Annotated in this window: 58 protein-coding genes and 2 pseudogenes (1 of these 60 cut by a window edge); 21 read left to right on the forward strand and 39 right to left on the reverse strand. The window is 41.5% G+C overall.

The window, feature by feature from the left end:
* Positions 1-719 precede the first annotated feature (719 nt).
* Positions 720-1,658 (forward strand): annotated as a pseudogene (locus KJB05_RS16750) (MBL fold metallo-hydrolase); the annotation flags it as partial.
* A gap of 33 nt (positions 1,659-1,691) precedes the next feature.
* Here KJB05_RS16750 and KJB05_RS16755 read toward each other — a convergent pair.
* The gene (locus tag KJB05_RS16755) at positions 1,692-3,098 is read right to left on the reverse strand and encodes an IS66 family transposase (RefSeq protein ID WP_208446529.1); all 1,407 of its coding nucleotides are present in this window, start codon (positions 3,096-3,098) and stop codon (positions 1,692-1,694) included.
* 102 nt (positions 3,099-3,200) lie between these two features.
* Between KJB05_RS16755 and KJB05_RS16760 the strand changes: the two are divergent.
* Together KJB05_RS16760 and KJB05_RS16765 are read left to right on the forward strand one after the other, a co-directional pair.
* Positions 3,201-3,596, forward strand: a pseudogene (locus tag KJB05_RS16760) (MBL fold metallo-hydrolase RNA specificity domain-containing protein); the annotation flags it as partial.
* Positions 3,597-3,847: 251 nt separating this feature from the next.
* Positions 3,848-4,855: a sugar transferase gene (locus tag KJB05_RS16765; protein WP_042604312.1), complete on the forward strand. Its 1,008-nt coding sequence runs from the start codon at positions 3,848-3,850 to the stop codon at positions 4,853-4,855.
* Positions 4,856-4,978: 123 nt separating this feature from the next.
* On the opposite strand, the gene KJB05_RS16770 is transcribed toward KJB05_RS16765, so the two are convergent.
* The 16 genes from KJB05_RS16770 to KJB05_RS16845 form a co-directional block, all read right to left on the reverse strand.
* A complete protein-coding gene (locus KJB05_RS16770) occupies positions 4,979-5,734 on the reverse strand; it encodes a glycosyltransferase family 2 protein (RefSeq protein WP_208445365.1) in 756 nt (251 codons plus the stop codon).
* A gap of 62 nt (positions 5,735-5,796) precedes the next feature.
* Complete coding sequence (locus KJB05_RS16775) at positions 5,797-7,587, reverse strand: acyltransferase family protein (protein ID WP_208445364.1); 1,791 nt, start codon at positions 7,585-7,587, stop codon at positions 5,797-5,799.
* Positions 7,584-8,669: a glycosyltransferase family 4 protein gene (locus KJB05_RS16780; protein WP_208445363.1), complete on the reverse strand. Its 1,086-nt coding sequence runs from the start codon at positions 8,667-8,669 to the stop codon at positions 7,584-7,586. The genes KJB05_RS16775 and KJB05_RS16780 overlap by 4 nt, the downstream gene beginning before the upstream one ends.
* Positions 8,670-8,674: 5 nt before the next feature.
* Positions 8,675-9,958, reverse strand: a complete 1,284-nt coding sequence (locus KJB05_RS16785) for a hypothetical protein (RefSeq protein WP_208445362.1) — start codon at positions 9,956-9,958, stop codon at positions 8,675-8,677.
* Entirely contained in the window at positions 9,958-10,695 is a 738-nt protein-coding gene (locus KJB05_RS16790; RefSeq protein WP_213053089.1) for a glycosyltransferase, read from the reverse strand. The genes KJB05_RS16785 and KJB05_RS16790 overlap by 1 nt, the downstream gene beginning before the upstream one ends.
* A complete protein-coding gene (locus KJB05_RS28875; RefSeq protein ID WP_213053090.1) occupies positions 10,692-10,916 on the reverse strand; it encodes a glycosyltransferase in 225 nt (74 codons plus the stop codon). Before KJB05_RS28875 ends, KJB05_RS16790 begins: the two co-directional genes overlap by 4 nt.
* A gap of 12 nt (positions 10,917-10,928) precedes the next feature.
* Positions 10,929-11,960, reverse strand: a complete 1,032-nt coding sequence (locus KJB05_RS16800) for a hypothetical protein (protein ID WP_213053091.1) — start codon at positions 11,958-11,960, stop codon at positions 10,929-10,931.
* 26 nt (positions 11,961-11,986) lie between these two features.
* Positions 11,987-13,237: an O-antigen translocase gene (locus KJB05_RS16805; RefSeq protein WP_208445359.1), complete on the reverse strand. Its 1,251-nt coding sequence runs from the start codon at positions 13,235-13,237 to the stop codon at positions 11,987-11,989.
* 69 nt (positions 13,238-13,306) lie between these two features.
* Positions 13,307-14,410 carry a DegT/DnrJ/EryC1/StrS family aminotransferase gene (locus tag KJB05_RS16810; protein ID WP_208445358.1) on the reverse strand — a complete coding sequence of 368 codons (1,104 nt, stop codon included), beginning with the start codon at positions 14,408-14,410 and terminating at the stop codon, positions 13,307-13,309.
* Positions 14,403-14,873, reverse strand: a complete 471-nt coding sequence (locus tag KJB05_RS16815) for an acyltransferase (RefSeq protein WP_042604320.1) — start codon at positions 14,871-14,873, stop codon at positions 14,403-14,405. Before KJB05_RS16815 ends, KJB05_RS16810 begins: the two co-directional genes overlap by 8 nt.
* On the reverse strand, positions 14,854-15,270 hold the full coding sequence (locus KJB05_RS16820; protein WP_042604321.1) for an FdtA/QdtA family cupin domain-containing protein: 417 nt from the start codon (positions 15,268-15,270) through the stop codon (positions 14,854-14,856). Before KJB05_RS16820 ends, KJB05_RS16815 begins: the two co-directional genes overlap by 20 nt.
* Entirely contained in the window at positions 15,271-16,137 is an 867-nt protein-coding gene (gene rfbA, locus KJB05_RS16825; RefSeq protein WP_042604322.1) for a glucose-1-phosphate thymidylyltransferase RfbA, read from the reverse strand. It lies immediately after the preceding gene.
* A complete protein-coding gene (rfbB, locus tag KJB05_RS16830) occupies positions 16,137-17,201 on the reverse strand; it encodes a dTDP-glucose 4,6-dehydratase (RefSeq protein ID WP_208445357.1) in 1,065 nt (354 codons plus the stop codon). The genes rfbA and rfbB overlap by 1 nt, the downstream gene beginning before the upstream one ends.
* A gap of 42 nt (positions 17,202-17,243) precedes the next feature.
* Positions 17,244-18,179, reverse strand: a complete 936-nt coding sequence (locus tag KJB05_RS16835; protein ID WP_230676687.1) for a Wzz/FepE/Etk N-terminal domain-containing protein — start codon at positions 18,177-18,179, stop codon at positions 17,244-17,246.
* Between the two features lie 108 nt (positions 18,180-18,287).
* Positions 18,288-20,981, reverse strand: a complete 2,694-nt coding sequence (locus KJB05_RS16840) for an SLBB domain-containing protein (protein WP_208445356.1) — start codon at positions 20,979-20,981, stop codon at positions 18,288-18,290.
* A 68-nt stretch (positions 20,982-21,049) separates the two neighbouring features.
* The gene (locus tag KJB05_RS16845; RefSeq protein WP_208445355.1) at positions 21,050-21,565 is read right to left on the reverse strand and encodes a porin family protein; all 516 of its coding nucleotides are present in this window, start codon (positions 21,563-21,565) and stop codon (positions 21,050-21,052) included.
* Between the two features lie 651 nt (positions 21,566-22,216).
* Here KJB05_RS16845 and KJB05_RS16850 point away from each other — a divergent pair.
* The 9 genes from KJB05_RS16850 (at position 22,217) to KJB05_RS16890 (ending at position 31,649) form a co-directional block, all read left to right on the forward strand.
* Positions 22,217-22,441 (forward strand): hypothetical protein, encoded by a 225-nt coding sequence (locus KJB05_RS16850; RefSeq protein WP_208445354.1) that lies wholly within the window; start codon positions 22,217-22,219, stop codon positions 22,439-22,441.
* Positions 22,442-22,507: 66 nt separating this feature from the next.
* Positions 22,508-23,182, forward strand: coding sequence for a YjbF family lipoprotein (locus KJB05_RS16855; protein ID WP_208445353.1), 675 nt, complete (start codon positions 22,508-22,510; stop codon positions 23,180-23,182).
* Positions 23,179-23,934: a capsule biosynthesis GfcC family protein gene (locus KJB05_RS16860; RefSeq protein WP_208445352.1), complete on the forward strand. Its 756-nt coding sequence runs from the start codon at positions 23,179-23,181 to the stop codon at positions 23,932-23,934. The genes KJB05_RS16855 and KJB05_RS16860 overlap by 4 nt, the downstream gene beginning before the upstream one ends.
* 2 nt (positions 23,935-23,936) lie before the next feature.
* The gene (locus KJB05_RS16865) at positions 23,937-26,132 is read left to right on the forward strand and encodes a YjbH domain-containing protein (RefSeq protein WP_208445351.1); all 2,196 of its coding nucleotides are present in this window, start codon (positions 23,937-23,939) and stop codon (positions 26,130-26,132) included.
* A 153-nt stretch (positions 26,133-26,285) separates the two neighbouring features.
* Positions 26,286-27,227 carry an ADP-glyceromanno-heptose 6-epimerase gene (gene rfaD / locus KJB05_RS16870; RefSeq protein WP_208445350.1) on the forward strand — a complete coding sequence of 314 codons (942 nt, stop codon included), beginning with the start codon at positions 26,286-26,288 and terminating at the stop codon, positions 27,225-27,227.
* 115 nt (positions 27,228-27,342) lie between these two features.
* Positions 27,343-28,332, forward strand: coding sequence for a lauroyl-Kdo(2)-lipid IV(A) myristoyltransferase (gene lpxM, locus KJB05_RS16875; RefSeq protein WP_208445349.1), 990 nt, complete (start codon positions 27,343-27,345; stop codon positions 28,330-28,332).
* Positions 28,329-29,387 (forward strand): lipopolysaccharide heptosyltransferase II, encoded by a 1,059-nt coding sequence (gene waaF, locus KJB05_RS16880; protein ID WP_208445348.1) that lies wholly within the window; start codon positions 28,329-28,331, stop codon positions 29,385-29,387. The genes lpxM and waaF overlap by 4 nt, the downstream gene beginning before the upstream one ends.
* Positions 29,381-30,646 (forward strand): lipid IV(A) 3-deoxy-D-manno-octulosonic acid transferase, encoded by a 1,266-nt coding sequence (waaA, locus tag KJB05_RS16885; RefSeq protein ID WP_208445347.1) that lies wholly within the window; start codon positions 29,381-29,383, stop codon positions 30,644-30,646. Before waaF ends, waaA begins: the two co-directional genes overlap by 7 nt.
* 4 nt (positions 30,647-30,650) lie before the next feature.
* The gene (locus tag KJB05_RS16890; protein ID WP_208445346.1) at positions 30,651-31,649 is read left to right on the forward strand and encodes a glycosyltransferase 52 family protein; all 999 of its coding nucleotides are present in this window, start codon (positions 30,651-30,653) and stop codon (positions 31,647-31,649) included.
* On the opposite strand, the gene KJB05_RS16895 is transcribed toward KJB05_RS16890, so the two are convergent.
* The 14 genes from KJB05_RS16895 to KJB05_RS16960 are packed head-to-tail and all read right to left on the reverse strand — an operon-like array spanning position 31,627 to position 43,212.
* Positions 31,627-32,322, reverse strand: a complete 696-nt coding sequence (locus KJB05_RS16895) for an acylneuraminate cytidylyltransferase family protein (protein ID WP_208445345.1) — start codon at positions 32,320-32,322, stop codon at positions 31,627-31,629. The two genes, KJB05_RS16890 and KJB05_RS16895, sit on opposite strands and share 23 nt — an antisense overlap.
* Positions 32,322-33,383, reverse strand: coding sequence for a nucleotidyltransferase family protein (locus KJB05_RS16900; protein WP_208445344.1), 1,062 nt, complete (start codon positions 33,381-33,383; stop codon positions 32,322-32,324). Before KJB05_RS16900 ends, KJB05_RS16895 begins: the two co-directional genes overlap by 1 nt.
* 14 nt (positions 33,384-33,397) lie before the next feature.
* Complete coding sequence (locus KJB05_RS16905; protein WP_244142932.1) at positions 33,398-34,036, reverse strand: acetyltransferase; 639 nt, start codon at positions 34,034-34,036, stop codon at positions 33,398-33,400.
* The gene (gene neuB / locus KJB05_RS16910) at positions 34,029-35,105 is read right to left on the reverse strand and encodes an N-acetylneuraminate synthase (RefSeq protein WP_208445343.1); all 1,077 of its coding nucleotides are present in this window, start codon (positions 35,103-35,105) and stop codon (positions 34,029-34,031) included. Before neuB ends, KJB05_RS16905 begins: the two co-directional genes overlap by 8 nt.
* Positions 35,102-35,773, reverse strand: a complete 672-nt coding sequence (locus KJB05_RS16915; RefSeq protein WP_038876911.1) for a PIG-L deacetylase family protein — start codon at positions 35,771-35,773, stop codon at positions 35,102-35,104. Before KJB05_RS16915 ends, neuB begins: the two co-directional genes overlap by 4 nt.
* Positions 35,774-35,793: 20 nt before the next feature.
* Positions 35,794-36,960 (reverse strand): UDP-N-acetylglucosamine 2-epimerase, encoded by a 1,167-nt coding sequence (gene neuC / locus KJB05_RS16920; RefSeq protein WP_208445342.1) that lies wholly within the window; start codon positions 36,958-36,960, stop codon positions 35,794-35,796.
* Entirely contained in the window at positions 36,957-37,586 is a 630-nt protein-coding gene (locus tag KJB05_RS16925; RefSeq protein WP_208445341.1) for an HAD family hydrolase, read from the reverse strand. Before KJB05_RS16925 ends, neuC begins: the two co-directional genes overlap by 4 nt.
* Positions 37,583-38,497, reverse strand: coding sequence for an ATP-grasp domain-containing protein (locus KJB05_RS16930; RefSeq protein WP_208445340.1), 915 nt, complete (start codon positions 38,495-38,497; stop codon positions 37,583-37,585). The genes KJB05_RS16925 and KJB05_RS16930 overlap by 4 nt, the downstream gene beginning before the upstream one ends.
* A gap of 2 nt (positions 38,498-38,499) precedes the next feature.
* On the reverse strand, positions 38,500-39,648 hold the full coding sequence (locus tag KJB05_RS16935) for a LegC family aminotransferase (RefSeq protein WP_208445339.1): 1,149 nt from the start codon (positions 39,646-39,648) through the stop codon (positions 38,500-38,502).
* A 12-nt stretch (positions 39,649-39,660) separates the two neighbouring features.
* Positions 39,661-40,851 carry a UDP-N-acetylglucosamine 4,6-dehydratase gene (locus KJB05_RS16940; RefSeq protein ID WP_208445338.1) on the reverse strand — a complete coding sequence of 397 codons (1,191 nt, stop codon included), beginning with the start codon at positions 40,849-40,851 and terminating at the stop codon, positions 39,661-39,663.
* 2 nt (positions 40,852-40,853) lie between these two features.
* Positions 40,854-41,333 (reverse strand): serine acetyltransferase, encoded by a 480-nt coding sequence (locus tag KJB05_RS16945; RefSeq protein WP_208445337.1) that lies wholly within the window; start codon positions 41,331-41,333, stop codon positions 40,854-40,856.
* Between the two features lies 1 nt (position 41,334).
* Positions 41,335-42,060 (reverse strand): glycosyltransferase family 25 protein, encoded by a 726-nt coding sequence (locus KJB05_RS16950; RefSeq protein ID WP_208445336.1) that lies wholly within the window; start codon positions 42,058-42,060, stop codon positions 41,335-41,337.
* Positions 42,061-42,063: 3 nt separating this feature from the next.
* Positions 42,064-42,780, reverse strand: a complete 717-nt coding sequence (locus KJB05_RS16955) for a 3-deoxy-D-manno-octulosonic acid kinase (protein ID WP_208445335.1) — start codon at positions 42,778-42,780, stop codon at positions 42,064-42,066.
* Positions 42,781-42,807: 27 nt separating this feature from the next.
* Positions 42,808-43,212, reverse strand: a complete 405-nt coding sequence (locus tag KJB05_RS16960) for a diacylglycerol kinase (protein ID WP_208445334.1) — start codon at positions 43,210-43,212, stop codon at positions 42,808-42,810.
* Positions 43,213-43,315: 103 nt separating this feature from the next.
* Here KJB05_RS16960 and KJB05_RS16965 point away from each other — a divergent pair, with 103 nt between their 5' ends.
* The 5 genes from KJB05_RS16965 to KJB05_RS16985 are packed head-to-tail and all read left to right on the forward strand — an operon-like array spanning position 43,316 to position 47,624.
* Positions 43,316-44,371: a glycosyltransferase family 9 protein gene (locus KJB05_RS16965; RefSeq protein ID WP_208445333.1), complete on the forward strand. Its 1,056-nt coding sequence runs from the start codon at positions 43,316-43,318 to the stop codon at positions 44,369-44,371.
* Positions 44,372-44,409: 38 nt separating this feature from the next.
* The gene (locus KJB05_RS16970) at positions 44,410-45,192 is read left to right on the forward strand and encodes a glycosyltransferase family 2 protein (protein ID WP_208445332.1); all 783 of its coding nucleotides are present in this window, start codon (positions 44,410-44,412) and stop codon (positions 45,190-45,192) included.
* A 1-nt stretch (position 45,193) separates the two neighbouring features.
* The gene (locus KJB05_RS16975) at positions 45,194-46,225 is read left to right on the forward strand and encodes a glycosyltransferase family 4 protein (protein ID WP_208445331.1); all 1,032 of its coding nucleotides are present in this window, start codon (positions 45,194-45,196) and stop codon (positions 46,223-46,225) included.
* Positions 46,222-46,701, forward strand: a complete 480-nt coding sequence (gene coaD / locus KJB05_RS16980; RefSeq protein WP_208445330.1) for a pantetheine-phosphate adenylyltransferase — start codon at positions 46,222-46,224, stop codon at positions 46,699-46,701. Before KJB05_RS16975 ends, coaD begins: the two co-directional genes overlap by 4 nt.
* Positions 46,698-47,624 (forward strand): glycosyl transferase family 90, encoded by a 927-nt coding sequence (locus KJB05_RS16985; RefSeq protein WP_208445329.1) that lies wholly within the window; start codon positions 46,698-46,700, stop codon positions 47,622-47,624. Before coaD ends, KJB05_RS16985 begins: the two co-directional genes overlap by 4 nt.
* A 24-nt stretch (positions 47,625-47,648) precedes the next feature.
* Here the strand turns inward: KJB05_RS16985 and mutM are convergent, their stop codons facing one another.
* From mutM to KJB05_RS17015, 6 genes are all read right to left on the reverse strand, one after another.
* Positions 47,649-48,458, reverse strand: a complete 810-nt coding sequence (gene mutM / locus KJB05_RS16990; protein WP_208445328.1) for a bifunctional DNA-formamidopyrimidine glycosylase/DNA-(apurinic or apyrimidinic site) lyase — start codon at positions 48,456-48,458, stop codon at positions 47,649-47,651.
* A gap of 126 nt (positions 48,459-48,584) precedes the next feature.
* On the reverse strand, positions 48,585-49,061 hold the full coding sequence (locus KJB05_RS16995) for a hypothetical protein (RefSeq protein ID WP_208445327.1): 477 nt from the start codon (positions 49,059-49,061) through the stop codon (positions 48,585-48,587).
* Positions 49,062-49,226: 165 nt separating this feature from the next.
* The gene (rpmG, locus tag KJB05_RS17000; RefSeq protein ID WP_004410866.1) at positions 49,227-49,397 is read right to left on the reverse strand and encodes a 50S ribosomal protein L33; all 171 of its coding nucleotides are present in this window, start codon (positions 49,395-49,397) and stop codon (positions 49,227-49,229) included.
* A 13-nt stretch (positions 49,398-49,410) separates the two neighbouring features.
* Positions 49,411-49,647, reverse strand: coding sequence for a 50S ribosomal protein L28 (gene rpmB / locus KJB05_RS17005; RefSeq protein ID WP_005384783.1), 237 nt, complete (start codon positions 49,645-49,647; stop codon positions 49,411-49,413).
* A 303-nt stretch (positions 49,648-49,950) separates the two neighbouring features.
* On the reverse strand, positions 49,951-50,625 hold the full coding sequence (radC, locus tag KJB05_RS17010) for a DNA repair protein RadC (protein ID WP_171371348.1): 675 nt from the start codon (positions 50,623-50,625) through the stop codon (positions 49,951-49,953).
* A gap of 113 nt (positions 50,626-50,738) precedes the next feature.
* A complete protein-coding gene (locus KJB05_RS17015; protein ID WP_208445326.1) occupies positions 50,739-52,412 on the reverse strand; it encodes a methyl-accepting chemotaxis protein in 1,674 nt (557 codons plus the stop codon).
* A gap of 207 nt (positions 52,413-52,619) precedes the next feature.
* Between KJB05_RS17015 and coaBC the strand changes: the two genes are divergently transcribed.
* The 3 genes from coaBC to KJB05_RS17030 all read left to right on the forward strand — a co-directional run bounded on the left by coaBC (position 52,620) and on the right by KJB05_RS17030 (position 55,526).
* The gene (gene coaBC, locus KJB05_RS17020; RefSeq protein WP_208445325.1) at positions 52,620-53,819 is read left to right on the forward strand and encodes a bifunctional phosphopantothenoylcysteine decarboxylase/phosphopantothenate--cysteine ligase CoaBC; all 1,200 of its coding nucleotides are present in this window, start codon (positions 52,620-52,622) and stop codon (positions 53,817-53,819) included.
* A 160-nt stretch (positions 53,820-53,979) separates the two neighbouring features.
* The gene (slmA, locus tag KJB05_RS17025) at positions 53,980-54,570 is read left to right on the forward strand and encodes a nucleoid occlusion factor SlmA (RefSeq protein WP_005434407.1); all 591 of its coding nucleotides are present in this window, start codon (positions 53,980-53,982) and stop codon (positions 54,568-54,570) included.
* 5 nt (positions 54,571-54,575) lie between these two features.
* On the forward strand, positions 54,576-55,526 hold the full coding sequence (locus KJB05_RS17030; RefSeq protein ID WP_005430198.1) for a Kdo(2)-lipid IV(A) acyltransferase: 951 nt from the start codon (positions 54,576-54,578) through the stop codon (positions 55,524-55,526).
* Between the two features lie 71 nt (positions 55,527-55,597).
* Here KJB05_RS17030 and pyrE read toward each other — a convergent pair whose 3' ends face one another.
* Positions 55,598-56,239: an orotate phosphoribosyltransferase gene (gene pyrE / locus KJB05_RS17035; protein WP_005379384.1), complete on the reverse strand. Its 642-nt coding sequence runs from the start codon at positions 56,237-56,239 to the stop codon at positions 55,598-55,600.
* Positions 56,240-56,480: 241 nt separating this feature from the next.
* Positions 56,481-57,197 (reverse strand): ribonuclease PH, encoded by a 717-nt coding sequence (gene rph, locus KJB05_RS17040; RefSeq protein WP_005430192.1) that lies wholly within the window; start codon positions 57,195-57,197, stop codon positions 56,481-56,483.
* A 174-nt stretch (positions 57,198-57,371) separates the two neighbouring features.
* On the opposite strand from rph, the gene KJB05_RS17045 reads away from it, so the two are divergent.
* Positions 57,372-57,671, forward strand: partial view of a YicC/YloC family endoribonuclease gene (locus KJB05_RS17045; protein ID WP_039841297.1) — the 5' end (the start) only. The gene runs 567 nt beyond the window's last position; 300 of the gene's 867 nt are visible here — the first part of the coding sequence; its start codon is at positions 57,372-57,374; its stop codon lies beyond the right edge, outside the window.

Below are 57,671 nucleotides of genomic sequence, written 5' to 3' on the forward strand. Positions count from 1 at the left end.
TTTGTACCAATGCCTAACCAACTAAAACTCTTCACTTTGGCAGCGTCGAGTTCCCCCCCACGACGACTGGGGATACACAATTTTGTAATCGTTCTCGTTTTTTCAAGAATCTTCTTGCCAGAAGTGCACCTAGGTGCTTATTATTATTTATATTTTCCGCCTTGCTTGAGTCGCTTTAGCGCTTCTCGCACAGCTTGACGACGATTTTTGTACGCTACCGCCCTTAGGTCTGGCTCCTAAAGGCAATCATTCCATCCAAAATGTCTATGGTTTTATTCTAAAAACCAACGCGCTAAATTGTATAGCAAACCAGTTGCAACGAAAAGCCGCAATTTTACTCTAAATTGGCTTTTTTTTGACAATGATAATCACGTTTCTACCAAGCCGAGATAAATAGCTGTCAATCCTATAAAACAGCCAACGTATTATATCTAAAGACAATCAATTACGTGAGGTTGAGCCAAAACATCAAAGCGCACACAAGTGCATAAATATGAGTTTTGTTTCATTACATTGTAAGCTCTAGACGTCAATTTTATGACACACCTCTAACTCCATCGTATCAATCTCACTCTTTTCTGTGTAACAAATCGATAAGATCTCTTACGTTATGAGGCGCAAATTTCAGAGCTGTAAAGGTACTCAATTTGGCAAATCTAGTTTCATATTTTTTGCATATATAAAAGCCAGCTGAAGCAGAATGTTTAGGGAGATAGACATTGGAAGTAATTCACCACGGAGGAAAAGAGACTGTCACGGGCTCATGCCATGAACTCAGGCTGCCTAAAGGCAGAATTTTGATTGATTGTGGGCTTTTTCAAGGAAAGGATGCATTAACTAGCGGGCGAAATCGGGCATTAGAGATCGAGTTTTCCGTACACAGAATAAAGGCCTTGGTGCTTACTCACGCTCATATCGATCATATTGGCCGTTTACCTTGGTTATTGGCGGCGGGTTATAAAGGCAAGATCTACTGCACTCATGCAACGGCAGAGCTTGTGCCGCTTATGCTGGAAGATGGGTTGAAGCTTCAATTAGGGCTAAACAAGATACAAAGAGAACAAGTTCTTAATGTGATTAAAAAGCGGTTAGTGCCTTGTGATTACAACGTATGGCTACCACTTAAGGAACTTGCTTATCTTCGCTTTCAGCCTGCGGGACATATTCTTGGTTCTGCTTATATAGAGTTTAAGCTTCCTAATAATGAAGTGGTGGTATTTTCTGGTGACTTGGGACCAAGTAATACGCCGCTTCTGCCAGACCCTATCTCCCCTACTCGTGCGGATTATCTGTTTATCGAATCCACTTACGGTAACAAAAAACATGAGAGCGTGGAAAGCCGAAGCCAAAGATTGCTCTCCATCATCAACCACGCGCTTGAGGACGGTGGTGTCATAATAATTCCGGCATTCAGTGTAGGTAGAACGCAAGAACTGCTATTTGATATTGAACAGCTTATTCATCAGCACGATTTACAAGATTCACTTCCGATTACTCTGGACTCTCCTTTAGCAAAGAAGGTCACAAAGACTTATCGTCGATTTAAGAAGCTTTGGGGGAAAGAAGCAAAGCAACGCTTGGGTAACCATCGTCATCCTTTGGCGTTTGAACAGTGTATTACGATTGAGAATCATAGTGAACATTTGCGCTTAGTAAATGTAACTATTCACCCATGAGCTATTGACGACGGTTTACGCTAAAAATACTGGCGCCTGATAATCAACTTTCAACATGTGATGTTCGACGATTTCACGCAGCCATTTATAAGCAGAGACCTGCTGAAGTTTGGCTGTTTCTATCAGCGAGAACATTCGTTCGCGGAACTGGTCGCCTCGATATGAGCGAGTCACGTAACAACACTTCCTCATCAGTATGTAATTACGGAGAACTCGCTCCGCTGCGTTGTTTGTTAACGGGCACTCGGAGTCGTCCATAAACCGCCAGACCATAGCATCATCAGCGATGAGATTTCGACATCTACCTCGATATCGTTTTGAGCATTGATAACTACCCAATTTGAGCCAATGAAGCCAGCTCTTTCGTAACCGCCTGAGTCGGCGGTAATATTGGCTTTCGGTAATTTCTTCTTCGATATATCGGTGATGACACCTGAATACGCTATGAGCGATTAAAGCGAGTTTGTCTCCGATTTTTTGGTTTTCAGGACAAACGCTTTCCTCGATAGCGATGACGTTCCTTAATATGTGAGCCCAGCATAATTGGCGCTTAGATTCGTCGATATATTTGTAGGCAGAATATTGGTCAGTCACTAAAAGGTGTGAAACCGCTTCACCAAGTAGTCGTTTGGCAGCATGTTGGTTTCTTCCGCTGTTAATTTGGAAAAAGGCTACGTTATTGCTGAGTGCGGCCCACATCCAGCGTTTATCATTATTGCGCTGATGTGAAGTCTCATCAGCCATAATCAGTTTAGATGCTTTTACTGTGTCATGGATTTGAGTATGAGTATCAGCTAAGTATTCAGTGACTCGTCCTTGCGCCGCAGATATTGCACCTGTTGAGAAGTTAAGCTGGAAGACGTCTTTCAGCATAGATTGTATTTTACCTATGCTTTGGTGGTGCTGCGTCGCTTGGATTGCGATAAAGCTATGTAGATTTGGCCCCATTTGAACATCGGGCACAGACTCTGGAAGCTCCGCTTGATGCTTATCACCACACCATGAGCACTCGCCTTTAAAAATTTGATGTTCAACAAGCGTGTATGAGATATCTGGCAAGTCAAAGATTTGGTGTCGTTTATAAGGTTTTCTATTTGGAATAACACACCCACCGCAGTGGCATATCTTATTCGGTAAATATTGCTCAACCGAGGCGCTCTCTTCAATAGGATGAAGCAGTCGGCGATTGCCTTTATGACCTGGTTGAGCTCCTTGCTTTTTTCCAGATTTCTTCCGATTCGGCGAAGTATTTTTAGCTTTATTATGCAGGGGTTGTTGAGATGATGGCACAGAAGAGTTGCGACTATTTTGGTTTAGCCTATCTTCAAGCTCAGCCAACTTATTCCATAAAAAGTGGATGATATCTTTCGCCTCTTCAGGCGAATCGAAATCTGGCGGTGGAGGTAATGTTTTCTTATTCATACCTCCAGATTGCCACCACAAAAAGATCACTCAAGTTGAATGTGGGATCAAGTTAACTCAGTCACATAAATTTGCTGTCAATAGCTCCTGGGTGAATAGTTACTAGTAAATCGCCTCGCCAGTACTGCGGAACCGGCTATTGTAGTTGCAGCTTCTGGGATGTGTGAAGGGGGCCGAGTGGTCAATTACCTAAAAGCATTGTTGCCGGATAAGCGTAATGATGTGTTATTTGCTGGTTACCAAGCAGAAGGCACGTTAGGTCAAGATATACAAAGCGGAGCTAAAGAAGTGGGGATTGATGATGAGATAATTAATGTGCAAGCTCAGGTACATACGATGTCTGGTTACTCTGCGCATGCAGACCAAGGGGATTTATTGAATTTTGTAGAAGGAATACCAGTAGCCCCAAAAGAGATACATCTTATTCATGGAGAAGGTAAAGCTAAACATGAGTTACATCACCTCTTAACTGCACTGGATCATCACGTCCTTGCTTAGTTGCGCTTCCTTGTTTGAGCTTATTTTACTACTTGCGAAGTATTCTATAAAAGCCAAATATGACACGCTATTTCTATCAGAGGAATCAAAAATTTTCTGTATAATTCGGAGTTTAAGTGCTTCTATTATTCAAATAATTTAACGAAGTTACGAGCATGTTGTGAATATGGGGATATAATTTCAGTACGAAATAAATTATAATCCTCGACTTGTTAGTAATTGGCTAGTCGAACATTAAAATATCCCATTCTATGACAGACAGTATCAGTAACACGCTTCAAGAACGAGAAGCCACTGAATTATCTAAGAATAATTCAATTAGCATTGCATCAGCGTTGGACGAGTTAGCCGCAGGCACACAAGATGCTTGCCTTTACATTTACTGTCCGGCTTCAGATGAAGAGAAGATCTCTTTAGTGTTGGAAAGGCACCCTGAGATCAATGCGCAGATCAATAACTATGCAATTCGTGACTTTAAGAATAAGACACTTTGTCATTTTAGAAGCTCACACCTAGACAGCGAACAGCAAGCTTATCTTGTTGCTGCCACAGAGCTTGGCGCTTGGGTTGAGCCATTGGTTAGCTACTTTGACCGTCGCCTTGGTTACACAGAGACAGAACTACTGCATAGCGGCTACTTCCTACATCAAAAGGCGTTCTCGATTCTATCTAACCGTAAGAACAGTTGGCAAAAGCGTGCTATTGACCTTCTTTTCGTCTTTATGTTGGCATGGGTTGCTATCCCAGTAGGTTTGATTACTGCTCTTCTTATTAAGTTAGAATCACCAGGCCCGGTTTTCTTTAAGCAGCGCCGAACTGGTCAATACAACGAAGAGTTCGATGTTATTAAATTCCGATCTATGCGAAACGATGCCGAGAAAGACGGTGCGAAATGGGCGACCAAGAATGACGCTCGTGTTACTCGCGTAGGTAAATTTATCCGTAAGACTCGTATTGATGAGCTACCACAACTTATCAATGTCTGGAGAAACGAGATGTCTATGGTAGGCCCTCGCCCAGAACGTGAAGTGTTTATCGCAGAGCTGGAAAAAGAGATTCCTTACTATCGCTTTCGTCACGCAGTTAAACCAGGTGTGACGGGCTTAGCTCAAGTAAAATATCCATACGGTGCTTCTGTTGAAGATGCGGTGTGGAAGCATAAATACGATATTTACTACATCAAGCATCAGAACTGGAAAATGGAAGTGAAGATATTGCTTCTTACCGTGAAAACGGTTCTGTTCGGTATGGGCCGCTAGAACCTAGCTATTCAAGCCTTTAGCTAAGAATACAAAGACAAAAAAAAAGAGCCATCACTGAGTGATGGCTCTTTTTTTTTGTCATTTTTATGGTGATCGGCAACTTACTCGTCATGTAATTCACTATGACTTTCTTTTCGAGCGATGTTTCATCGTGCCTTTTACGGCATAAACTGAAAAGGTAAACATGCTTCTCGGTATGTTCAATCCTACAACGTCTCTGTAGAAGCGCCACTGATATGACAACACGCTGAATTTATTTGATGTCATGCCACTATCCATACGGTACTTCGCTAATGTCTTAGGTAAACAGTAAGCTTTCGGAGTATCTTTTAAGATTTCCAGCCATAGTCCCATATCCTGACGCTTTCGAATCAAGGGCATATAACGCTTACCTAACACCTTAGTATCATACACCGCCGTAAGGCAGCCAATGACATTGCTGTACATCAACTTTTTGTAGGTCGTGTACTCAGGTGCAGTGACGACATTCAGCTCTTCGTCACTATTAAAACGACTGTAGTGCGTATATGTCAGCGGATAATCATTTTCGAGCATGAACGCGATTTGCTCTGACAGTTTATCTTCTGTCCAGAGGTCATCCGAATCCAAAAAGGCAATAAAGCGGCCTTTTGCTTGTTCTATCGCAACATTACGACTTGCGCCTGCCCCTTGATTTTTTTCATTCTGATAAACATGGATATTATCGTATTGTCCTGCAAAGCCTGTAACAACTTCCCAAGTCTTATCCGATGATCGATCATCTACTATTATCAGTTCCCAATTTTTATATGTTTGGGCTAATACACTCTGTATGCTCTCAACAACAGTACATTCTGAGTTGTATGTTGGCATAATTATTGAGACTAGTGAACTCATCTAACAACGTTACCTTTCATTGATGATTTAGGTATTACTTAAAGCCCCAAATTGAACCACAACTACCTCCAAAGCAGCACCCTTTCAATTACATCCTCTAGTTTTTTGGCACCACTCAAAGTCAGGTGATTGCTATCAAAGTAGAGCAGATTGCCTTGTTCATCTTTAATGTTACAGTCTGGAGTGCAGAATACACGACTAACAGGAAATAATCGAAACTCATTAGTATTATTTGCTAGCATAGATAAGCCTTTTAGATAGCTTTCATGAGTACGTTTATAATCTTCAAGAGTTTGTGAAAGAGAGTTCTTGTAATAGACCGCTTTAGGTACACTTTCATTCCAAATAGGAACAGGCTCTATAAATGCTACTCTTACATTGGCCAGCGTAGCCTTTGCTAGTAATTCCTTAACAGTTTCAATTTTTATGTCATGAAATTTATAATGAAGGACAATTTTATCAACATGGTGTTTTTCAACAACTTTCATTACCGAGTTAACATCTATACCAGAACGTGTCATTAGGGGACGATTTGACACCATGAAATAAACTCTGATGTTCTGACTTTCTGCAACTTCTGTAAACTCTTTCTTAATTGCATCTGCGTGACTGTTACCAACCAGTAGAACATTCTCTGTATTATCTTTCTCATCAAGCCCTGTTAGTTCACAAACAGGACTTGTCGGTGACATTAATCGGTTCAACGTCCCACAGCGATAGTTACTTCGGTCCTTTAATGCAAAGAAAACCTTAGCCTCTTCATTAAGATACATTAAGCTTGGAACTTGACTACCAACCACGATACTCAAAACAGCAGCGGTATAAAGGATTATCGCTGTTTTTCTTGAAGCTTTAAACATCCTTTGTTTTTCTATCAATTCATACAGCAAAACAGATAGAATAAGAGTCGCGACCAATAATGTAAATATTTCTAAATAGGAGAGAGAGAAATTTGCATTGACCTCAAATGGAGTGTATGTGTACAACAAGATTAAGGGGAAATGCACTAAATAAATTGAATAAGAGCGGTCTCCTAACCAAATCAAAGTTTTCCCTACTTTACTTTCAACTAAATATTTTGGAATACCATTAACTATGATTAAGAATGTAACTATACATACAAACAAAGCGCCTAACCCTGGGTGTCCCCATAAAATACTTTTTTCTCCGCCTGAGACTGGGAGAAATATTGAAGTAAGTAATAGACAAATTGCTATTATAGATAGCGTAGCGTTACTCTTATTTACTTGACCGTTTGTTGTGAATGATACTGCTGCAACGTAACCAATCAAAAACTCCCATACCCTAAATGGCATAATAAAGAATGCTGATTTGGTAGATATCTTTAAAAGAGCAAAGCAAGCAATCATTGATAATATAATTACAATTACTTTTGCTGGCTTACATCGAGAAAAAACATAAACAAGGACTGGAAAAACCAAGTAGTACTGAATCTCTACTCCTAAAGACCAAAAGTGAAGTAAGGGATTAAAGTTTTCAGAAGAAAAATAGGAATTTTGTGTCCAAAAGTAAATATTGGGAACTAAAAACAATGATGCAGTAGCCTGAGTTAGTATACCGTCTAGCTCAGAGGGCAACACTAAAACACATGAAGCGAGCACTGTAGTAATTAGAGTGACTCCATATGCGGGCAGTAATCTTTTAGCTCTTCTCTGGAAAAAACTGATCGTATCTTTGCCTTGATATAGCACCCCCATCAGGAATCCACTAATAACAAAGAACATATCAACGCCGAGAAATCCGCTTCTAATGGTCGAAATATTTAAATGATAAAGAACAACCAGAGCTACTGCTATTCCACGTAATATTTGGATATCTGATCTATACTTCATTCCGATGTAAACCTATAAAAGGAATCTTTTAGTTTCTTTGTATTCACGTCTCTACAGCCATTCGAGACTACTAAATTACGATTATGTTCTAATATTTCACGTTGCTCTTCAAATTTAAGCGAACATTTGGAGAAACCATCGATAATAGTATCTATATTAGTTGTATCAACAAATATTGCATGGTCATCGTCTAGCCACTCTCTGTTTGCGTCCAAATCAGACACTATAGGAATTAAACCTGCACACATTGATTCCAACAATGATAATGGGCAACCATCCATAACAGGAATGCTAATAACAAACTGATGACTACTGAAAAGTTCCAACAATGATGATTCATCAACATAGCCTACAATATCAACACGTCCATTACCAAAATTTAATTTAGATACTATAGATTCTAGCTCTTCAACTGGCCTACCTCGACCGATTATAGTTAAGGTTGAAGCTTTGTTAGTTTGTAGCGAATATGCTGAGTATGCATTGATGATTAGGTCTATATTATATAGTTCGTCCCAATTTCTTATGGAAAGAAATCTAAGTTCTTCACTTTCCCGAAATTTTTTCTGAAAATCGAGCTTATATTTTTCGGTCAATACCCCATACTGAAAGACATCAACATTATTAGGCTCAGCACCTAATTGAACTAGTTTTTCTTTGATGTGCTCTGCTGGCGCATTAATCCAAGAGAATCTTTTCAATGCTAATCGAGCAAGCTTTTTGAACCAATTAGGACGTGTTGGAATGGAGTTAACATCTGTCCCCCATACCGATAATATTTTCTTACATCTAGAAAATAAAAATGCAGAACCGAGACCGTAAGATGAGAAGTAGCTTGCGTATATTAAGTCTGGCTTTTCCTTTAAAAATATCCATTGCAATAATGGGAGGTTTAAAAAAAAGTCTAGACGATTATTAACAAATCTGGGCAAAGAAACTACTCGTATTGCCTCATTTCTAGCAAATGAGGCTTTGTCGTTGTGTAGTGTAACAACCACTATCTCAAATTCACTATCAAACTTCGAGATCCACTTTTGAAGATGACCTGATGATACAGGTGCATAACATAAAACTTTTTTCATCCTAATTATTCATCTTTATAAGTTATTCTTGATAAAATAGAAACCACACATACTAAAATGGCAAAACAAACAAGGCTAATGATAAACTCCCGACCAAATAAAAAGTCTGAAAACTTTTGGTTTATTCTTAGTGTGGGAAGAAACGTAAACAAATATGCGACACCAAAACCTGGAGCATAGCCAATTATTTTGTCTATCACTTTGACAACAGTGTATATAAAAAAACCAACACAGAAAGGAGAGATAATTAACCCAACCGTTCCAAACATTGACCAAGCCTGACCTAAGAAATAAGAATTTGAATTGACTATATTGGTATAATTATTATATATATAAGGAAGAACATCAACATCTGCATGTTCAGGGTAAATACCGAATCTATTAATAAATAACATCCCTTCCCATTGATATTTTGAGCTAGGCTCAATCGAGTTTATCATATGGTAAAAACCTTGGTTTTGAGCTATAAAAACACGTTCGTATATAATGTTAAACAACCCATCAATATCAGATTCCATAGTAAAAACATATGACAACACAAGAACTATAGTAAAAAACAAAATTAGATATAGAAAATTCTTATACCTTCCGGTAAAAGCTAGATACATAAATGCTGCTATAAGAATTAAAAAAAGAACTTTACTTTTAATTATATTAAGAGATAGAAATATTGCAGAAAAAACAAATGAAATAACTAGTGTCTTTTTACCAACGACTTTATGCTTCAAAAAACAATAGAATATGTAGAAGAACTGAAATGTCATCAGAAAGTTTATAACGGGCGTTATATATTTGGGGTTATACTTACCAAAATTATTTTGATACTCAACCCTCAGTAAATACGCCTCAGCAACCTTTCCCTTAAGAGCAAGCAATAAAGGACTTTCTGGTAATACAAAAAGGTAATAAAACACAGTAACTGCTGATAGTAAAAGCAATATGTTACACTTTTGCTTTGCTTTTACTTCATCATAATCTAACAATACAGCTTTTTGATAATTTCTGGGTGGCGATATATAGACCAATGCTATATTAACAAGAAATATTATTGCAATTGAATAAAGATACCAAAAACCGATGCGCTCTAAAACAAAATAGTCAATACCACGATATCGATAAGAAGAAAAATCAAAAAATGATATGAGCAAGACACCAGGTAAAGAGAAAACAAAAATTTGAATTATGAAAACGAAACCTATTGGGTGAGCACCTTTACCAACTAGCTTTGTATTAGCGTATTTAAAGGAGAGCATAACCAACATGAATATAAAAATTACAATCCAGAGCATTATACAGTTTTCTTTGAGTAGTTAATGATCTTATCTTTTATTTCAGAAGGCTCAAATGCCAATATATACAATAAGACAAATAGAGCTTTCTTCCTATATGATTTAGTGCCAATAAGAAATCTTAATCTTTTGCTATCTTGTAGTTTTTTGGTCAAAGTAAATCTTTTGAAATTACCACTGAAGAAATCATAATCATCAATTATAATAAACTTTGTTGTTTTGGTTATAAACTTAGATAATCGATTAGGACTGAAAAGATGTTTCCTATCTTCCCAAAAATTTAATATTGACTCATAATCAACTTTCTTCCTTCCGTTTACTGCTTTTACTGGAACACGATAAACAGATGTTGTTTTATTATTGTACAAAGCAATTAATTGACTTGAAAGGACATCACAGAAAAATTGATAATCCTGGTGTCTTTTTAATTTCTCATCAAATTTAACTTTCTCTGATAGCGTTCTTCTAAAGAAGAATGAGCCTGTTTGAGGGGGAGATATGAGTAACGCATCAAATTTATTAGTCAATACGTTAGCGTCAATAACTTTTCTTTCTATAAATTTCGACTCGTACTTATAAAGCACGTTAGAGTAGACAAAATCACACTTCTCTTCTATCAAAAATTTTAAGTTCTCTTCTATGTGATTTTTCTTCCAATAATCATCCCCATCAATCAACGCAACAAAGTCGCCCTCAGCTATTTGCATTCCCTTATTTCTACTATAGGCACCATTCATGTTATTTTTGTTACGAAAAATCTAATACTCACATTAGAGGATAATGAAATTTCTTCAACAATTTCGTTTAACTTTTCACTATCATTGGAATAATCATCGATAATAATTATTTCCTTTGGCGTTATAGTCTGACTTGTAACACTATTTAAGCAATCAGCAATGAATTTAGAGTCATTGTAATAAGGAACAATTACTGATACTAGACCATTAGCAGCTTTCATCAAAAACAATCTCTATATATTTTTTGCAATTAAACTAGGCTCATGATAATTGTAAGCGTAATTTATACTCATCTCTTTTAATTTATCAAGATCCGTTCTTTTGATGAGCGCAGAAACAACATCAAAAATAACATCCTCGTCTTCAACTATGTCATATACAGGCGCTTCTGCACCATTTGTAATTTTATCTCTTGCCTTTTCGTCAAATGATGAGACTAATATATGACCTCTTAGCATAGAGTAGACACCATTCATTCCATATGAATTTGATTTGCATTGGTCTACTGCAATATCTACATTTAACATTAAATCTAGATACTCTTTTTGAGGTAGTTGATATGGTGAAATTATTTCCACATTATTATAGGTTTCTTTCACTTTTTGTAGCGCTTTTAGAATTTCATCGCTACCTTTGATTTCAGGCCGAGTACGCCCATGCAATATTACAATACGATTATAGTCTGTAATTTTTGGATTAATACGAACTTCAGGAACTTCACATGCGAGAGGTATAACTTTAGTTAACTTTTTCGCATAATATGTGTTTTTCCAAGCGAGTTCATAATCGTACATTATTGGAACAATTTTCTTAACACTCATCGCACAAAGATGATGTGCTAACTTATCTTTCCAAGTAGAATAAAAGTTAGGTCTTGGGTACGATATCCCAGTATAAACCCATCTTTTTAAAATGCCTTTTTCACCAGCTGTTATATAGGCTCTATCTGCTCCACATGCTAATAGATATGTTTTTTTTCTAAATAGAAAGAATATCAATATAAATAAAGGCCCGGCATTAGCAAACCCCAAAAAACTTGGATTCATATATATTATTCGGTCATATTTTAAGAAGGTTGGGATTAGTCTTATTAGCTCAAGTATCTTTCCAATCTTATTATTCTTCTTCAGTGATATATCTACTGAAATATCTTTCCAGTTATCGCCTGTTGGACTAAAAACATCACAATCTAAACCGATTTCTCTAAAGCCTTTTTTCAAAGAGCGCCCGAATCCACTGTACTCACCCCAGATTAGTATTTTCATAAACCTGCCACGTTATAAATTTAAGTTTATTTTTTAGAAAAAATAGTTGTTTTAACTATGATCAACATCATAAAGTAATATATAACATAGTTTATTGCATAAGCATATGTAACACCAACAAGACCGAATTTTTCTACAAAAATCATAGATAATACTGTAAGTGACAAAGCAAAAAATATCTCACTTATTATATAGTGCTTCATCATAGCTTTTGCTACAAGTAGGTATGATAACAGCCAAGACGCTATTTTTAGCACATCACCAACAAGTTGCCATTTAAACAGAACTAGCATTGGTTTAAATTCTTCAGAAAATAATAACCAAACAATAAAATCTTTTAATATAAAAATAATTACTGATAGGCATACAACCAATGGAATAATAAATTTGTAGCCTTGAATTAGTTCTAATTTTAGCTCTCTTGAAGAATTTAGTTCAGACAACCTTGGAAGGTAGTAGGTACTCAATGCTGTTGTGATGACCATCAAATACATGGTCGATATATATGTTATTGCTTGCCAATACCCTGCCTCATCCCAAGATAAGTTCTCTCCAATATAGTTTCGAATAATTAATGATGAGACTGGAATTGTGAAAGCGGTAACTAATGTCATTAGAGAATATTTCAGCAGTTTATTAGTATACAACTTACTAAAGTTTATCCTTAATATGTCCCTGTTTATTAAATTAGCTTTTTTATATTTGTAAATCATTATCACAAATACTATTGACTGATTTGTAACTAACGCCACAAGTGCCCCATCAAGAGCAAAGAAATAAATTAGCAGCGTTGTAGAAAATAATCCATAAAGGCTTTGGCTAATATTTATAGATATGTATTTTTTTATTTCTTTCTTGCCGTTTAATATCGAAAGAAACAGTTGGTTGATTGTGAAAAGAATTAGTGTGAATGCTAAAACACTTATAACATAGGAATAATTTTCGGTTGAAAATATATACTCCGACATTTTTTTGGAAAATATAAACAAGAAAAAGCTAACCGTCATACTCGATAATAGTGTTATCGAGAAGGCGGTACTCCAGAGTACTTTCCTATCTTTCTCTTCTTTGTATTCTGCAGTATACTTAGTTACGCCTGTATTTATACCCCCCTTAGCTATTGTTTGTACAACAGTAAGTGAATTCTGAAATTGTCCTATTAATGCCAAGCCAGATGGGCCGATAAATACAGATATAGCTTTATTAATAACCAAGCCAGAAATTAGTCGTATTACAGTAGCTATTAGAGTTAAAAATGATGTTTTTATTAAGTTCAATTTTCTATTCTTTCAATAAAAGAAAAAGAAGACGTGTTCACGTCTTCTTTATATAAGCTCAAGAATAAACTAACTTTTAAAGCTATTTATTGCCTCGACAACAGCTGTTCTCTCTTGCTCGGTTAAATAAGGCGACATCGGTAGAGAAAGGACTTCCTCTTGTAGTTGCTCAGTCATCGGCAAGCATAGATGATTCAATTCACTGTAAGCCTGCTGCTTATGGGGAGCAATAGGATAATGAACTTGCGTCTGAATACCACACTCTGTCAAATGCTCAACGAGCGCTTCACGATTAGGAGTTCGCACAACAAACAAATGCCATACGTGTGCTAAAGGTTCCGTTACTTCAGGCAAAGTTACGTATGGGTTATTTATCTCTCTCAAGTAAAACTCTGCTAGTTTTTGTCGTGCATTAGTTTGAGCAGGAAGGTACTTAAGCTTCACCGATAGCATTGCCGCTTGCATCTCATCTAGTCGGCTATTCAAACCTTTGTAAAGGTTTTGATATTTTATGTGTGATCCATAATTACGAAGCGCACGCAGTGTCTCCGCCAACTCATCATCATCAGTTGTAATGGCACCACCATCACCTAATGCACCTAAATTCTTACCCGGGTAGAAGCTAAAACCAGATGCATCTCCCCAAGCCCCTGATCTCTTTCCTTCGAGTTCGGCACCATGGGACTGAGCGCTGTCTTCTAGCACTAATAGTTGGTGCTTAGTAGCAAGAGCCATAATTGTCGGCATATCTGCTAATTGACCGTACAAGTGTACAGGGATTATCACTTTAGTTTTATCTGTGATCGCTGCTTCAATCGCTTTAGGACAAATGTTATGAGTTACCTCATTTGGCTCCACAAACACAGGCACTAAATCAGCTTCAGTAACGGCCAACACTGATGCTATATAGGTATTCCCTGGGACGATAACTTCATCACCTTTGTTGATCTTTCCTTGTTCTCGCCAAGCTTTCAATGTCAACGTCAGCGCATCTAGACCATTTGCGACGCCAATACAGTGCTTTACACCACAATAATTTGCAAACTCTTGCTCAAACTTTTCTGTTTCAGCACCAAGAATATACCAACCAGACTCTATCACTCGCGCACAAGCTTGTTTTAATTCGTTTTCGTACTCGGCATTTAAGCGCTTTAGCTCTAAAAAATTAACCATTATCTTTCTCTACATAACGTACTATCTTGGCTGGAGAACCAACTACAACAGCATAATCAGGCACTGAGCGTGTAACAACACTTCCCGCTCCAACCATCGCGTTTTTTCCTATAGTAACACCTGGTAAAATCGTTGCATTAGCACCGATAGAAGCACCTGATAGAAGTTTTGTTTTCGGAAACTCATCTGGCCAAACTTTCGAACGAGGAAACTTGTCATTCGTAAAGGCCGCCGCGGGGCCGATGAAAACATCATCACCGATTTCAATCCCATCCCAGAGATAAACACCGCATTTAACAGTGACTCTATCGCCAAGCACCACATCATTCTCGATAAATGTATGTGCACAAATGTTACAGTCTCGACCAATTTTCGCCCCCGCTAACACGACAGCAAATTGCCAAATAGACGTACCTTCACCAATATCGGATGTTGCTACATCGCTAAGCGCATGAACTCTCATTTTTGACCTCTTCAAGAAACGAGTCGTAATCACGAATATAATCCGCTTCGTCATACAGCTCACTTGCTACAACCATTAACACACAGTCTTCTGAGAAATCATGCATTTCTCGCCACTTAAGGCCTTTTATATGTAGACCGACATCTGGGGATGAAAGTGTTACTTGCTCCTTCCTCTCACCATCATCAATCAAAAAGGTCACATTACCTTTCAGGCAAATTGCGATTTGCTCTAAATTATAGTGAGCATGAAAACCTCTTGATACATCACTTTGAGTATCAAAAATGTAATAAATACGTTTGATCTTAAAAGGAATGTTACCGTTCTGCTCTAGTGAAACTAAAGAGCCACGCTCATCCCCTATTTTCTGGAACGATATTAGTGGAGCAATTGACATTTATTCTTCCGATAGTTCTAGTAGGTAACGGCCATAATCATTTTTGGAGAGCGCCTTACCCGCAGCTTTAATGTTCTCTTGAGTCAGCCAACCTTGACGGTAAGCAATCTCTTCGAGACATGCAACTTTGTAACCTTGCCTTTTTTCAATCGTTTCGACAAAGTGCGCAGCCTCCAGCAGACTTTCGTGCGTGCCTGTATCTAGCCAAGCAAAGCCTCGACCTAGAATATCTACCTTCAGCTTACCTTTTTCTAAATAAGCTTGGTTGATACTGGTAATTTCCAACTCACCTCGATGGGAAGGTTCAATACTTTTCGCAATGTTTACGACATCATTATCATAGAAATACAGCCCGGTAACTGCACAGTTAGATTTCGGATTCTTAGGCTTTTCTTCAATGGAAAGCGCTCTCATCTCATCATCAAACTCAACAACCCCAAAACGCTCAGGATCTTTGACTTTATAACCAAAAACGGTTGCACCTTCAGTCAGTGCTGCAGCCTGTTGAAGCTTTGGCGAAAAGCCTTGTCCATAGAAGATGTTATCACCTAGCACTAAGCAAACTGACTCGTCGCCGATAAACTCTTCACCGATAATAAATGCCTGAGCGAGACCATCTGGAGTAGGTTGGATTGCATATTGCAGTTCAATACCAAAGTCAGAACCATCGCCAAGCAAGCGCTGAAAGCCTTCTTGGTCTTCAGGAGTGGTAATCACCAAAATCTCACGAATACCAGCAAGCATAAGTACCGACAGTGGGTAGTAGATCATTGGCTTATCGTATACAGGCAGTAACTGCTTAGATACGCCTCGCGTGATTGGGTATAGACGAGTACCAGAACCACCAGCAAGAATAATACCTTTCATTATTCACCCGCTCCTAATCGTTCAAGGCTGTATGAGCCATCAAGCACACGTTGCCACCATTGCTGATTGTTTAGATACCATTCAACGGTTTTGCGAATGCCACTTTCGAATGTTTCTTCCGGCGTCCAGTTAAGCTCTTGAGCAATCTTTGTTGCATCAATTGCATAGCGTACATCATGCCCTGGTCGGTCTTTCACATATGTGATCAAAGATTCATAAGATTCGACACCTGTAGGTTTGTTTGGTCGAAATTCTTCAAGTAGCGAGCAAATGGTTTTCACGACTTCAATATTCGCTTTTTCATTGTGACCACCGATATTGTATGTCTCGCCAATTTCCCCTTCTGTCACGACTTTGTAGAGTGCGCGAGCATGATCTTCGACGAACAGCCAATCACGGATTTGCATACCATTACCGTACACAGGCAACGGCTTGCCATCTAAGGCATTCAAAATCATCAGTGGGATCAGTTTCTCTGGGAAGTGGTAAGGTCCATAATTGTTCGAGCAGTTGGTCACCAACGTAGGAAAACCGTAGGTGCGCTGCCACGCTCGAACAAGATGATCGCTGGACGCTTTAGAAGCGGAGTACGGGCTACTCGGCGCATAGGATGTGGTTTCAGTAAACAAATCATCCGTACCTTCTAGGTCACCATACACTTCGTCGGTAGAAATATGATGGAAACGAAAAGCTGCTTTGCGTTTATCATCCAGTGTCGACCAATATTGACGAGCCGACTCCAGAAGGTGATACGTTCCCATAACATTGGTTTCAATAAATGCCGCAGGTCCATCAATGGAACGGTCTACGTGAGATTCAGCCGCAAGGTGCATTACGAGATCAGGTTGATACTTCGCAAATACGCGATCAAGCTCTTCACGTTGACAAATATCAACATGTTCAAAATGGTAACGTTCACTATCCGATACTTCCGCCAAGGACTCTAAGTTACCAGCGTAAGTCAATTTATCTAAGTTAATGACGGTATCCTGGGTATCACGAATGATGTGTCTTATGACTGCAGAGCCAATAAAACCAGCACCACCAGTTACTAGTATTTTCATAATTACTACATAATTCCTTTGAGTACTTTATGGGTAGGCATATCAACTTGTAAGTTGTTTTTGCTTTCTATAGACATGCAGAACTAAAACAATAATACAACTAAGGAATCCACCTAAAAATGTTCCCAAAATGCAGATAATCGCCCGACTTGGTTGTGTTTTTTCTTCTGGTACAACGGCTGGGTCAATCACTTTGAAGACAAATTCTTCTTGTACTTCAGCCAACATCAGACTTTTTGTTTGCTCTTCAATTAGCTTATAGAAAGTACTTTGCATATCTGCAATCGCAGTTTTTGCAAGTTGTTGATTCAAATATTCAAGATTCTGTGAAGTTTCGGAAATAGTCCGCTCTCGCATTACCTTGTTTATATCTTGAACTATCCAATTGACCCATTCCTTTGCAATAAATGGCGAATAGTGCATTATGGATACAGAATATAGTCCGCTTTCTTTATCTTGCTTTACTTTTAGAACATTTTTAATGAAGGTTTCATATGCCTCCTGTGATGAAGGTTTAGAGCCTCGCAATCCACTTGGTTCTCTTAGCCAAGTATCAGAGCTTTCGTCGTACACCTCATCATCAATTAAAAGCATATTCTTTCCCAGATCCCAACCTTTTGCAGCCATAAGAGGTACTAAAAGATCATGCTTTTTAATAAACCCTTCAACAAAATTACGAGACTTCATTACCTGAACCGCTAATTCTGTTTGATTTGAATCATTACCACCCAAATTGACTCCCGCTAAAGCTGCTAGGCCGCCAAATTGAGCTGCCATTTGGGATAACTGATTCCCTCCAGAGCTTTCTGCAGGAGCAAGCAACGTATCTGCTTTATATATATTAGGAACATTCAACGCATAGACCACTGAAGCTACGGCAAATGTAAGTGTGGTCAGACAGATAAATAATTTCTTGCTCCAAAGAACGTCAAAGATTTCTTTGAGGTTAATATCATCGTCAAATATATTTTTTGACAAAATACATACTCCATAAAAAGTGAAATGTAACACCTGGCGTTTTAGTTCACTCAAATAAAAATACAAAGGTTACTATCATAACTGAAGGTAACCTTTACTATTCACCTACTACTTAAGAGCGTTTATCGCTACACCAGTTTGGTATAGGATCTGGGTAGCAGCAGTCCAGGTGCTCAATGCATCTCGGTAGTCGGTATCAATTGGAACTACAATTGTGTCGCCTGCTTTTAGCTCTTCATTATTATTACCAAACCAGTAGCCAGACGTTGGTTTGTAGACAGAGCCGTCTGCGCGAACTACGAAAATTCGGTCTTCATCCGCTTGTTTTTTAGCACCACCTGCTTTGTTCAAATAATCACCAACGTCTAGTTTGTTGTCCAACAAATATGTAATTGGGACTTGAACTTCGCCCATAATTGAAACCGTATTGCGGAAGGTAGGTACGAACAAAAAGTCGCCGTCTTCCAACATAAAGTCGGCAGAGCGTTCACCTTTAGTAATTCGATTAAGCTGAACAACCATACGACCAAGCGCTTTGCTCTTACTCGCTTCTTCTACAAACTTAAGGGTTTTCTCTGGATCTGAGATCACCGACCCCATATTACTATCTGCTCGGAAGGTTTTCTTTGCTGTTTCTGCGCGCATATCTGCAGCATATTGATTAAGCAGTTTTTGTTCTTGAAGACGTAAAGCCTCACGAGTAAAGATAGCCCCTTGAGGATGTGCAAATTCGGTCAAACCACCAGCACGTTCAAGCAACTCACCTAAGGTCTCACCTTGACGAACTGTATATGTTCCAGGGAAGCGAACTTCACCTTGCAAGGTAACTGTGCTTTGCAGTTTAACATTAGGTTTTTCGAGAATGTTCAGGCGATCACGGCCAACAAGGATGGCATCATCTGCGGTGCTTCCTTGAATCGCTTTACGTAAGTCAATACGTTCTACGTCGATCGAAGCACGTTCATCCTTACTGCTGATCACGGTGCGAGCCAGTTCAGCATTAATAGAAAATGCGTTGTAAGTTAGACCGCCTGCAGCTTCGATTAAAGTAGACACCGACATGCGAGGCGTTAATGGATAACGACCTGGGTGTTTAACCTCACCGAATACTTCGGCGATTTGTGGCGCTAAACCTAAACGAGATTGTTGTTGAAGTTGTAAAAGTACCGGAGCAAGCAACGTACGGCGAGTATTCTGCTTCAACGCATCAAAATCTTCTTTGGTTATTTCTTTTCCACGGAAGATAATTTTCGGCTGTTCTGATTCTTCAGTAGAAGGTTGCCCCAATGCCATATTGTCTGTCGCTGAGGATATGGCAACAGAAGAGCTCATCACTTCTTGCTCTTTTTGTTGGTCCAGTTCGGCTTTAAATTGAGCCTGCTCAAGCGTTTTCGCTTTCGTCACCGTATCTTGATCCGCTAGTGTATCTAGGTCTTCATTATTGAAGCGGTTAAAAACCAGCACTCGATCACGTGAATTTAGCTTTAGGTTATCTTTGCTACTTGGAGAAAGAATCGCGTTCGCCAGATTAACTTGATAAACCTCTATATCACGTTGTGGGTTAATCTCACGAACAACAACAGCATAGTTAACGTCGGCAGTAGAATTAAATGACGTATCTACCGATTGGAACAAATCAGCGACACGCAGACCGCTCTTCCATTCGATGAAGCCAGGATGGCGTACGTCACCCTCGATTTGTACGTAACGAGTTAGTTCTTCACTCTTCTTCAGTACATTAACAGCGTCACCATCTTTGACTTTGATTTGTTGATCGTGTGACTGGCTGAAGTTAAGAGTTAATGCGTCACGCGCACCTTTCGCTGCATAACGTTTGACTTCAATTTGGTCACTGTAAGCATTGGCAGTAAAACCACCCGCCATTTGAATCGCTTGTTTATAGGTTTCACCTGATTTCACTTCATAGATTGCAGGGCGGTTTACCTCACCATCAATCGCAATGGTATCGCCGACTGCACCAATAAAGACCACATCACCAGGTAACAGTCGCACATCGTTGCGTGCGTCGCCTTTTAGCAATAGGTCATACATATCCAGTTTGCGAATCACCTGACCATTACGCTTTAACTGCACGTTACGCAATGCACCGCTATCTCCAAAACCACCACTGTAATAAATGGCCTGAGAAATAGTGGTTAGTGCACTGACAGTGTAAGCACCTGGCTTGTAAGCGTCACCCATAACAAAGACTTGCATGGTGCGCATCTCACCCAGTGAAATGTCGCTACGAACGCCAATCATTTGCTCTTTTACACGTTGGTTTAGTGAATCACGAACTTCAGAAAAGCTCATGCCTGCCACTTGAACTGGGCCAAGTGATGGAAAGTTGATAGTACCCGCGCGATTTACTCGCAAACGATGCGTCGTGTTCTCTTTACCAAATAACTGAATAACAATTTCGTCACCCGCGCCGACTGTGTAATCAGCAGGAACAGGCACATCGTTCACTGGTGCAAATGTCGTTGGCGAACCCGCAAATAGATCCAAGCCGAAGCGTTTCAACTCTTCGTCTTCTTTTGTTACATCTGCTTGGTTCGTTTGATTGGCATTACTCATCTCTGGACGAGGATCAATCACTTGAGGGTTTTGATAGCTACTTGGTTGAGAAGAAGAGCCAGAAGGGAGAGAAATACCGTACTTACTTGCTAGTGCTTGCTGTTGGTCAGCAGGTAAGCTTTGGAACATTTGCATTTGTTCCGGGGTTGGAGTCTGCGCATGACTGAACGACGCAAAGACGCTTGCCAGTACACAAGCGGCAATCGAGAAATATCCTTTAAACATGATAATTCGCTATTTAAATCGAGAGTTAAAAAATCCTAGTTACTAAAACTAGGCACTAGGTCTTTTAATTAAAATCGGTGCTGAAAGCCGAGTGTAAGTGCATTCAGGCGAACTTGGTCTTCTGATGTACTGTCAACAAACTCGAAAACAACCGCATTATGCTTGTCTAAGGCATAATGCATACCTAATCCAAAGCTAAAACTTTGGTCGTTGTTCGAACCGACATTCTGTTGGTCGATTTGGACACTGGAGTAACCAGCAAGTCCGTAAAGTGCGAAACGTTCAGAAACCGGCATGTTCAACTTAACAAAACCACTTGCTAAGCCGTCTACTGCAAGTCCGTTTTCGCGCTGTACTGAGGTGCCGTAACGCGCTTCTAACGCTACATAATCATTAAAGAAGTAACCTGCTTGTGCTTGAAGAAGGAAAGGATTGCCTTCGGTTACGGAAGAAGTAGAAGAATGGTGGTATTCGGCATTAGAGTAGCTCACTAACGCACCTGCATAAAAATCTGCTGAGGCCGCAAATGAGCACAAGCCTAAGCTGATTGCACTCAACGTCCCTAACCATGGTCGTTTGTTCATCACGTAAGTGTTCCTTGGGTATTGACTGACCGCTGCACATGAATGACGCACGCAGTGAATGTCAGTTAACTCTTTGTCTGTTTACTTGTGCGTTTTCACGCTACCGCCCTGCGGCATTACGCGTTAGCCACTGTTCGCTGATTACCGAGCTGCTCGGCTTATTGATATAAGTGCTTTTTTCAAGCTTCGCTTTTGTGACAAGAAAATCAAAAATCATTCTTGAAAAGCACCGCATAAAAGCTGGCAAATTATGCATGGATTAGCGCAAAACGGCAAGGGTACTCACTCTAAGGTTTGAGAATGGACATTCTTGTTTTTGAGAGCAATGGCACTCTGGGCGTCATTAACCTAAGAGTGACAAAGCATAACGTTATACTTATTGCGAATGTCAACTTACTACTTACTTCGATATTAGCGGGTTAGTGTTACTTGTGGCCGAGTTATCCTTCATTACACCGCTAGGCTCTAGTTAATATAACTAAAACCACCTGCAAATAAATTGTCTTTTCAATGAGACGCTTTCTTTAGAACTTGGTAAAATTCCATAGGAAACTATTTACATGCTGATTGTTTTTTAACTAAAATGACAGATGGTATGTTCTAAACAAACCAAACATCGATGTTTTAAAATCTGAAATACAAGGATTAATAATGAAGAACACAGCTCTAGCTATTCTTATGGCTCTAAGCGCTTCAACTGCATTTGCAGCTGAAGAAGCAGGTTCTGCTGGTGCAGCATCTGCATCTGCAACTGGCACAACTGCAGTAGCAGTAGGTGCAGCAGCAGCAGTTACAGTAGTAGCAGTTGCAGCATCAGACAGCGACTCGTCTTCTACTTCTACTTCTGCTTCTGCTTCTGCTTCTGCAGCTCAGTAATCAAGTCTAAGTAGTAGTAATAATCGCCCTGAGTTTTCAGGGCGATTTTATTTGTATGAGGGAATGATGACTACTTTTCTATCTCAAAAATGGACACGCTTGCTCGTTTCCTTACCCCTACTAAGCCTCTCCTTTGGTTGCACTCAAAAATTCAACGACGTTTCGGCTACCGTTCGGGAAGCGTATGGCAACTACATTGATGTAGAACTAACTCCGGCTGAAATTGATGCAGTCCCTTATGCGAGTGCTTATCTAAAAATTGGTAATCAAAAACAGGTGTTTGTCGTTCTCGCCTTTGCAGAACTAAATCCATTAACAGAAAAAACACAACTAAAATGGGTTAGTGCAGATAAAGCAATGGTAGTAACTGAAAACGGACATATCGTTAAAACTATCGGACTTCAAACTACTAATTTAGCCGGCGTATATGGTGAGGTCCCACCTTACTCACACTCGCCAGAAGAGTTCTCCCTTTCTTACGATTGGTCTGAAGAATACCGTTATAATTTTCCGGCTGAGGTCAAACGATCACATCTAGGTAAAGGCATGGTAATCACACCCATCTCATCGACAGAAACCGATGCTTACAAAGAAATCGTGACCTTCCCCAGTCTAGAAGAAAGTGTAGAGAACACATATTGGGTCGACAAGAACGGGCAAGTAATAAAAACACGTCAGCACCTAGGCCCAAACATGGTGCCTATTGAATTGACAATTTTGAAAGGGTATAGCAAATCATGAGTAAGCGACTACTTTCTTTACTAGGCTTAGTAGGCGTTGTCAGTATTACGGCCCTACCGGCTATAGCTCAGAACCAAAATTTACCTACGCTACAAGTTGAGTTAGCGGGTACTGGAAAAGCCTTACAATTCGAACAACCGGCTCGTTTAGACAACGTTCTGAAACTCGCACAAGAGCAGAACATTATCTTGCAATATCCTCTCGCGATTATTTTATTTGATGATTCAGAACAGGCACAACAAAAAAGTCTGGCTTTAAAAAACGCAGTGTTGAACCAAATGATTCAATACAACCTCGTTGGCCACCCATTTTACAAATTTATTCAGCAAAGTCAGTTTGCGCCTCGCGTTCTTTCCGCCGTCGATATTGATCAGATTCGCTTAGACAAATTTAATAATCCGCTTTTAAAAGGTCAGTTTGTCTTAAGTGCACCTCAGCGAACAGAAAAAGTGCTGTATGTGGGTAATGTGGACAAGGTTTATGCGATCAAAAATCTAGCAGGTATCCCTCTCCATCAACAAGTCGACAACCTGAAAAGCAGTGAAGTTGGTAAACTGGCTCAACCGCCTATTTTAATTTATCCAAACGGTGAAGTCGTTACCCCTCATCATGGCAACTGGTTAACCAAACAATATTATTTACCGCCCTTGACCATGGTCTACGTCCCATTTGACGACTTTGAGCAATCGCCAATGGACCAAAACATCGTCAAACTGCTATCACAGCGTAAACCAACTTCATCGAAGAATTAAACATGAACCTGATAAGAACCAGTTTATCTCTTTCTTTAATGGGCCCTGCGTTGGTTTGGGCTCAAGACGTACCTTTTGAAGCTCCAAGCTTAACTCCTTCCCAATCCGATTTTGGTGGCGCAGGCTTAATGCAGATGCCCTCGGGTAGAATGTCAGAGGAAGGAGAGTTCAATTTCTCTGTTACTGGGAGCGACGAATACTTATTCTATAATGTGACACTTCAAGTTCTTCCATGGCTAGAGACTACAATACGGTATACCCGAGTCCAAGATCTACCTTACTCATCTACCTTACCTGGTGTAGATAATGCCTACACCGACAAAGGTATTGATTTTAAATTTAGACTTTGGGAAGAATCTCAGTACGTTCCAGAAATTGCTCTGGGCGTTAGAGATTTTGCAGGTACAGGTTTATTCGATGCTGAATACATTGCTGCAACAAAACGTTATTCGAATCCAAACCTTGGTACTTTTGATTTTACTTTAGGTATGGGATGGGGTTATCTGGGCACTCGAGACAATATTACTAACCCCTTCTGTAAAGCCTCTGATAAATTTTGCGATCGCTCAGAAGAATTCCTAGATTCAGGAGGGACAACCAACTTTAGCAGAGCATTTAAGGGACCCGCTGCCTTATTTGGTGGTGTAGAGTTCCAAACACTACACGCCCCACTGCGCTTTAAAGTCGAATACGACAGCAATGACTACAGTACCGATTATCCAGTAGTAGGTGCAGATGTCGATATGACACCACATACACCTTGGAACTTTGGCGTCTTATACCGTTTAGGCAATATGGCTGATTTAAGGCTTAGCTACGAACGAGGAGATACCCTCGTCGCAGGCATGAGTCTGTATACAAACTTCAACAACATGCCTTCATTCTGGCGTGATACGCCAACTCCAGAACCAGAAGATAATCAAGCAGAACAAATCTCTGACGTCGATTGGGAAAGAGTTAGTGAAGAACTTGATAAAATTGCTGGTTACGAAACAAACCAAATTTATATAACAGACAACAAAGTCTCTGTTGTCGGTGAGCAGAAGAAGTATAGAGATCGTGATGAAGCTTATGAAAAAGCTTCAGCGGTTCTCTACAATCAACTTCCGAAAACCATCGACACTTACTCTATTAGTGAGCGTAATAAAGGATTGGGTACCACACCTGTTGATATCTCTGCAGATAAATATAGGGATGTCGCTCAGGTCAATTATATTGACCCGAAAATTGATGACGCCATCACTGGTTACTCAACTAAACCCAGGGGTGTACCAACCTACGATGGATTTAACCGCTTTGATTGGGGCTTTGCACCAAAACTAGCTCAAACCTTGGGTAGTGCAGAAGATTTTTACCTGTTTAGTGTAGGTTTGAATGGTAGTGCTTCTTACTGGCTTACAGACAACCTAGAAATTGGCGGTTCATTATACTGGGACTGGTACAATAACTACGATAAGTACATTTACGTAACGCCACCAGATGGTACGGATGTGCCTCGTGTGAGAACCATGTTCCGCGCCTATAACAATGAACATGCCGTTACTATGTCAAACCTGCAGTTAACATGGTTCCAAAACTACTCAGATTCTATGGATCAGCAATTCTATGCGGGTTACTTGGAAAGCATGTTCGCTGGTGTCGGTACTGAATTCCTATATCGCCCCAACGGTGCTAACTGGGCTATTGGTGCTGATGTTAACTTGATTACTCAACGCGACCCTCAAAGCTACTTCGGCGTTTATGATGAAGAATGGCAAAACGTTCCGGAATATGGCCGCCCATTCCGAGTAATTGACAAAGGCTTTACTGGTTTCGTATCAGGTTACTACTACCCACAATGGGAATTCCTACAAGACTTGATGATTCAAGTTGATGTAGGCCAGTTCTTAGCTGGTGATGTAGGTACTCAATTGAATGTATCTAAACAGTTCAAGAGTGGTGTAATCGCAGGAGCTTATGCATCTTTCACAGACCTTTCATCTGAAGAGTTTGGTGAAGGTAGCTTTACTAAGGGCTTCTACATTTCGATTCCATTCGACATTATGACGGTCAAACCGAGCAATAATCGTGCGAACTTTAGCTGGCAGCCATTGACTCGTGATGGCGGTCAGAAACTAGGTCGTAAGTACAGCCTCATTGAACTGACAGATGCGCGTAATCCGTGGTATCAACGCCCGAATACATCAGATGAAAAGTAATCTAATCACTCATTAGATTGCCTAACTAATACAAAGGAAGCTTCGGCTTCCTTTTTTGTTTGCCTAATGACAACGACTGCCCCTAGCACTAGCACCTAAAGGCTTAACTCTGCTAAACTTCATGAGAAAATTTTAATCTATGGTGGAAGTCTTATGATCATCGTAACTGGTGGTGCTGGCATGATCGGCAGCAACATTGTTAAAGCTCTGAACGAAGCAGGTATTAACGATATTCTGGTTGTCGACAACCTAAAAAATGGCAAGAAGTTTAAAAACTTAGTTGATCTTGATATCACTGATTACATGGATCGTGATGACTTCCTTACCCAAATCATGGCAGGTGACGACTTCGGCCCTATCGAAGCAATCTTCCATGAAGGCGCTTGTTCTGCGACAACTGAGTGGGACGGCAAGTACATGATGCTAAACAACTATGAGTACTCAAAAGAGTTGCTTCATTACTGTCTAGATCGTGAAATTCCATTCCTATACGCGTCATCAGCTGCGACATACGGTGAGACAGAAACGTTCGTTGAGGAGCGTGAATACGAAGGGGCACTTAACGTATACGGCTACTCAAAACAGCAGTTTGATAACTACGTTCGTCGTCTGTGGAAAGACGCAGAGGATCATGGCGAGCAGCTTTCTCAAATAACAGGTTTCCGCTACTTCAATGTGTACGGCCCACGTGAAGATCACAAAGGCAGCATGGCATCGGTAGCCTTCCACCTAAATAACCAGATCAATGCTGGTGAAAACCCTAAATTGTTTGCAGGCAGCGAATCATTCAAACGCGACTTTGTTTACGTTGGTGATGTGTGCAAAGTAAACCTTTGGTTCCTAGAAAATGGTGTTTCTGGCATATTCAACTGTGGTACTGGCCGTGCAGAATCTTTTGAAGAAGTGGCAAAAGCAGTTGTTAAGCACCATGGCAAAGGTGAAATCCAAACCATTCCGTTCCCTGAACACCTAAAAGGTGCTTACCAAGAATTCACGCAAGCCGACCTAACTAAGCTTCGTGTTGCAGGCTGTGATGTAGAATTCAAAACGGTAGCAGAAGGTGTTGCTGAATACCTAGCGATTCAAAACCGTTAATTCCCTTCAAAGGTGGTAGTTAACTATCTACCACCTTTACTCTGATACGATTACTAGTATCAATTCTACAGACCCCCAATCGCCTTTCTTCAAAAATATAGGTACTTAAAACTTCATGACTAATCAACGTGATGATTTCGATCCTAAAGCTTATAACCCTGAATTTGAGCGCCACTTTTTAGCGCCGAAGTATTGGGGGACATGGATAGGCGTTGTCCTTTCTTTGCCGCTTGCTTTATTACCTTTAGGGGTTCAGAAATGGCTAGCAAAAGTCATTGCGAAGAAACTGGCTAAATCGCACAAAGGTCCGGCTCACCGAGCTCGTGTCAACTTTGAGCTGTGCTTCCCAGAGAAATCATTTGAAGAGCGCGAAGCACTGATTGAAAAAACGCTTTATACCGCAGCATTGTTCTTTTTCCGTTTCAGCTTACTAAGCTTACGCTCATCTAAATGGTTACAGCAGCGTTGCCAAATCCGCGGTTTAGACATCCTACAAAAACACATCGACAATAATGAGAAAGTCATTTTGATGGTTCCACACTCATGGGCGATTGATATTCCTGCGGTGTTGCTTGCTTCGATGGGAATGCCCGTCTCTGCAATGGCAAAAAAGCAGAAAAATGAAGTGGCTGATTGGCTAATGCACGAACAACGTGTGCAATATGGCGGTCGTGTTTATGAGCGCTCTGGTGGTGTTAAGCCGTTTTTGAAATCAGTTCGTGACGGTTACATTGGCTATTACTTACCCGATCAGGATCATGGTCCTGAGCACAGCGTTTTTGTCGATTTCTTTGCGACCAGAAAAGCAACGCTTCCAGGCTTAGGAAAAATTGCCAAACTATCACGCGCTAAAGTGTTACCTATGTTTGCTTCTATGAACACAGAAGATGGTACGTTTGATATCGAAATCTTACCGGCGTTTGAGCTAGATAAAGGCGAAGAACAAGACGCTCGCACTTGTAATCAAGCGATCGAGTACTTTGTTGCAAATAAACCAGAACAATACATGTGGGTGCTACAACTTCTGCACTCTCAAGAAGACGGCAATAACTATTACAACCTATTTAAACCGAGATACAACACTGACTGGCAAATAAGCAAATGAAAAAAATCTTAATTATTGGCCCTTCTTGGGTTGGCGATATGGTGATGTCGCAGTCTCTTTATATCGTCTTAAAGCAACTCCATCCAGAAAGCCAAATTGATGTAATTGCACCTGGTTGGTGCAAACCAATTCTTGAGCGCATGCCAGAAATCCATCAAGCTATTGAAATGCCTATTGGTCATGGTGAATTCAACTTACTCGGTCGTCGCGAAATCGGTAAATCATTACGAGAAAAACAGTACGACCACGCATACATCCTGCCGAAGTCTGCAAAATCTGCTCTTATCCCGTGGTTCGCAAACATTCCTCTTCGTACTGGTTGGAAAGGCGAAATGCGATACGGTTTACTTAATGATTTGCGACCAAATATGAAGTCTTTCCAATTCATGGTTGAGCGCTATGTGGCATTAGCTTATCCACAAGAGGAGATGATCGACTCTTCTTCTCTAGGTGGTTTAGAAACCCTACCTCGCCCTAGCCTGTTTATTGATAAAAAAGAGCAAGCTGAAGCGATTGCAAAGTTTAATCTCAATCAAGAGTCGCCTGTTGTTGGCCTGTGCCCAGGTGCAGAGTTTGGTCCTGCGAAAAAATGGCCTGAAACACATTACGCAGAAGTTGCATCAGCTATGGCGAATGCAGGAAAGCAAGTGTGGCTATTTGGTTCTCAAAAAGACCTTGAGACCTGCAACAACATCAAGCAATTAGTACCTCAAGAACACCAGCACCAGATTCATGTTTTGGCAGGGCAAACGAGCCTGATAGAAGCCGTTGATCTGCTAGCGGCATGTCAGACTGTTGTAGCAAACGACTCGGGTCTTATGCACGTGGCAGCTGCCGTTGGTTGTAACGTCGTTGCGGTCTATGGTTCAACATCTCCAAAGTACACTCCACCGCTTGCGGAAAAAGTAGAAATTGTTCACACCGATATTGACTGCCGTCCATGCTTTAAGCGTGAGTGTGAGTTTAAGCACCTTAAGTGTTTAACTGAATTATCACCAAAACAGGTGCTAGATAGCATCCAAAAACTTGAAGCGATAACGGTAAGTTCATGCTAATCCGCATTTTTTACACATTGCTAATTGCCCTTGCGTCCCCTTTCCTCTTATTTGGTTTATACAAAAGTAAACCGAACAAGCCCAAATTTGGCCAACGATGGAAAGAGCATTTTGGTATTACCCCAAAGCTAGAGACAACTGAGCACCCTATTTGGATTCATGCGGTTTCGGTAGGCGAAAGCATCGCTGCTATCCCACTCATTAAAGAATTGAAAAAGCAAAAACCAACCCAACCTATTTTAGTCACCACCACAACCAGCACTGGTGCGGAACAAATTGCTAAGTTGGGCGACTTAGTTGAACACCGCTATATGCCTATCGATTTCGGTTTTGCCGTGAAAGGCTTTCTAAAGGCAATACGGCCAAAGCAAATGTTGATAATCGAAACCGAGCTTTGGCCAAACACGCTTAATACTGTCCATAATGCCGGAATCCCTATCATTGTGGTCAACGCTCGCCTCTCTGAAAAGTCGTGTAGGAACTACGCAAAAGTGCAGCCACTGTTTGACCTCTTACATCCATGCATAGATAAGGTCCTTTGCCAAACAGAGTCAGATGCTGAGCGCTTTGAACGTTTAGGTGTCGAGAAAAACAAACTTTTTGTTACTGGCTCGATAAAGTTTGATATTCAGATATCAGACGACGTAAAAGAAAAAGCTAAATCGCTAAGGAATGCTCTCGGATTAGAGCGCCCCATTTGGATTGCTGCCAGCACTCATAAAGGGGAGGATGGGCAGGTATTAAAAGCTCACAAAAAAATCTTGAAATCTCACCCAAATGCTCTCTTAATTCTTGTTCCAAGACATCCAGAGCGATTCGATGATGTATTTGAGCTTTGCCAAGGTCAAGGCTTTGAAACTGCTCGCCGTACAAGCCAAGAAGAAGTAACAACATCGACCCAAGTTTATCTTGGAGATACCATGGGTGAGATGCTGATCTTGATTGGTGCTTCCGATATATGCTTTATGGGCGGTAGTTTAATTGGCGATAAGGTTGGTGGGCATAATGTCCTAGAGCCTGCCGCTTTGGGTGTCCCAGTCATCACTGGGCCGAGCTACTATAATTTTAAAGAAATTGTTGAAGATCTAATTGAAAAAAAAGCAATAAAGCTCGCCAACGCAGGACTCTCCCTATCGATTCAAGTGGTAAATTTGATAGATTGTGAAGAAGAGCGAGTTACAATGTTAGAAAACGCTGCTCTTACCTTGAAAAACAACAAGAATGTGATCAGCAAATCATTAAATCTCATTACGCGGTAGTTCCATGAATTTATTTCTAGTCACCTCACCACTACAATATGTTTGTGCTTTAGAAGCTAAAGAATATTTTTCTTGTAAAGAATCAATACTTCTATTAGTAAATCAAAAAAGTAAACATGGCTTAGAGCAACAGAACAAACTCGTTAAAAAAGAAGATTGGGCCGCAGTTATCGAAATTGAACGTAACAATCGTAGTTTTAGTGTTCCAAAAGCAATCAAAAAAATAAAAGAGTTAATGCCAAAAGGAGTATACTTAGAAAGATTTTTTTATGCAGAATATAACGCCTGGTGGACCAAACTCTTATCTCGTAACTTACTAATTAAAAAAGAAGTTTACTTTGATGATGGTACTCTTACCCTATCTGAATATAATAAATTAATCTTACCAAAAACAAGCTTCTACAGGCCAAGGTTAATCCAAGATTTCATTATTAGACTTCATGGACTGAAACCTGTTGGGCACCTACCGCAACCGAGATCGTTAGAGATATTCACACTATTTAATTTAGAACGAGCGCATGTACCCATACATAAGAATAATTTGGACAGATTAAAACGGTCTTATGGACATCCCGCTCTTTTTGATACTTCGGCTGCATTAGGATTTATTGGTCAAGGAGCTGTTGGCGATAAAAACCAGAAATCTGTCAGGGAATACCTTGAAGAGCTTGAAACTCTAGCTAAACTATCTAATTCCAAAATCATTTATTTCCCTCATCGCACAGAAAGAAATGAGGTAAAAGAAGCACTGATGAATTTAGACTATATTACTTATCATCATGGTGAGTACCCTTTGGAGATTGAACTTATAGACAAAAATATAAAGCTCTCCGCACTTATCGGAACATTTTCAACAGTAATGTTTACATGTAGATTACTTTATCCGGATATGCCAATTTACACTCTATCAGATACACATCCGGACAAAATTTTTCAGACCGAGCTAAGAAAGCAGCTAAAAAAAATCAACGTAAAAAACCTTACTCATTACGCTTCTTCATAAAAAACTCTGCAATCTCAAAATCAATTTGATTATCTATATCTACAGATTCGTAGTTATCCATGATATAGGCGTAGGATTCAGAGGTATAACGAATATCACCAAATGCTTTTAGCTTGCTGACATCAAATATATAAATAGCACCATTCAACCGATAATATGCACCGAGGTCTTGAGAACGTTGTAAGGCTTCTGGGCGTAAAAAGTTTTCCATAGAGTAGTCCTCTGGTAGGGTATTAGCCCAAAGTGGAGGATGCTCGCATGGCGTTACAGATACGACCGAAAATGCTTTTTTAGTGTAGAACAGGTCTAATGCTTGATCTATGTGTTCCGATGTTCGCAAAGGCGACGTCGGTTGCAATACAACAACAATATCAGCATCTTGTGCAAAGCTTTCAAGTGTATAAAATAAAGCTGATTCAGTTTTGGCCGTATCTGACGCTAGCTCTGAAGGTCTAAGCCCTGGGACTGTAGCACCTACTTTTGAGCTAATACTCGCAATTTCTTCATCGTCAGTGCTGACCAAAATTTCATCAACAAAATTACTATTTTGAGCCGCATTTATAGACCATTCAATCAATGGTTTATTGGCCAAATGAAGTACATTCTTTCTCGGGAGGCGCTTACTACCACCTCTGGCTGGAATAAACGCAACAACTTTTTTTCCATGAATCATTAGAACATTCCTAAGCTATGTATGTCTGCTTGTGCTCGATTAAAATCATCCATGCGACCTATATCTAACCAATACTCATGAATGGGGAACATTAACACCTTTTCTCTCTGGCGCATGTGCTCTTCGAGTAAAGTAGGCATATCAATATGATAGTTTTTTGGAACAGAGCGAATCACGCGAGGAGAAACGACATATATACCCGCATTAACAAAAAACCTTTGGATTGGCTTCTCGATCATACTCGTGATTTTATTCCCCTCGCCATTAATTACACCATAGGGAATCTGGTAGTCATACTCCCGAACACACATTGTCGCATCTGCATCATTTTCGATGTGAAAATCCAGCAGTCGTTGGAAGTCAACTTTCGTTAACACATCACCATTCATCATAATCAAAGGCAGATCTTTAGGTAAATCTTTCGGCAGCAAGCCGAGAGCTCCCCCGGTACCCAATGGTTCATCTTCATGAACATAACTGATAGAGACTCCAAATGACTGACCATCACCAAAATGGGCTTTAATTTGTTCTGGCATGTAATGCGTCGAAATATAGAAGTTAACGAAACCAGCTTTAATAAAACTTCGAATTACCGTCTCCAAAATAGGCTTGTCACCTATTTTCAACATAGGTTTAGGGCATTTATCTGTTAAAGGCCGTAGACGCGTTCCAAAGCCGCCTGCCATAATGAATACGGGATTATTTCTTTTAGGCTTACTCAAAGCATGTTGGAGCGTTTCGAGCCCCACGACCGCACCATTACTATCTATAAGAGGAATAGATAAGATTCCCTTGGACTCCATCAACTCGGCTAACTCTTCACCAGAAGTCCCTATTCTCACCGTTATTGGAGATACACTCATGACTTCAACGACACTTGTCGTTAGAGGTAAATTTTGTAATAGCCCTCTTCGAATATCACCATCAGTCAAAACTCCAAGCAACTTATTTTTATCACCAACAACAATCGCTATTCGTAGGGCCTCCTTATTGATAACTTCCAACGCCTCTAATAGTGTTGCTGACGGTTCAATTAACACGCTCTTCCAACAATGACTCATAACACACCTGATATTTATTTAATTAACGTCCGAGAGGGGTAGCATGTTCGCCCAGCACCTAATGACCTAGTCAAAGTTGCCCCGGCCCCCACTACCGAATTAGTCCCAATTGTCATGTTATTGATAACTACAGCCCCAGCACCGACGTATACATTTTGCCCCGTCGTCACCTGTCCGCACAATGTAGCATTAGGTGCAACATGATTGTAAGAACCAAGACAGCTATCATGCTCAACAATTGCACCAGTATTTATAATTGAGTGCTCACCAATAAGCACCCCTGCTTGTACAATCGCTCCCTGCAGTATTTGAACACCTTCACTTAATACAGCATGGGATGAAACTTGGGCACTATCAGATATTACAGTTTCAAACTGATAGCCTTTTTCAATAAAGTAGTTATTTATTTCTTGCCTAACATTGAGGCGCGGACTGGGGCCTATGCCGTTAACCAACAACACATCTCTAGGAGCATATGATTCAATATCAGAATCAGATTTTAGTCGCAAAACCTCGCGAAAGACTCGTCGACTTCTAATACAATCTGGACTGATAACCGCTTTAATTGTCCTATTTTGTCTTATAAGGATATCCACTAAGACACTAGCATGACCTCCACCACCAATAATGATTAGTGGGCACAGTTTACTCACGGATGAGCTCTCCCGCCTTATAACTTCGACGTGCTATTTTCCCAAGAACGCTCCAATACTCATAAGGACTCATACCTTCCCCCGGTCTTTTTACACTGAGGTTATCGTTATCAAAGATTTCACCTTGCTGAATATCCCTCTGTGCAACTAAGCTCTTTCGAGCTACAGTTTTATTTTTCAATTCAGACGCCGTCGGTACCTTTACACCATTACCTAGCGCTTGCTCAACTTGTCTGATAGCAGAGACCATTGCCTTCAACTCTTTAGGGTTTAGGGACGCTTTATGATCCGGCCCTTCCATTTCCTTATCTAGTGTAAAGTGCTTCTCAACTATAACGGCTCCCTTTGCGACAGCAGCAATAGGAATAGCAATACCTTCACTATGATCCGAGTAACCGGCGAGAACACCAAAACTTCGGCCCAATGTATCCATAGCTCTCAAATTAATTTCATCAACTGGCGCAGGATATTCTGTGGTACAGTGCAATAAGGTTACTTTGCTTTGCAATGCTGCTTGACCTTCCGGAGACGCATAGGCTTCGCTGAAAGCTTGCTGCGATGGCTCTGCATTAGCAGCAGCGGTATAACCAAAAGCAATAACACCTAAGGTCGCTTCCACTTCAGCTAAAGTCGCTAACCCTGTCGATACGATAAGATCGCAACCAGTACGAGCATGCTCTAGAACTAAGGGAGCATTGGTGATTTCACCAGAAGGAATTTTTAACTTCTTAAGCTTCAAGTCATTAGTCAGAAAGCTCAAACTTTCACTATCAAAAGCAGTGGAAAGAAACTCAATACCAAGCTTTTCACTATGAGCTATCAAAGCATGATGCGCTTCATAGGAAAGTTCCAAGCGACTAAGCATCGATAATTGCGACTCTTCAGACTTCATATTGTTCACTTGATATTCAGCTTGCTTTGCTGTTTCCGTCACCAAGTTTTTAGCTTTAAACGTTTGAAATTTGACTACATCTGCACCTGCCTCATGAGCTGCATCAACGAGTTTAAACGCAAGAGCCTCATCACCATTATGATTCACGCCAGCTTCTGCAATAATAAGAGTTTTCATATAACCTCTTTTAATAACATGAATGCCTCTGCAGCCTGAGAACCAGCTTGTACTCCACGAATAGTCGCAAGTGCATTCAATGCCTTTCGGCTTCTTGGAAATGGAAAAGCCCCCACTTCCGATTCAAATATATCTAAAATATCGAGCTTTCTATCCAAATGCTTTTCAATATTAATGAAAACATTTGGACGAAAGCCGCCATCCTCAGGCTTCATTCCAAAATCTGTTTCAGATATCGTTTCGTAAGCATAAACTTTCTTTACAAACGGATAGCGGAAGGTTTTCGTTGCAGACGCCACCGCATCAAAAACGATCTCATGGTCACTGTGGGCATCATTGCGATACACTGTAAATACTTGCTCCGGCCTAACCTTTCCTACCACTTTACAGATAGCACCAACTAACTCCCCTTTGGGTATTGTTTCTAGTTTAGCCGGCGGAAAATTTAACTGATGGACACTTGAAAATTGGTACTCATGAAAAACAGAATGTATTTCTTCATTACGTTTCTTAATTTGTTCTTGTGAAAAGCCAGATTCTTCGCTCATGCCCGTAACTAGTAACCAATGAACTTGGTAGCCTTCTTCAACAAGTCTTAAGATCGTCCCTCCACATCCCAATGTCTCGTCATCAGCATGAGGAGCAACAATTAGCACAGATTTATTCATCTTTTACCTTTCAGTTATAACTAAACAAGCTTCTCTTTCACTAACCACTTAGTATCCGAAAGGTCAACATCTCTAATGAAATTTTCAATAATATCAGCAGCTTGACCACTACCATATGGATTATCTAGATTGGCAATATAGTTGCGATATTTGATGTCAAAGACAGCTTGTTCGATAGCAGAAACGATGTCATTTTCTTGATAACTAACAAATTTAACATTACCAGCATTCAAGCGTCCTCGTTGTCTATGCCCTACATTCACTACTGGAAGTTTATACATTGGAGCTTCAAGAATTCCCATGCTTGAATTGCCGACAAGAGCTTTCGCATTTCGTAGAAGGTTGACAAATATCGAGCGAGGCAACGTTTGTTGAAGCAAAATTCTGTCAGATTCAAACTCTTTGTATGCCTGAATAATCTCATACGAACCTGGATCACTATTAGGTGTAATACAAACTGCTTTTAACCCCTTATCTTGACACACTTTATCAATAGCCTTTAACGTAGACGTCATTTGCTCATAAGCACTCTCATGCTCAGAAGATAACGGGTGTTTCAAAACAACAATATAGTCAGATAGCTCGGAGCCGATAAAATTAGAAACATCGCCCATACTAAGTTGAGGCTCATTAGTGATATTATCTAGCCCCGGCGTACCACAGAAAGAAATTCGCCACTCATCTTCCCCCATACTTACCAAATTTTTTGAGTATGGTTGAGCAGTTGTAAAATGAATATGTGCGAGTTTACTCACTGCCATACGAATAGGATCATCCGCATTTCCCCAGACAGGGTCTCCACCTCCTATATGAGCAACAACTACATCCATATAGTTCCCTACAATTGCGGTAGCAATGCTTTCTTCTCGATCTCCAACCACAAGAAGTAGATCTGGTTTCTCTCTCTCTACAGTCTGAGTTAGGCCTGAAATTAACTGGGCAACCGCTTTGCTACGTTGTGTCGAACGGTTAGTGGTAAACAAAGTATCAATACGATCTGCAATTTCAAAACCATCACTTTCAACACGGTCAATGGTACTACCATGCCAATCGGAGAGGTGAGCGCCAGAAACTACGACTTTTAGCTCAAAATCATCACTATCAGCGAACCGCTTAATTACAGGGTAAAGAATATCGTATTCTGAACGAATACCAGTTACCGCTAAAATACGCTTAATTTTCTTCATTGTTTTGTTCCAAAAATAAAGGGAATTGCTTCCTCTAATACCTGAATTGATTCTGAGTTATTTCCGTGCAACCATAATGAGGCGATCTGAGCATTTCGCCCCCCTAAATAGTCATTGTTATAACTATCGCCAATCATTAATGCATTTTCTGGTTTACAATCAAAAAACTCCAATACATTCTGGAAGCATCTAATATCTGGCTTTTCATACTTCTCAGAGTTCTCCCTAGCATAAAACACTTTATCTACATGCGCTTCAAGCCCTAAATTACGAACTTTATTCTTCTGAACATCCACTACACCATTAGTGAGGACTGCGGTTCTAATTTGATTGCTTTTTAATATTTCTAAAAAGCGGGAAGAGGATTGTGGCAAATTTATTGCGAATTCAGCTGTGCTATAGAGTAAAAAGAGTAAGTCATGATTTTGTGGAGTATAGCTAGAAGCCATTGTTAACGCTTCTCTCAATATATCTCGACTTTCTTTCCTATTTATAGAGTCAAATGCTCGAAGCAGAGAGCCGCTATCTAATTCGTTAGCTTGCTCATAGGACGAAAAAACACCCGAGAAGTAATCTCTTTCACTATAAATCGTGTCATCAAGATCCAAGATCACTAACTGTTTCATTGAGTAAAAAACTCCTCATAAGCACGGAACATTTTCATTCCCCACTTAACATTCAAATCACATTCCGAAACGCTATTACCTTGTAATATATTGATAAAGTGAGGAATCCAGTTTGTTGTCGCAGCAAAGCCTAGAGCCATGCCACCAGCGATTCTTGGGTTCACTTCGACAAAATAAAGTTCTTCACCATCAAGAAAACACTGAATATTAATGGGGCCAATAAACTCAATGCATTTTGCCAAACGAGTAACTTCTCTCTCTATGATCGAGTTTTGTACTACAACCCCACCGGTTGATTTGCCATTTATAACTCCAAGCCGTTTCCTCGGGACGATGTATACTGGTTTGTTATCCGCATCAAATAGACAGTCAACTGTGTATTCCTCTCCCTGAAGTACAGTTTGAGATATATCATCTTCAGTGAACTTAGAACGTCGTTTTTCTTCATCGTCTTCGATAAAAATACCAACACTACCTCTACCAAAGCGGGGTTTGACTAAAGGATAAATTGGTTCAAGAGATGACTTAGCACATGGTAAGTCATTACTCGCAAAAAATTCTGCTGTTTTCCACTTATCTTGAAAGACTCGTATAGTTTCTACTGGTGAAATAAGTACTTTTATACCTAAAGCCTCAAGCTTTGTTTTTCGCTCTGCCCAACCATTAAGCATTTCATCGAAGGAGGGAATAACAACATCTATTTTGCTCTCAACCAAACATTGCTCAACTTTGTCCCATAAATTTGGGTCATTTTTCTTTGGAAAAATAACAAAATCATCGGCCAACACTTTTGCAGCACAATTTACTGAGATATCCGATGCTACAGCAATATGACCAGACTGTTGAATAGCCTTAATCATATAGGCACTAACCGGGCTACCAGCTGCTTCTGTAAGAATTCGTTTCTTCATACTTATTCACTTATTATTGGAGTACTAGGCAAGTTAACTAAGTGAGCCTCAATAAATTCAGAATACGTTAGGTCACCACGTATTGAATTCTCAAACATAGGTAATCTATGCATAAGTTGCCAAATTGGCCGAGTCATCACTCCAGAATCATTTGTGACACTGAGGATCTCTTCGCGGCTTTCTTTATCCGAGCAAATGATCGCATTTAACCAATAGTTTGACTGCGCATATTCAGGTTCAGTGACAAACTTGATGTCTGAACCTTTAAAAAAGTCATTGTAACCTTCAGCAAGTACTCTCTTTTGTTTTAGGTACTGCTCGATAACTTCCATCTGAGCACACCCTAGAGCTGCATTCAGGTTTGGCATACGATAGTTGAAACCAGGTTCATCATGGAAAAACTCATACGGATGAGGAACTTTTGCTGTCGTAGTAACATGCTTAGTCCGCACACCTAATTCTTGAGTCTTACATAACACCATACCACCACCGCCTGTGGTGATGATCTTATTGCCATTGAAGCTGACAGCACCAAAATCACCAATAGTACCGGTGTGTTTGCCCTTATAAAACGAGCCTAGACTTTCTGCGGCATCTTCAACCAACGTGATGTTCCATTTCAAACAAACAGCAACCAGTTCATCAAGCTCTACAGGGTGACCAAACGTGTGCATTGGTACAACGGCTTTGATTCTTCTACCTGTTTTTTTATGGATACACCCCGCGTCGGTGACTTCGGCATTCTCTTCTAAAAATGCATCCACAGCCTTAGGGCACAACCCTAAACTCACTGGAGATACATCTAGAAAAATAGGCTCAGCCCCCATGTGATAAAGAGCATTGCAGGTTGCAACAAAAGTCAAAGCTTGCGTGACGACCAAGTCGCCTCTTTGAACATCAGCCATGTACAATGCGGCATGCAATGCTGCTGTACCATTCACTGTCGCTACAGCTTTAGCCGTACCAGTGTAAGTTTCAATTTTTCTCTCAAAATCATCAACAAACTTACCGACGCTAGAAACAAATGTACTTTCAATCGTTTCCATTACGTACGCTTTTTCGTTGCCATCGAAAGTCGGTGCATGTAAGGGAATAAATTCGTCTGTTTTGTAAGTATCTCTCACAAATTCAACAATAGATGTCGCTTTCATTGAATACTCCACTTACATCTTGCTATCGAGGTATTTACCTGTTTCTTTGTGCCCAAAATCAGGGATCATGGTAAAGAACAGTTTCACAATCTGCTCTTTGGTCCAAGCTCGCTCACCTTTCATCTCATAGATGCTGCTTTCAAACAAAGTAAGAAGCTCTTGCTCATAAAGAGGTTCATTTTTGATGATGCCCAGATTTTCGAATCGAGACATATCCAGTTCTTCTTTATCTGTAAAAAACTCTTCGAAGTCTTTTTCACCCGTTGTATCACTTGCAGTAAACAAACATGGCCACTTGCCCTGCTCTGGAAGTGTATGTGCAAGTTGGCGAGCTTCTTCTTCTGTTTCACATAGGTGAGGTTCAAAACCAAGTTGCTCTAGGTATTTCACCGCAATATCTGCAAACGAAATAAGATGTAGAGCTTCACTCAGTTTCGGGAAGAAAATGTCACGGTTTTCGCCAAAGATACAAGACATTAAACATAGTTCTCCCGACTCTTGAGGGGTAACAAAGTAACGCTTGATGTCGTTTGGGGCCACGATAGGTTGGCGCTTTTGAATACGTTGGTTAAATCCGTGAAGTAGCGAGCCATCAGAGAATGCCACATTTGCAAATCGAGCCGTTGAGATTGCCATTTGCTCACTTTTACGCATCAGGAACATTTCCATAATACGTTTGGATGCTCCCATCATATTAACTGGGTTTGCAGCTTTATCTGTTGAAACACAGAAGTACTTTTTCGCGCCAGCATCAATAGACTGCTGAATCGTTTTGTCGGTATTAAAAACATTCACATCGATCATGCGCATCAGTGTATAAGGATCTTTTTCACTTCTAACATGCTTAAGCGCAGATAGGTTCAATACATAATCGAACTTACCATCGGCTTTAATGAATGCGTCGTACTCTAGAGAACCAATGTCCAAAGCAAATGTTTGGAAGTCACCATCAATATAACCAAATGAGCTACGGATATCTCGGACAAGCTCTACCATATTGTTTTCACTAATATCGACAACATGTAGCTTCTTAGGGTTACGTTTAAAAATCTCTTTAGTTACGGCTTGTCCGATTGAGCCAGCGCCACCCAGAACAAGGAAACTTGACGCAGAAACAATGCGTGACAGTTCAGATTCATGATGCTGAATGTCTTGATCAAACAAAGCCTCAGTTCGGCCAATCAGGTTTAATATTGAAGTCATTGCTATTCTTTCTCTAATTGAGGCTTTCTAGCCGTAATACTTTTATTATTGCCCACTATCGAGCTGTTATCAGCCACGTTTTTTGTGATGACCGCATTTGCTCCAACGTAACAATTCTTACCAATTGAAATCCCGCCAATGATCTTTGCTCCACTGCCAATGTAAGTGTTTTCTAACACGTGGGCCATCGAGTTATCGGAGTCAAAGTTGCTGCCAATCGTGACTTGTTGATAAATTCGACATCCTTTTTCCACTTTTGCTTGCGAACCGATCACAATTCCACAAGGGTGAGGAAACAATACTGTTGGATGAATGTCGGCTAAATGGCTAACATCACAGTTGTAAACATAAAAAATACGTCTTTGAAAACGCTTGCGTATAAAACGAGAGTGTTGCGTCCCCCAAAACATTAGATCTAATTCGGCACGAAACTTTTTTGAGGGTTCAGACGTAGAAAGCCATTTTATCAATAGTTTAAGCATCCTATTTGACCTTCTTCGGTGGGTTACGAAATAAATGCCACTTACGCCAAAGAGCACACTGAATAGAATACAACTCCCGCGTAAATCGATTCATTTTATTACTCTTCTCGAGCTTACCGACACTGGAATCAAAATCTGTTTCATTCTTAACGATACCTGGCATTATGCCTCGGCATGCGACTTCATTTGACCAAAACTGGTCCATGTAATCATCAACGGGCAGTAGCCATTCTTGAGCAGATTCAATGAACCTTTTTGCAGCCATTGGAGTGACGAAGTAAGATCGAGTTGCGCCAGGACCTCGTAAATACTCGACGACATCATGAGATTTATATGAACCAATTTTGACGAATGGCCGTTTGCGTCCATTAACAAATAAACGAACATAACCATATGGTTGGAGCTCGTTGATGTTTTTCATCGAATCATTAAAGCATTCTTCTAGTTGAGCATCATCCTCAATGACAACAATCGGCTCATTTAACTCTAGGCACTTTTCCCAAAGCAAATAGTGACTGGCGAAGCACCCCAATTCACCTGGCGTCATTCCATAGCCTTTCACTCTAAGTCTTTTCTCAACGTTGTACTTGCTAAACAGAGGATGCTCGCCTTTACGTCCATCTATTGCATCAAAAAACTCAAAGTCTTGCTCTACACCAGCAAATTGAGCTTCGATATGCGCGCGGCGCTCAACTGCGCTTTCCAAACTAATCACAAACGTACGCATTCTCTATCCTTTATTACTTTGGTGGTAACCGCTTAGCAAACAGTCAAAATCTTGGAGGCTCCACGCAATCGCGCATTTACCTTTTTCTTTATTAAATGAGCGTAATAGTCGCTCTAAGTTCTCTTTAGAAACCTTAGTATCTGTAGATGAAAAGCACTTATCAAAGTCGATAATCCAGACCTTGTCTTGGTCATCAATTAATATGTTATGAATATTTAAGTCAGTATGGTTCACATTAACGTTATGCATCTTGGCAATTTCTTGCCCAATCTTCTGGTACATCACTTCCGGTAATGGTTTTTCTTGCAAAATACTGACCAAATCTCTGGCATTTGGGATTCTTTCGCTGAGCAGATCCGCTTGGTAAGTCAAACCTGTTTTAACTGCTCGCGCGGCAATCGGGCGAGGAACATTAACGCCGGCATCTATCAAAATCTGCAAAAGATTTAACTCCTGAGCACTACGAGTTTGTTCCCAACCAGAAAACCAGTATTGGTCTTTCACAAGTTTGCCGAATAGACCACCTCGGCGATAATGTCGAAGGGCGGCTTGCATAGAGTTTAGTTGAACAAACCAGGTTGTTCCCCGACCAGAAGCGCTGCCCAAGATTTTACCTTGTTCTTGCCAATAGCCGGCATCAAATAATGGCAATGTTGGGTCCGAAATGATTTCATCATCAAACCAAATAGTGCAATTACCTTGTTGTGAAGTTTGAATCATATCTATGATACTCACAGCTAAAGTGATTTAGAGATAAAGACTAAGCAAGATATACAGCCATGTGAATCCAGCGAACGCTAATGCCACCATAACTGCCGCTGAGCCGATATCTTTTGCTCGCCCACTCAACTCATGATGTTCGACGCCTACGCGATCCACTACCGCCTCTATCGCGGAATTGATCAACTCAACAATCAAAACAAGAACGACGACACCAAGCATCAAAATGCGTTCTATGACACTCAAGTCAAAAACACAAACCAAAACGATAGCAATGACTAGCATCACAAGCTCTTGTCTAATCGCCGCTTCGTGTTTAAACGCCGCCCTTAAGCCTTTCGCAGAATATCCCGTCGCTTTGATGATGCGCTTTAAACCAGTGTTTCCAGGTTTACCCGAATTTGGAGATTGATGTTGTTGACTATTTGACATTGCGAAGACTCGTCAGTGCTCAGTATAGAAGCGGTGTATTTTACATTTATTGGGGATGTCTGCATAATTTACCTGCATCTATTTATCTGATCAGACAATAACTATGTTCACTTCTACCCCTTCTTCACTCTGTATATTGCGTTTATCTGCAATTGGTGACGTTTGCAATACTATCGCGACGGTTCAAGCGATTCAAAAACAATGGCCTGAGGCCCATATCACTTGGATTACTGGCAAACTTGAAGCTCAATTGCTACAAGCGATAGATGACGTTGAAGTGATTGTTTTTGATAAAAAAGCAGGACTTGATGGCTACAAATCACTGTGGAAGCAACTCAAAGGACGCAAGTTCGATGCTTTGCTTCATATGCAATATGCCATTCGAGCGAGCGTGGCGACGTTAGGTATTAAAGCGAAGTACAAACTTGGGTTTTCTTCTGACCGTAGCCAAGACTTTCAAACTTTGTTCACCAATGTCAAAGTTCCTTCACCAGGCTCTTTGCATGTTGCGGATGGTTTAATGGCGTTTGCCCATCAAATTGGTGTGCCTCAGTCAGAACTATCTTGGTCTTTATCTTACTCAGAAGAGGATAGTACTTGGGCTAAGGCAAAACTAGGTACGGTGAAACCAAACTTGTTATTAGTTCCCGGGGCAAGTAAAGCCTACAAGAACTGGAACGCAAAGGGTTATGTGGATGTCATTAATCATGCGCGAGATAAAGGCTGGAATATCATACTTGCCGGCAGTCCTGCAAAGGTCGAAGTTGACCTAGCAAATGAGATTCAAGCTTTGTTGCGTGAACCTTGTTTAAACTTAGTAGGAGAAAGCTCCATCCTACAAATGCTAGCTTTAATTGATAAGGTACAGATGGTGATAGCACCAGATACTGGCCCAGCCCACATGGCGAGCGCAATGAACACTCCGATTATTGGTTTATATGCCCATCACAATCCTATTCGAGTGGGCCCTTATCGCTTTTTAAAGTATGCCGTTTCTGTATATGAAGAAGTGATTTTTGCAGAAACAGGAAAGACTAGCCAAGAATTAAGTTGGCGAACCCGAGCAAAGGATGAAGCCGCAATGAACCGCATTACAAGCGACCGTGTCGTCGCTATGTTCGACCAAGTCGTAGAAGATTTGTATCCACAATATCAGTAAATTATACCTGTAGAAGATTGTTTAAGAAGGAAACTACCTTGTCTAAACCTACCTTAGCCGTCGCGTTGATCGTAAAAAATGAAGAGAAGCACCTGAAAGCTTGTCTAGACACAGTAAAAGATTGGGTCGATGAGATTGTTCTTCTAGATTCAGGTAGCACTGATACCACTGAAGAAATCGCTAGGCAGTATACTGATAAGTTTTATACAAATTTAGAATGGCCTGGGTTTGGCAAACAACGCCAACTTGCTCAAGACTATGTGGAATCGGATTTCGTGCTTTGGTTGGATGCCGATGAGCGTGTTACCGATGAATTACGCCAAGACATACTCAACGCAATCAGCCAACACTGCGATAAAAACATTTATCGTGTGAACCGACTGACAACAGCCTTTGCAAAAGAGATTCGTTACTCAGGTTGGTCACCTGATTGGGTTGTACGTTTATACAAAACATCAGAAACGAAATATAACGACGCGCTCGTTCATGAAAGCGTTGTTATTCCCGATGACTTTAAAGTAGTTTCGTTAAATGGCCGTTTGAAGCATTTTACTTATGAAAAGCTTGGCGAGTACACGCGAAAAACCCAACTGTACATGCAATCTTGGGCCGACCAGCGTGAAGGTAAAAAGTCAGCCTCACTTTTTAGTGCATTTACCCATGGTTTCTTCCGTTTCTTCAAAATGTATATTATTAAACGTGGCTTCTTAGATGGTCGACATGGCTTTTTACTCGCCGTACTAAGTGCAAACACAACCTTTACTCGCTATGCAGACCTGTGGCTGCGTGATTACGTCAAAAAACATAATAAAGAGCAATAACATGAACATTTGCCACGTTAACTTAGCTTCTGGATACCATGGTGGCGAGAATCAGACGCTGCAACTCATTAAGCAGCAAGTAAAGCTCGGCTATCAACTGACAGTTGTTGCAAACCCTAAAAGCCCTTTCGCCGATGCGGTAAAAGCGTTAGGTGTTAAAGTGGTATTAGCGAACCACTTTTCCAAAGCACACTCAAAATCTATCACTAAGGATTGTGCTCTGATCCATGTGCATGAAGGACGTGCCATTTATTGGGCTCTGATCCAACATATGCTCTACGGCAAACCATATATTGTCACTCGCCGAATCGACAACGCATTGAAAAAGAAATGGTTGGCAAACTTAGCCTATTCGAAAGCCTCCGCTGTGGTAGGTCTAAGTACTGAAATAGTTCAGAGAGTGAAAGACGCTTACCCAACTTCAGTAACCTACAAGATCCCAAGTTCACCGGTGACATACCCTGCTAACGTTGAAACGGTACAAGCGATTAAAGGCCGCTTCTCAGGTAAATTTATAGTGATACATGGAGCAAACATGCTGAAACATAAAGGCTTCAATGTCACTGTCGACGCGGCAAAGCTATTAGAAAAATCCGCACCCTTCGTCCATTTTTGTTTGCTAGGTGATGGCTCAGAGAGAGAGGCACTTGAGTCTCAAGCACAAGGCCTAACTAACATCAGTTTCGAGGGTAAACAAAGCAATATGGGCGATTGGTTTGCCGCGGCAGATTTGCAAGTTCATCCTTCTTACACAGAGGGGCTGGGCTCTGTCATTTTGGAAGGTATGGGCTCTGGTTTACCTGTTATAGGTACTAATGCAGGTGGTATCCCTGACATTATCGACCACAATTCAAACGGCTTACTTGTTGAACCAGGTAATGCACAAGAGTTAGCGAATGCAATAATGAAGATCGCTCAAGATGAAAAGCTTCAACAAGAATTCATCGCCAATGGGCAAGAGAAACTGAAGTTATTTGATATCAACTACACTGCTAACCAATACGTAGATGTTTACGAGAAAGTTTTACGATGAAAAAAGTCATTTACCCAGGAACGTTTGACCCAATCACTAACGGTCACCTAGATATCATTACGCGTGCCGCAGACATGTTTGATCAAATTATTATCGGTGTCGCAGCAAGTCCTTCGAAAAAAACACTGTTTAGCCTAGAAGAACGAGTAAAACTTGTTGAAGAATCAACAGCGCACTTAAGCAATGTATCAACCGCTGGTTTTAGTGGCTTACTGGTTGATTTTGCTCGTGAGCAAGAAGCAAATGTACTGGTGCGCGGCCTTAGAACAACTGTCGACTTTGAATACGAATTTGGCCTAACGAGCATGTATCGCAAACTGTTACCTGGTGTTGAGAGCGTGTTCCTGACGCCAGCAGAAGAATATGCTTTTCTCTCTTCTACCATCGTCCGTGAAGTAGCAATCCATGGCGGTGATGTCGAGCAGTTTGTGCCAAAATGTGTTTATACAGCTATCAAAACAAAGGTAGCCAAATGAGCTTCACTAAATTCAAATACTATTCCAGCAACTCATTAATATCGCTCATTCCCGCCTCGCTTTTTCGACTGTATGCCAAAAGAAAGCTAAAGGCATACGACGAGAATGAGCAAAGTGACATTCAAGCTAGAGTCAAATATTACAACAAGATCATAGAGCAATTTGAAGTAGGCAATAAAGGAACTAAAGTCGGTAGTTTTAAGAAAACTAGTGGGACAACATATTACTTCGATTTACTCAAAGTCATTAAAGGCTTTCCGTCAAACTTCGCTTTTCATTACCTCAACGGTGATGTTCGACACGTCCCAGGTGAGCCGACATTTGTGAAAAGTCGCCCCATTAGCGACGATAATGGCAACTCAGTAATATTAAAATTAAATGCAATTCGACACTTTTACTTTGTTCGCGATAAATTGTCATTTGAAGCAAAGAAAAATATGGTGGCTTGGCGTGGTGTAGGATTCCAACCACGTAGACAGGTTGTGTTACAGAAATTTCATGATCATCCAATGTGCAATATTGGCCAGACTCGACCTTTAGATGGAAACCCATGGGAGAAAGAGTTTATGTCAATAGAAGAGCAACTTACTTACAAGTTCCTTTTGGCCATTGAAGGAAATGACGTTGCCACCAACCTTAAATGGGCAATGTCCTCAAATTCACTAGTGCTCATGTCGAAGCCAACTTGCGAAACTTGGTTTATGGAGGGTCGCCTCGAAGCGGGCATTCACTATGTTGAAGTTGCGGATGACTACTCTGATTTAATTGAGAAAATGGAGTACTACATCGCGCATCCAAAAGAAGCTGAAAGCATCATCAAAAACGCTCACGCATGGATCGATCAGTTCCGAGATCAAAAACGCGAGCGTTTAATTTCATTATTAGTCGCGAAAAAATACTTCGAGAAATCAGGACAAATGTAATCTTGTCCTTCCTCTCTTAAGTTTTTACCTCTGACATTCCCCACAAAAGAAAGTATTACGTTGGCCTATCTTTTGTTCTTGGAGAGCTTCGCCGCATTCTGGGCATGGCTCTCCGGTTTTTCCGTAAACTAATAACTCTTGGGCGAAGTAGCCTGGTTTGCCATCTGCTTGGGCGAAGTCTTTAAGTGTAGTTCCGCCTTGTTGGATGGCGATCTCTAGCGTGGCTTTGATGTTCTCCACCAGCAATTGCCACTCCTTCTTGGTTAGTTTTCCTGCCGGGCGACTGGGATGAATGCGGGTTTTAAACAAAGATTCGTTGGCGTAGATGTTTCCGACTCCGACGACGATTTTGTTGTCCATGATGAACTGCTTAACCGCAACACGCTTACCTTTGGCTTTCTCTGCTACGTAGTCCGCGTTGAACTCTTCAGTTAAAGGCTCTGGTCCCATATGACCTAAAACTGCGTGTGGCTCATTGGGCGCACTCCACAGCCATGCGCCAAAGCGGCGGGGATCGTTGTAGCGCAGCACTTTGCCATTGCTCAGTTTGAGATCCACATGATCGTGCTTTGCTGGAGGAAAATCAGCATCTAACACACGCAGTGACCCCGACATGCCTAAGTGAACAATCGCGGTGCCTTCGTCCGTTTCTATCAACAGATACTTAGCGCGGCGATTGATATTACGAATCACCTGCCCTTCTAGCTTTTTAAGCTCTTGCGGGATATCCCAACGCAGTTTTGGGGTTCTGAATACAAATGCCTTGATCGTTTGGCCAATCATATGTGGACTGATGCCCATTCGGCTTACTTCAACTTCAGGTAATTCAGGCATTTGATTCTCCTTACAACGCTAAAAACTTTGATACTGGGTGGCTAGCATAATCGAAAAAAGCTAAGACAAATACAGGTGACGCAAAGGGTTATTGGCGATAACGTTACTTGATATCAAGCGACTAAATTACTTGGGCATGATGTAGTTGCCATCGACAGAAATCGCAATCCATTTTCCTTGCCAGTTTTTAAACAGCCAAAAATCGTCAAAGCGATAGAACGTCACTCGCTGTGGCTCTTCCAAACCTTGATACCAAATTTCGATGCTTTCCGGTGATGATAAACGCGGCTTTAACTGCTCGTATTGCTCTGGTGTCAGTTCAGTACCTTCCAATGACTGCCAACGAGTCACAAGCTCTTGTACGGGAATATTGGCTTTAATGTTCGATTGCCATTGGCCATTCTGCTTATCTAATTCCCAACCGGCATAGTAGATAGCACTGACATCATGATCAGAGCGCAGCAAGTTTGGATAAGGATCCGTTGGTTCTTCAATAAGGTAAGATTTGATCCATGTTGGCGCATTGAGGATCAGCATAAAAGCAATGATGCCCAAGATAAGAATATTGTTCCAACGACGGCGACGAGCCGGACTAACGCGCATAACGGTTCCTAATCTCATAAGACTAGGGACAAACTATCAAAGCTGGTCAATTTTGACTAGAACAAACGTGGTGAAGGTAAGGTTGAAGTAAAATGAGGAATTTTAGGTAATAAAAAACCCAACTCGAAAGCTGGGTTTTTCAAATCATCAAAGAGATAAAACCAATTATTTGATTTTAGCTTCTTTGTACATAACGTGCTGGCGTACAACTGGATCAAATTTCTTGATCTCAAATTTGCCTGGCATGTTACGCTTGTTCTTATCAGTTGTGTAGAAGTGGCCTGTACCTGCTGAAGATACTAGACGGATTTTCTCACGAACGCCTTTCTTTGCCATTGCCTATTTCCTCTTAAACGTTTTCGCCACGTGCACGCATATCAGCAAGAACAGTATCAATACCCTTCTTGTCGATGATACGCATACCTTTTGCAGATAGGCGTAGTTTAACAAAACGTTTTTCGCTCTCTACCCAGAAACGATGAGTTTGTAGGTTCGGCAGAAAACGACGCTTAGTAGCATTTCGTGCGTGTGAACGGTTGTTACCCGTTACTGGACGCTTACCAGTTACTTGGCATACTCGTGACATGAATGTCTTCTCCAAAATCGTTTCAGCTCGATATCAACCTTGGTGGCCGAACCTCTCTATTTCTTGGAAAGAAGTTAGAGGTTAAGAACCGCTATGGAAAATCCATACAAGGCTATCAAAGGTCGCGCATTATACTAACTTGATATGCATTGCTCAAGACCCGAACAGATCCTTTTTACAGGTTTTCGTGATCTTTTTTTAGACAGCAGGTTTTTTCTAGCAGTCCAAGCTGAATTCAGTTAAAAATTTAGTGGCGAGGATGATAGCAGATTTTTAGCAACTAACAACCTAAAAAACGCACAGTTATATCCAACCTCTTTCGGCAAAAGAGACGCTTTCCCCATCTCCGACAACGAAATGGTCCAAAATTCGAATATCCACCAGCGCTAAAGCGTCGATTAAACGCCGGGTAATCCTTCTATCTGCTTGACTAGGTTCCGCCACACCTGACGGGTGGTTGTGAGCCAAAATCAATGCTGCGGCGTTGTGGTGCAAGGCGCGTTTGACGACTTCTCTCGGATAAACCGATGCAGCATCGAGTGTTCCTTCGAATAAAATCTCATCTTTTATTACCCGATGTTGGTTATCTAAGAAAAGAATGTAAAAAGCCTCTCTTTGTCGGTCTCTTAATATAGAAGAAAGATAAAGTTTGGTTTGTTCTGGGCTGGTTAACGCATCACCACGTTTTAATGTCTCAGCTAAATAGCGTTGCGTCATTTCCAAAACGGCTTGTAACTGGACGTATTTCGCTTGCCCCAACCCTTTATGTTGGCAAAACTCTTTCTCTGAGGCAGAAAACAACTGACGAAGCGATCCAAAGTCTTGGAGCAGAAAGTCCGCTAATTCGATGACGTTCATGCCTTGCGTGCCAGTGCGCAAAAAAATAGCCAGTAATTCGGCATCCGACAACGCTTGTGGTCCGCGTTTAAGTAATTTCTCTCTTGGCATGGACTCGTTGGGCAAGGTTTTCAGTGTCATTAGGCGATTCTCTCTATTAGTGAGCGCCTATTGCACAAAATAAAAAGCGAAAGTCGAACCTGACTTTCGCTTTTTTCGTTAACCACTGCTTTTCTATGTAATCGAGCGATCAATCAAAGCTTGAAATTTCCAACCAGATCGTGAATTTCAGATCCTGACTGCGACAACTGAGTGCTGATACCTTCCGCGTGCTGAAGCGTGTCATTAATACGATTCACGATTTGTTGAATCGCCACTAGATTCTGGTTGATGTCCTCAGCAACCGCACTTTGCTCTTCTGCTGCAGAAGCGGTTTGGATACCCATATCTCGAATAGTACCAATAGAATGATGCACGCCAGACAGCGATTGCTGAATCATAGAGGACTCTTCAACCGTCTTAGCTCCACGCTCTTGGCTCGCCGCCATGGTAGTAACCGCTCTCGATACGCCTGTTTGTAGTTGCTTGAGCATATCGCCAATCTCATGAGTACTGTTCTGCGTTCGACTTGCTAGCGAGCGAACCTCATCAGCCACCACGGCAAAACCACGACCTTGTTCACCGGCACGCGCGGCTTCTATCGCTGCATTCAATGCGAGTAAGTTGGTCTGCTCGGCAATTTCACCAATCACATCGAGTACCTTGGTAATTTGCTCGGTTTGTTGACTCAGTTCTGCAATCGCTTCAGAGGTGCTGTTCACTTCATCGACTAACTTGCTAATGCCATCAATCGCTTGATCGACTTCGCGCTGCGCTTCAGTAACTTGTCCGTTCGCATCATCAATCGCCTGCGCGGTAGCATTGGTATTACTCGCGACTTCTTTTGCCGTCATGCTCATTTGTGTTACGGCCGTCACCACCTTATCGGTTTCCAGACAATGGTTTTGCATTTGAGCACTGGCTTGAGAGGTTTGCTGATCCAATTGTCCAGAGACGCTTTGAACTGTATTGGCAGAACGCTGGATGTCCTGCATAAGCGGATGCAGCTTATCCATGAACTCATTAAATGCCGAAGCAACCTCACCGACTTCATCTTTACTCTCAATTTTCAGACGAGCCGTCAGATCACCGCCCTCCGCAGCCACATCTTGTAAAGAAGCGGCAATGTGCTGTAGTGGTTGAATGCCTTTAGACACGATAATACTGGTAAGCACGCTAGTGATAATAAGACCAATGACCGAGATGGTGACCGCAGAGAGCGTATGTTCATTCAACTCCTGTGTGCGCAGTTCACGCTGCATCGCCACTTGCTGATCAATATCATCAATATAGATGCCCGTACCCAGCACCCAGTCCCACTTAGACAAGTACTCGGCATAACCTAATTTTGGTGCTTGCGCATCGATGGTTGGTTTATGCCAAGAGAAATAAAGGAAGCCATCGCCGTTCTTAGATGCATCAATCAGCCCGCCAATCACTGCTACGCCATTTTCATCTTTCAAACCGATAAGGTTTTTACCTTCTAGGGACGGCTTAATCGCATGCAGCGTGTTGACCCCTTTCGAATCATAAGCAAAGAAATAACCATCGCTTTCAAAACGCATCGCTTTGAGAATCTCTTTTGCCGCTTGTTTGTTATTGCCGTTTATGTCCGTATCGTAAAGCGGCTTTATCGCTGTAACCCCCATCATCATGTAGGCTTGCAGCTCTTTCTTGCGTGTATCAATTAACTCTTGTCTATCCCGAGCCAATTCCGCTTCTAAGCTATTACTGCTGTTGATGTAATAAACCACCGAGATCAATGTGGTGATCAACAACAAAGGGATCAGAGTCACCAGCAGCAATTTACTTCGACTTTTCAGCACCATCTTATTCCACTACCTCATTATTGTTATTTTTCCCCTTCTATCTTGCAGAGCGGGCAAAGATTGTCTGTGAAGTAAGCAAAAGTTTTATATAAGGCTCAGCAATTAATATTCTGTAGTTTGATATGGATTAGCTTCTCATCAGATTTGCTTGGGCGATGAGAGATTCAGTTGTGCTAAACTCGTCGCCAGAAAAATTGGAGATCTCACATGCAAACACTAGCAGGAAAGAAAATTCTACTCGGCATCAGTGGCGGTATTGCCGCGTATAAATGTGCGGAGCTAACCCGTCGCCTAATAGAAAGAGGCGCGCAAGTTCAAGTAGTGATGACCAAAGCAGCGAAGGAGTTCATTACTCCCTTAACCATGCAGGCAGTCTCTGGGCGTCCGGTGTCGGATAGCTTATTAGACCCAGCAGCAGAAGCGTCGATGGGTCACATTGAACTGGCAAAATGGGCAGATTTGGTTCTTCTTGCACCTGCGACCGCAGATTTAATTGCACGTATGTCGGCAGGCATGGGTAATGATTTACTTACCACGTTAGTACTTGCGACAGGTTCACCAGTAGCGGTATCTCCGGCAATGAATCAACAGATGTACCGCAATATCGCAACTCAAGAAAACATCGCGACACTGGCACGCCGTGGTATGCACATTTGGGGCCCTGCGGCCGGTGAGCAAGCATGTGGTGATGTTGGTCCTGGTCGAATGCTAGAGCCAATGCAGTTAGTGCATCTGTGTGAGCAGTTCTTCCAACCGAAACTGCTGGCAGGAAAATCGGTACTGATCACCGCAGGTCCAACTCGTGAAGCGATTGACCCAGTGCGTTACATTTCTAACCACAGCTCAGGAAAGATGGGCTTTGCACTAGCAAATGCAGCAGCACAACTAGGTGCGAAGGTCACGCTAGTCTGTGGACCTGTCAGCTTGAATACGCCAGCGGGTGTTGAGCGAATCAATGTTGCGAGTGCACAAGAGATGCATGATGCTGTCATGGCTCACGCGCCTAGCCACGATGCTTTCATTAGCTGCGCCGCCGTAGCCGATTACCGTCCAGAAAACGTGGCGTCTCAAAAGTTGAAAAAGACCGAAAACAACGATCAGATGACCATCAACATGGTCAAAAATCCTGATATCGTAGCGACCGTCGCCAATATGACTGAGCAACGTCCATTTACAGTTGGTTTTGCCGCAGAGACCAACGACGTAGAAACCTACGCTCGCGGTAAACTGATAAAGAAAAACCTCGATATGATTTGTGCGAACGATGTTTCTGTTGAAGGCCAAGGTTTTAACAGTAACGACAACGCCATCACTTTATTCTGGCCAGAAGGCGAGCAGGCGTTGGCACTAGAATCCAAAGAAGCGCTAAGTTTCAGAATTTTGGAAAAAATGCACGAATTGATGTAATTGCCATTCGCTTTTCATAGAAAACTGGCACAAATTTGGTACAAACATGACAAGTGAGGGTGTTAAAGCTCCCATTACCTCCTCACTGGTCTAGTTTGATGCCAAAGAGCGTCTTATAATCCCCTCCGCTCAACTTTGTATTTTGAAAGGAAGTAACTAAATGGCCGGCAGTAAAAAATCCAATCGTCGTGAAGAAATCTTGCAAGCTCTCGCGCAGATGCTTGAATCTACAGAAGGTGCTTCACGCATTACTACGGCAAAATTGGCGAAACAGGTCGGTGTTTCAGAAGCGGCACTTTACCGCCACTTCCCAAGTAAAGCTCGCATGTTTGAAGGCTTGATTGAGTTCATTGAAGAAGCACTCATGACACGCATCAACCGTATTTTGGATGATGAGAAAGACACACTAGAGCGCATTCGCATGGTAATGCACCTTATTCTGGCATTCTCAGAACGTAACCCAGGTTTGACACGCATTCTTTCTGGCCATGCTCTAATGTTTGAAAATGAGCGCCTACGCGATCGCATCAACCAACTGTTTGAACGTATCGAAACACAGCTTCGTCAGATCCTTCGTGAACGTAAGATCCGTGAAGGCAAATCGTTCCCAGTGGAAGAGCGCATTTTGGCGGCTCAAATCCTAGGGCAAGTTGAAGGCAGCTTGAACCGCTTTGTTCGTAGTGATTTCAAATACCAACCAACGGCGAACTTTGACGAGTATTGGGCACTTCTTAGCGCACAAATTAAGTAGAGATTATGAGTAAAGACAAATTCACTAAGCCGGAGTTTTCTCTTTCCCTTCTCCATCCTCGTAACTGGGGCGTTTGGCTCGGCTTTGGCTTTTTGGCTATCGTGGTCAATATTCTTCCATACCGCATGTTGCTATCGTTAGGTCGCACGCTTGGTCATCTTGGTATGCGTTACGGCAAAGGTCGTGTCCATGTTGCGACACGTAACCTTGAGTTGGCTTTTCCAGATAAAACGCCTGAAGAGATCCAGCACATCGTTGAAGAGAACTTCAAGAACACCGGTATGGCGCTGATCGAGACCGGCATCACTTGGTTCTGGCCAACGTGGCGTTTCAAAACTCTGATTGTCGAGAAAGACCTAGGCGCTCTGCATGAGAAAAATGCAGAAGGCAAAGGCGTACTGCTGTGCTGCGTACACGCACTTAATCTTGAAATCACGGCGCGTGCCTTTGCAGTACTTGGCGTGGCGGGTTACGGTGCATTTCGTCCGCACAACAACCCTGCGTACAACTTCATTCAGTACTGGGGGCGCACACACAATGGCAACAAGCTGATTGATCGTAAAGACGTTAAACAGATGATTCGTGTTCTACGTAGCGGTGAGCGTTTGTTCTACTTACCGGACCACGATTACGGTCGTAACAAGTCAGTATTCGTGCCTTTCTTCGCAGTTGAAGACGCTTGTACTACAACTGGCACCAGCATTCTGGCTTACACGTCTAAGTGCTCGATTATTCCGGGTTCTGGCTTCCGTAATGAAGATGGCAAGTACGAAATCATCGCTGATAAGTGCATTGAAGCCGACTACCCGAAAAAAGACGAAGTTGCGGCAGCGGCTTACATGAACACTTTTGTGGAAGAAGTAATTCTGCGTGCGCCAGAGCAGTGGATGTGGCTGCACAAACGCTACAAGACCATGGCTGATGAAACTGCACCAAAAGGCATTCGCTACAAGTAAATAATAAAGATAAAAGAAAAGGGCTGATGGATATCCACCAGCCCCTTTTTTCTTTAATGATGAAAGAACAATTAAATGCCGTATTCCGCGCGGTACGCTTTTACTGCTTCTAGGTGCTCTTTGTCTGTACCTTTCTCTTCAAGGAAAGTCACAAGGTCAGTCAGGCTAACGATTGAGATGATTGCACAACCAAAGTCACGCTCCACTTCTTGAATCGCAGACAACTCACCTTTGCCTTTTTCTTGACGGTCAATCGCAACCAGCACACCTGCTAGGTCCGCACCATTTGCTTGGATGATTTCCATTGATTCGCGAATCGCGGTACCTGCTGTGATTACGTCATCTACTAGCATGATACGACCTTCAAGCGCAGAACCCACAAGGTTACCGCCTTCGCCGTGGTCTTTTGCTTCTTTACGGTTGAAGCAGTAAGGCGTGTCGATGTCGTGGTGATCCGCTAGCGCTACTGCAGTTGTAGTCGCGATTGGGATACCTTTGTACGCAGGGCCAAACAGTACATCAAACTCAATGCCTGAGTCCGCAAGTGCTGCAGCGTAAAAACGACCAAGACGCGCTAGGTCACGACCAGTATTGAAAAGACCAGCGTTAAAGAAGTACGGGCTTTTACGGCCAGATTTCAAAGTAAACTCACCAAACTTAAGAACTTCTTTCTCAAGTGCAAACTCAATAAATTCACGCTGGTATGCTTTCATTATTTTCTCTCTAAATACAGGCTTGGTATCCATATTCCCAAGCAGTTAATAAACACTAATGCGTTATCTCCTAAGTAGATGGATTTACAGCTAGGCAGCAAGTTTTTCTATCCCTATGAGCATAGTCTTCCTATGTAAATAGGTCGGACTGGCGCTCCAGTAGAAAAGCGCAGCGAACAACGCTGTAGATTCATATACGACGGAGATAAAAAAATAGCCCCCATAATGGGAGCTATTAAAATCAATTGGCTAACGCCGCCTTCTGCGCTGCGACAATTTCCGTAATGCCGACTTTCGCCGACTCTAGCAGAGCCATCAGCTGCTCGTGACTGAACGGTTCACCTTCTGCGGTGCCCTGAATTTCAATCATCTTGCCTTCTTCTGTCATCACAACGTTCATGTCTGTGTCTGCCGCTGAATCTTCAACGTACTCAAGGTCACACAGAACATCATCACCTAGCAAACCAACTGAAACTGCCGCTACGTGGCCTTTCATTGGGTTTGCTTTTAACTTGCCGCTGTCCACTAGGTGTTGGAACGCATCTGCCATTGCTACGCTTGCGCCGCTGATAGATGCAGTGCGAGTGCCGCCGTCTGCTTGGATAACATCACAGTCAACTGTGATCATAAACTCACCCATCGCTTGTAGATCAACTACAGCGCGTAGGCTGCGTGCGATCAAGCGTTGGATTTCCATTGTACGACCGCCTTGCTTACCGTTCGCTGCTTCACGACGCGTACGCGAGTGAGTCGCACGAGGTAGCATGCCGTATTCAGCCGTTACCCAGCCTTTACCTTGACCTTTGAGCCAACGAGGCACAGATTCTTCAACGGTCGCATTACACAACACTTTGGTGTTACCAAATTCAACTAACACTGAGCCTTCAGCATAAGCTGTGTAGTTACGAGTAATTTTGATTGGGCGAACTTGATCCGCCTTGCGATCGTTTGGACGCATGGGCATCTACCTTAAGTAATGAGGAGAAGACGATTTGGTTGGGCGCAGATTATAACGGAATCGATTAAATAAAGCTATCTGGACAATCTCGACTCAGAATAGCAAAGCCACTGCCATCTGGCTGTGCTACTATTGCGGGGTAATTTTCAGCAAATTAGAAGACAGGAAAATTCAATGATTTACAGTATGACAGCGTACGCGCGTAAAGAAGTGAAAGGCGATTGGGGTAGCGCAGTGTGGGAAATCCGCAGTGTAAACCAACGCTACCTAGAAACTTACTTCCGTATGCCTGAGCAGTTCCGTGCTCTTGAACCAGTACTGCGTGAGCGTTTTCGTAAGCGCCTAGCACGCGGCAAAGTAGAATGTAGCCTGCGTTTTGAAGCGAACCCAGCAGCAAAAGCTGAACTAAGCATCAATGAAACACTGGCAAACCAAGTGATCAAAGCCGCTGAGCAAGTGATGCACATGACTGGT

The sequence above is a fragment of the Vibrio sp. B1ASS3 genome, from assembly GCF_905175355.1.
Classification (GTDB): Bacteria; Pseudomonadota; Gammaproteobacteria; order Enterobacterales; family Vibrionaceae; genus Vibrio; species Vibrio owensii.

Bases quoted from the DNA above. Each gene is read 5' to 3' on its own strand.
- KJB05_RS16855 (WP_208445353.1), top strand. From the start codon at position 22,508: ATGACTACTTTTCTATCTCAAAAATGGACACGCTTGCTCGTTTCCTTA.
- mutM (WP_208445328.1), bottom strand. From the start codon at position 48,458: ATGCCTGAATTACCTGAAGTTGAAGTAAGCCGAATGGGCATCAGTCCA.
- KJB05_RS16845 (WP_208445355.1), bottom strand. From the start codon at position 21,565: ATGAACAAACGACCATGGTTAGGGACGTTGAGTGCAATCAGCTTAGGC.
- KJB05_RS16895 (WP_208445345.1), bottom strand. From the start codon at position 32,322: ATGATTCATGGAAAAAAAGTTGTTGCGTTTATTCCAGCCAGAGGTGGT.
- KJB05_RS16780 (WP_208445363.1), bottom strand. From the start codon at position 8,669: ATGAAAAAAGTTTTATGTTATGCACCTGTATCATCAGGTCATCTTCAA.
- KJB05_RS16940 (WP_208445338.1), bottom strand. From the start codon at position 40,851: ATGACTTCAATATTAAACCTGATTGGCCGAACTGAGGCTTTGTTTGAT.
- coaBC (WP_208445325.1), top strand. From the start codon at position 52,620: ATGCAAACACTAGCAGGAAAGAAAATTCTACTCGGCATCAGTGGCGGT.
- KJB05_RS16785 (WP_208445362.1), bottom strand. From the start codon at position 9,958: ATGCTCTGGATTGTAATTTTTATATTCATGTTGGTTATGCTCTCCTTT.
- KJB05_RS16765 (WP_042604312.1), top strand. From the start codon at position 3,848: ATGACAGACAGTATCAGTAACACGCTTCAAGAACGAGAAGCCACTGAA.
- pyrE (WP_005379384.1), bottom strand. From the start codon at position 56,239: ATGAAAGCATACCAGCGTGAATTTATTGAGTTTGCACTTGAGAAAGAA.
- KJB05_RS16955 (WP_208445335.1), bottom strand. From the start codon at position 42,780: ATGATTCAAACTTCACAACAAGGTAATTGCACTATTTGGTTTGATGAT.
- KJB05_RS16900 (WP_208445344.1), bottom strand. From the start codon at position 33,383: ATGAGTCATTGTTGGAAGAGCGTGTTAATTGAACCGTCAGCAACACTA.
- waaA (WP_208445347.1), top strand. From the start codon at position 29,381: ATGCTAATCCGCATTTTTTACACATTGCTAATTGCCCTTGCGTCCCCT.
- KJB05_RS16810 (WP_208445358.1), bottom strand. From the start codon at position 14,410: ATGGTTAATTTTTTAGAGCTAAAGCGCTTAAATGCCGAGTACGAAAAC.
- lpxM (WP_208445349.1), top strand. From the start codon at position 27,343: ATGACTAATCAACGTGATGATTTCGATCCTAAAGCTTATAACCCTGAA.
- neuC (WP_208445342.1), bottom strand. From the start codon at position 36,960: ATGAAGAAAATTAAGCGTATTTTAGCGGTAACTGGTATTCGTTCAGAA.
- waaF (WP_208445348.1), top strand. From the start codon at position 28,329: ATGAAAAAAATCTTAATTATTGGCCCTTCTTGGGTTGGCGATATGGTG.
- KJB05_RS16840 (WP_208445356.1), bottom strand. From the start codon at position 20,981: ATGTTTAAAGGATATTTCTCGATTGCCGCTTGTGTACTGGCAAGCGTC.
- KJB05_RS16985 (WP_208445329.1), top strand. From the start codon at position 46,698: ATGAGCTTCACTAAATTCAAATACTATTCCAGCAACTCATTAATATCG.
- KJB05_RS16850 (WP_208445354.1), top strand. From the start codon at position 22,217: ATGAAGAACACAGCTCTAGCTATTCTTATGGCTCTAAGCGCTTCAACT.
- rfaD (WP_208445350.1), top strand. From the start codon at position 26,286: ATGATCATCGTAACTGGTGGTGCTGGCATGATCGGCAGCAACATTGTT.
- KJB05_RS16890 (WP_208445346.1), top strand. From the start codon at position 30,651: ATGAATTTATTTCTAGTCACCTCACCACTACAATATGTTTGTGCTTTA.
- rfbB (WP_208445357.1), bottom strand. From the start codon at position 17,201: ATGAAAATACTAGTAACTGGTGGTGCTGGTTTTATTGGCTCTGCAGTC.
- KJB05_RS16800 (WP_213053091.1), bottom strand. From the start codon at position 11,960: ATGAAAATACTAATCTGGGGTGAGTACAGTGGATTCGGGCGCTCTTTG.
- KJB05_RS16965 (WP_208445333.1), top strand. From the start codon at position 43,316: ATGTTCACTTCTACCCCTTCTTCACTCTGTATATTGCGTTTATCTGCA.
- KJB05_RS16945 (WP_208445337.1), bottom strand. From the start codon at position 41,333: ATGCTTAAACTATTGATAAAATGGCTTTCTACGTCTGAACCCTCAAAA.
- coaD (WP_208445330.1), top strand. From the start codon at position 46,222: ATGAAAAAAGTCATTTACCCAGGAACGTTTGACCCAATCACTAACGGT.
- KJB05_RS16935 (WP_208445339.1), bottom strand. From the start codon at position 39,648: ATGAAAGCGACATCTATTGTTGAATTTGTGAGAGATACTTACAAAACA.
- KJB05_RS16820 (WP_042604321.1), bottom strand. From the start codon at position 15,270: ATGTCAATTGCTCCACTAATATCGTTCCAGAAAATAGGGGATGAGCGT.
- KJB05_RS28875 (WP_213053090.1), bottom strand. From the start codon at position 10,916: ATGAAAGCTGCTAATGGTCTAGTATCAGTAATTGTTCCTTATTACAAT.
- KJB05_RS16975 (WP_208445331.1), top strand. From the start codon at position 45,194: ATGAACATTTGCCACGTTAACTTAGCTTCTGGATACCATGGTGGCGAG.
- KJB05_RS16815 (WP_042604320.1), bottom strand. From the start codon at position 14,873: ATGAGAGTTCATGCGCTTAGCGATGTAGCAACATCCGATATTGGTGAA.
- KJB05_RS16770 (WP_208445365.1), bottom strand. From the start codon at position 5,734: ATGAGTTCACTAGTCTCAATAATTATGCCAACATACAACTCAGAATGT.
- KJB05_RS17015 (WP_208445326.1), bottom strand. From the start codon at position 52,412: ATGGTGCTGAAAAGTCGAAGTAAATTGCTGCTGGTGACTCTGATCCCT.
- radC (WP_171371348.1), bottom strand. From the start codon at position 50,625: ATGACACTGAAAACCTTGCCCAACGAGTCCATGCCAAGAGAGAAATTA.
- KJB05_RS16930 (WP_208445340.1), bottom strand. From the start codon at position 38,497: ATGAAGAAACGAATTCTTACAGAAGCAGCTGGTAGCCCGGTTAGTGCC.
- KJB05_RS16860 (WP_208445352.1), top strand. From the start codon at position 23,179: ATGAGTAAGCGACTACTTTCTTTACTAGGCTTAGTAGGCGTTGTCAGT.
- KJB05_RS16960 (WP_208445334.1), bottom strand. From the start codon at position 43,212: ATGTCAAATAGTCAACAACATCAATCTCCAAATTCGGGTAAACCTGGA.
- KJB05_RS16950 (WP_208445336.1), bottom strand. From the start codon at position 42,060: ATGCGTACGTTTGTGATTAGTTTGGAAAGCGCAGTTGAGCGCCGCGCG.
- KJB05_RS16995 (WP_208445327.1), bottom strand. From the start codon at position 49,061: ATGCGCGTTAGTCCGGCTCGTCGCCGTCGTTGGAACAATATTCTTATC.
- rfbA (WP_042604322.1), bottom strand. From the start codon at position 16,137: ATGAAAGGTATTATTCTTGCTGGTGGTTCTGGTACTCGTCTATACCCA.
- KJB05_RS17030 (WP_005430198.1), top strand. From the start codon at position 54,576: ATGAGTAAAGACAAATTCACTAAGCCGGAGTTTTCTCTTTCCCTTCTC.
- KJB05_RS16775 (WP_208445364.1), bottom strand. From the start codon at position 7,587: ATGAAGTATAGATCAGATATCCAAATATTACGTGGAATAGCAGTAGCT.
- rph (WP_005430192.1), bottom strand. From the start codon at position 57,197: ATGCGTCCAAACGATCGCAAGGCGGATCAAGTTCGCCCAATCAAAATT.
- rpmG (WP_004410866.1), bottom strand. From the start codon at position 49,397: ATGGCAAAGAAAGGCGTTCGTGAGAAAATCCGTCTAGTATCTTCAGCA.
- KJB05_RS16915 (WP_038876911.1), bottom strand. From the start codon at position 35,773: ATGAATAAATCTGTGCTAATTGTTGCTCCTCATGCTGATGACGAGACA.
- rpmB (WP_005384783.1), bottom strand. From the start codon at position 49,647: ATGTCACGAGTATGCCAAGTAACTGGTAAGCGTCCAGTAACGGGTAAC.
- KJB05_RS16865 (WP_208445351.1), top strand. From the start codon at position 23,937: ATGAACCTGATAAGAACCAGTTTATCTCTTTCTTTAATGGGCCCTGCG.
- KJB05_RS16755 (WP_208446529.1), bottom strand. From the start codon at position 3,098: ATGAATAAGAAAACATTACCTCCACCGCCAGATTTCGATTCGCCTGAA.
- KJB05_RS16925 (WP_208445341.1), bottom strand. From the start codon at position 37,586: ATGAAACAGTTAGTGATCTTGGATCTTGATGACACGATTTATAGTGAA.
- KJB05_RS16790 (WP_213053089.1), bottom strand. From the start codon at position 10,695: ATGAATGGTGCCTATAGTAGAAATAAGGGAATGCAAATAGCTGAGGGC.
- slmA (WP_005434407.1), top strand. From the start codon at position 53,980: ATGGCCGGCAGTAAAAAATCCAATCGTCGTGAAGAAATCTTGCAAGCT.
- neuB (WP_208445343.1), bottom strand. From the start codon at position 35,105: ATGAAAACTCTTATTATTGCAGAAGCTGGCGTGAATCATAATGGTGAT.